General features: G+C 69.1%; 50 protein-coding genes and 2 pseudogenes (1 of these 52 running past the window's edge). 25 read left to right on the top strand and 27 right to left on the bottom strand.

Annotated features, from left to right (window positions below; all coding sequences use genetic code 11):
* From DL990_RS39880 to DL990_RS39865, 4 genes are all read left to right on the top strand, one after another.
* Window positions 1–1,033 carry the 3' portion of a PLP-dependent aminotransferase family protein gene (locus tag DL990_RS39880; protein ID WP_125801767.1) on the top strand. Its footprint begins 431 nt before the window's first position, so the window shows 1,033 of its 1,464 coding nt (coding positions 432–1,464); its start codon lies off the left edge, out of view; its stop codon occupies window positions 1,031–1,033.
* A 112-nt stretch (window positions 1,034–1,145) separates the two neighbouring features.
* Window positions 1,146–2,810: an amidohydrolase gene (locus DL990_RS39875; protein WP_125801766.1), complete on the top strand. Its 1,665-nt coding sequence runs from the start codon at window positions 1,146–1,148 to the stop codon at window positions 2,808–2,810.
* On the top strand, window positions 2,807–3,019 hold the full coding sequence (locus DL990_RS39870; protein ID WP_125801765.1) for a DUF3311 domain-containing protein: 213 nt from the start codon (window positions 2,807–2,809) through the stop codon (window positions 3,017–3,019). The genes DL990_RS39875 and DL990_RS39870 overlap by 4 nt, the downstream gene beginning before the upstream one ends.
* Window positions 3,019–4,458, top strand: coding sequence for a sodium:solute symporter (locus tag DL990_RS39865; protein ID WP_125801764.1), 1,440 nt, complete (start codon window positions 3,019–3,021; stop codon window positions 4,456–4,458). The genes DL990_RS39870 and DL990_RS39865 overlap by 1 nt, the downstream gene beginning before the upstream one ends.
* A gap of 137 nt (window positions 4,459–4,595) precedes the next feature.
* Here the strand turns inward: DL990_RS39865 and DL990_RS39860 are convergent, their stop codons facing one another.
* Both DL990_RS39860 and DL990_RS39855 read right to left on the bottom strand, forming a co-directional pair.
* Window positions 4,596–5,819, bottom strand: coding sequence for a polysaccharide pyruvyl transferase family protein (locus tag DL990_RS39860; protein ID WP_125782929.1), 1,224 nt, complete (start codon window positions 5,817–5,819; stop codon window positions 4,596–4,598).
* Window positions 5,816–6,331, bottom strand: coding sequence for an OmpA family protein (locus DL990_RS39855; RefSeq protein WP_125782931.1), 516 nt, complete (start codon window positions 6,329–6,331; stop codon window positions 5,816–5,818). The genes DL990_RS39860 and DL990_RS39855 overlap by 4 nt, the downstream gene beginning before the upstream one ends.
* A 416-nt stretch (window positions 6,332–6,747) precedes the next feature.
* Between DL990_RS39855 and DL990_RS42070 the strand changes: the two genes are divergently transcribed.
* Window positions 6,748–7,080 (top strand): antitoxin, encoded by a 333-nt coding sequence (locus DL990_RS42070; protein WP_233598742.1) that lies wholly within the window; start codon window positions 6,748–6,750, stop codon window positions 7,078–7,080.
* 13 nt (window positions 7,081–7,093) lie between these two features.
* On the opposite strand, the gene DL990_RS39845 is transcribed toward DL990_RS42070, so the two are convergent.
* The 3 genes from DL990_RS39845 to DL990_RS39835 are packed head-to-tail and all read right to left on the bottom strand — an operon-like array spanning window position 7,094 to window position 10,545.
* Window positions 7,094–8,806, bottom strand: a complete 1,713-nt coding sequence (locus tag DL990_RS39845) for a cobalt chelatase (RefSeq protein ID WP_125801763.1) — start codon at window positions 8,804–8,806, stop codon at window positions 7,094–7,096.
* On the bottom strand, window positions 8,803–9,735 hold the full coding sequence (locus DL990_RS39840; protein ID WP_125801762.1) for an AAA family ATPase: 933 nt from the start codon (window positions 9,733–9,735) through the stop codon (window positions 8,803–8,805). Before DL990_RS39840 ends, DL990_RS39845 begins: the two co-directional genes overlap by 4 nt.
* 9 nt (window positions 9,736–9,744) lie before the next feature.
* Entirely contained in the window at window positions 9,745–10,545 is an 801-nt protein-coding gene (locus DL990_RS39835) for an IclR family transcriptional regulator (protein WP_125782937.1), read from the bottom strand.
* 143 nt (window positions 10,546–10,688) lie between these two features.
* On the opposite strand from DL990_RS39835, the gene xsc reads away from it, so the two are divergent.
* The 3 genes from xsc (at window position 10,689) to DL990_RS39815 (ending at window position 15,307) form a co-directional block, all read left to right on the top strand.
* Window positions 10,689–12,497 carry a sulfoacetaldehyde acetyltransferase gene (gene xsc / locus DL990_RS39830; RefSeq protein WP_125801761.1) on the top strand — a complete coding sequence of 603 codons (1,809 nt, stop codon included), beginning with the start codon at window positions 10,689–10,691 and terminating at the stop codon, window positions 12,495–12,497.
* A gap of 385 nt (window positions 12,498–12,882) precedes the next feature.
* The gene (locus DL990_RS39820) at window positions 12,883–14,247 is read left to right on the top strand and encodes an aspartate aminotransferase family protein (RefSeq protein WP_125782943.1); all 1,365 of its coding nucleotides are present in this window, start codon (window positions 12,883–12,885) and stop codon (window positions 14,245–14,247) included.
* 70 nt (window positions 14,248–14,317) lie between these two features.
* The gene (locus DL990_RS39815) at window positions 14,318–15,307 is read left to right on the top strand and encodes a phosphotransacetylase (protein ID WP_125801759.1); all 990 of its coding nucleotides are present in this window, start codon (window positions 14,318–14,320) and stop codon (window positions 15,305–15,307) included.
* On the opposite strand, the gene DL990_RS39810 is transcribed toward DL990_RS39815, so the two are convergent.
* A complete protein-coding gene (locus DL990_RS39810; RefSeq protein ID WP_125801758.1) occupies window positions 15,304–16,299 on the bottom strand; it encodes a YeiH family protein in 996 nt (331 codons plus the stop codon). The two genes, DL990_RS39815 and DL990_RS39810, sit on opposite strands and share 4 nt — an antisense overlap.
* Window positions 16,300–16,371: 72 nt before the next feature.
* On the opposite strand from DL990_RS39810, the gene DL990_RS39805 reads away from it, so the two are divergent.
* The 4 genes from DL990_RS39805 to DL990_RS39790 all read left to right on the top strand — a co-directional run bounded on the left by DL990_RS39805 (window position 16,372) and on the right by DL990_RS39790 (window position 22,354).
* Complete coding sequence (locus DL990_RS39805; RefSeq protein WP_125801757.1) at window positions 16,372–17,259, top strand: LysR family transcriptional regulator; 888 nt, start codon at window positions 16,372–16,374, stop codon at window positions 17,257–17,259.
* Between the two features lie 194 nt (window positions 17,260–17,453).
* Window positions 17,454–18,842 (top strand): amino acid permease, encoded by a 1,389-nt coding sequence (locus tag DL990_RS39800; RefSeq protein WP_125783113.1) that lies wholly within the window; start codon window positions 17,454–17,456, stop codon window positions 18,840–18,842.
* Between the two features lie 196 nt (window positions 18,843–19,038).
* Window positions 19,039–19,779 carry an ABC transporter ATP-binding protein gene (locus tag DL990_RS39795; RefSeq protein ID WP_125782951.1) on the top strand — a complete coding sequence of 247 codons (741 nt, stop codon included), beginning with the start codon at window positions 19,039–19,041 and terminating at the stop codon, window positions 19,777–19,779.
* Window positions 19,780–19,783: 4 nt separating this feature from the next.
* On the top strand, window positions 19,784–22,354 hold the full coding sequence (locus DL990_RS39790; protein WP_125801756.1) for an FtsX-like permease family protein: 2,571 nt from the start codon (window positions 19,784–19,786) through the stop codon (window positions 22,352–22,354).
* 18 nt (window positions 22,355–22,372) lie between these two features.
* On the opposite strand, the gene DL990_RS39785 is transcribed toward DL990_RS39790, so the two are convergent.
* Together DL990_RS39785 and DL990_RS39780 are read right to left on the bottom strand one after the other, a co-directional pair.
* Complete coding sequence (locus DL990_RS39785; protein ID WP_125782955.1) at window positions 22,373–23,722, bottom strand: DUF2252 domain-containing protein; 1,350 nt, start codon at window positions 23,720–23,722, stop codon at window positions 22,373–22,375.
* Between the two features lie 51 nt (window positions 23,723–23,773).
* The gene (locus DL990_RS39780) at window positions 23,774–24,631 is read right to left on the bottom strand and encodes a DUF1206 domain-containing protein (RefSeq protein WP_125801755.1); all 858 of its coding nucleotides are present in this window, start codon (window positions 24,629–24,631) and stop codon (window positions 23,774–23,776) included.
* A 50-nt stretch (window positions 24,632–24,681) separates the two neighbouring features.
* On the opposite strand from DL990_RS39780, the gene DL990_RS39775 reads away from it, so the two are divergent.
* Window positions 24,682–25,035, top strand: a complete 354-nt coding sequence (locus DL990_RS39775; RefSeq protein WP_125782959.1) for an antibiotic biosynthesis monooxygenase — start codon at window positions 24,682–24,684, stop codon at window positions 25,033–25,035.
* On the opposite strand, the gene DL990_RS39770 is transcribed toward DL990_RS39775, so the two are convergent.
* The 5 genes from DL990_RS39770 to DL990_RS39750 form a co-directional block, all read right to left on the bottom strand.
* Window positions 24,993–26,339, bottom strand: a complete 1,347-nt coding sequence (locus DL990_RS39770) for a DJ-1/PfpI family protein (protein WP_125801754.1) — start codon at window positions 26,337–26,339, stop codon at window positions 24,993–24,995. The two genes, DL990_RS39775 and DL990_RS39770, sit on opposite strands and share 43 nt — an antisense overlap.
* A 2-nt stretch (window positions 26,340–26,341) precedes the next feature.
* Entirely contained in the window at window positions 26,342–26,740 is a 399-nt protein-coding gene (locus tag DL990_RS39765; protein WP_125801753.1) for a hypothetical protein, read from the bottom strand.
* Between the two features lie 99 nt (window positions 26,741–26,839).
* Window positions 26,840–27,487 (bottom strand): response regulator transcription factor, encoded by a 648-nt coding sequence (locus DL990_RS39760; protein ID WP_125801752.1) that lies wholly within the window; start codon window positions 27,485–27,487, stop codon window positions 26,840–26,842.
* Window positions 27,484–28,587, bottom strand: coding sequence for a sensor histidine kinase (locus DL990_RS39755; RefSeq protein WP_233598744.1), 1,104 nt, complete (start codon window positions 28,585–28,587; stop codon window positions 27,484–27,486). The genes DL990_RS39760 and DL990_RS39755 overlap by 4 nt, the downstream gene beginning before the upstream one ends.
* An 80-nt stretch (window positions 28,588–28,667) precedes the next feature.
* Entirely contained in the window at window positions 28,668–29,666 is a 999-nt protein-coding gene (locus DL990_RS39750) for a LacI family DNA-binding transcriptional regulator (protein WP_125782969.1), read from the bottom strand.
* Window positions 29,667–29,827: 161 nt separating this feature from the next.
* Between DL990_RS39750 and DL990_RS39745 the strand changes: the two genes are divergently transcribed.
* The 6 genes from DL990_RS39745 to DL990_RS39720 all read left to right on the top strand — a co-directional run bounded on the left by DL990_RS39745 (window position 29,828) and on the right by DL990_RS39720 (window position 38,134).
* Window positions 29,828–30,895, top strand: a complete 1,068-nt coding sequence (locus tag DL990_RS39745) for an ABC transporter substrate-binding protein (protein ID WP_125801751.1) — start codon at window positions 29,828–29,830, stop codon at window positions 30,893–30,895.
* Window positions 30,896–30,897: 2 nt separating this feature from the next.
* Window positions 30,898–32,373, top strand: a complete 1,476-nt coding sequence (locus DL990_RS39740) for a sugar ABC transporter ATP-binding protein (RefSeq protein ID WP_125801750.1) — start codon at window positions 30,898–30,900, stop codon at window positions 32,371–32,373.
* 38 nt (window positions 32,374–32,411) lie between these two features.
* On the top strand, window positions 32,412–33,368 hold the full coding sequence (locus DL990_RS39735; RefSeq protein WP_125783117.1) for an ABC transporter permease: 957 nt from the start codon (window positions 32,412–32,414) through the stop codon (window positions 33,366–33,368).
* Window positions 33,365–34,357 carry an ABC transporter permease gene (locus DL990_RS39730; protein ID WP_199746791.1) on the top strand — a complete coding sequence of 331 codons (993 nt, stop codon included), beginning with the start codon at window positions 33,365–33,367 and terminating at the stop codon, window positions 34,355–34,357. The genes DL990_RS39735 and DL990_RS39730 overlap by 4 nt, the downstream gene beginning before the upstream one ends.
* 9 nt (window positions 34,358–34,366) lie before the next feature.
* Complete coding sequence (locus tag DL990_RS39725; RefSeq protein WP_125801749.1) at window positions 34,367–37,090, top strand: AbfB domain-containing protein; 2,724 nt, start codon at window positions 34,367–34,369, stop codon at window positions 37,088–37,090.
* A gap of 300 nt (window positions 37,091–37,390) precedes the next feature.
* Window positions 37,391–38,134, top strand: a complete 744-nt coding sequence (locus tag DL990_RS39720) for a LysR family transcriptional regulator substrate-binding protein (RefSeq protein ID WP_125801748.1) — start codon at window positions 37,391–37,393, stop codon at window positions 38,132–38,134.
* Here the strand turns inward: DL990_RS39720 and DL990_RS39715 are convergent.
* From DL990_RS39715 to DL990_RS39705, 3 genes are read right to left on the bottom strand one after another with little or no spacing between them, the layout of a single operon-like run.
* Window positions 38,131–38,508: a DUF5997 family protein gene (locus DL990_RS39715; RefSeq protein WP_233598746.1), complete on the bottom strand. Its 378-nt coding sequence runs from the start codon at window positions 38,506–38,508 to the stop codon at window positions 38,131–38,133. The two genes, DL990_RS39720 and DL990_RS39715, sit on opposite strands and share 4 nt — an antisense overlap.
* 23 nt (window positions 38,509–38,531) lie before the next feature.
* Window positions 38,532–39,599: a DUF1648 domain-containing protein gene (locus DL990_RS39710; RefSeq protein WP_233620708.1), complete on the bottom strand. Its 1,068-nt coding sequence runs from the start codon at window positions 39,597–39,599 to the stop codon at window positions 38,532–38,534.
* Window positions 39,554–39,949: a GntR family transcriptional regulator gene (locus tag DL990_RS39705; RefSeq protein ID WP_125782981.1), complete on the bottom strand. Its 396-nt coding sequence runs from the start codon at window positions 39,947–39,949 to the stop codon at window positions 39,554–39,556. Before DL990_RS39705 ends, DL990_RS39710 begins: the two co-directional genes overlap by 46 nt.
* Before the next feature lie 79 nt (window positions 39,950–40,028).
* Between DL990_RS39705 and DL990_RS39700 the strand changes: the two genes are divergently transcribed.
* Window positions 40,029–40,382: a hypothetical protein gene (locus DL990_RS39700; RefSeq protein ID WP_233620707.1), complete on the top strand. Its 354-nt coding sequence runs from the start codon at window positions 40,029–40,031 to the stop codon at window positions 40,380–40,382.
* Here DL990_RS39700 and DL990_RS39695 read toward each other — a convergent pair.
* On the bottom strand, window positions 40,379–40,873 hold the full coding sequence (locus tag DL990_RS39695; protein ID WP_125782985.1) for a hypothetical protein: 495 nt from the start codon (window positions 40,871–40,873) through the stop codon (window positions 40,379–40,381). The two genes, DL990_RS39700 and DL990_RS39695, sit on opposite strands and share 4 nt — an antisense overlap.
* Window positions 40,874–41,094: 221 nt before the next feature.
* Between DL990_RS39695 and DL990_RS39690 the strand changes: the two genes are divergently transcribed.
* Window positions 41,095–42,231 (top strand): serine hydrolase, encoded by a 1,137-nt coding sequence (locus tag DL990_RS39690; protein ID WP_125801747.1) that lies wholly within the window; start codon window positions 41,095–41,097, stop codon window positions 42,229–42,231.
* Window positions 42,232–42,456: 225 nt separating this feature from the next.
* Here DL990_RS39690 and DL990_RS39685 read toward each other — a convergent pair whose 3' ends face one another.
* Both DL990_RS39685 and DL990_RS39680 read right to left on the bottom strand, forming a co-directional pair.
* Window positions 42,457–43,200: an isocitrate lyase/phosphoenolpyruvate mutase family protein gene (locus DL990_RS39685; RefSeq protein WP_125801746.1), complete on the bottom strand. Its 744-nt coding sequence runs from the start codon at window positions 43,198–43,200 to the stop codon at window positions 42,457–42,459.
* A gap of 43 nt (window positions 43,201–43,243) precedes the next feature.
* Window positions 43,244–44,263, bottom strand: a complete 1,020-nt coding sequence (locus tag DL990_RS39680; RefSeq protein ID WP_125801745.1) for a sigma-70 family RNA polymerase sigma factor — start codon at window positions 44,261–44,263, stop codon at window positions 43,244–43,246.
* A 384-nt stretch (window positions 44,264–44,647) separates the two neighbouring features.
* On the opposite strand from DL990_RS39680, the gene fusA reads away from it, so the two are divergent.
* A complete protein-coding gene (gene fusA, locus DL990_RS39675) occupies window positions 44,648–46,687 on the top strand; it encodes an elongation factor G (protein WP_125801744.1) in 2,040 nt (679 codons plus the stop codon).
* 96 nt (window positions 46,688–46,783) lie between these two features.
* On the opposite strand, the gene DL990_RS39670 is transcribed toward fusA, so the two are convergent.
* The 6 genes and pseudogenes from DL990_RS39670 to pdhA form a co-directional block, all read right to left on the bottom strand.
* Entirely contained in the window at window positions 46,784–47,557 is a 774-nt protein-coding gene (locus tag DL990_RS39670) for a PE-PPE domain-containing protein (protein ID WP_125782995.1), read from the bottom strand.
* A 72-nt stretch (window positions 47,558–47,629) separates the two neighbouring features.
* Window positions 47,630–47,908 (bottom strand): VOC family protein, encoded by a 279-nt coding sequence (locus DL990_RS39665; protein ID WP_370305939.1) that lies wholly within the window; start codon window positions 47,906–47,908, stop codon window positions 47,630–47,632.
* A pseudogene (locus DL990_RS39660) lies at window positions 47,817–49,202 on the bottom strand (MFS transporter); the annotation flags it as partial. The pseudogene DL990_RS39660 and the gene DL990_RS39665, both read right to left, overlap by 92 nt.
* An 80-nt stretch (window positions 49,203–49,282) precedes the next feature.
* Window positions 49,283–50,467, bottom strand: a complete 1,185-nt coding sequence (locus tag DL990_RS39655) for a dihydrolipoamide acetyltransferase family protein (RefSeq protein ID WP_125782999.1) — start codon at window positions 50,465–50,467, stop codon at window positions 49,283–49,285.
* Window positions 50,460–51,458 (bottom strand): alpha-ketoacid dehydrogenase subunit beta, encoded by a 999-nt coding sequence (locus DL990_RS39650; protein ID WP_125783001.1) that lies wholly within the window; start codon window positions 51,456–51,458, stop codon window positions 50,460–50,462. The genes DL990_RS39655 and DL990_RS39650 overlap by 8 nt, the downstream gene beginning before the upstream one ends.
* Entirely contained in the window at window positions 51,458–52,546 is a 1,089-nt protein-coding gene (gene pdhA / locus DL990_RS39645; protein WP_125801743.1) for a pyruvate dehydrogenase (acetyl-transferring) E1 component subunit alpha, read from the bottom strand. The genes DL990_RS39650 and pdhA overlap by 1 nt, the downstream gene beginning before the upstream one ends.
* Before the next feature lie 135 nt (window positions 52,547–52,681).
* Here pdhA and DL990_RS39640 point away from each other — a divergent pair, with 135 nt between their 5' ends.
* Window positions 52,682–53,164 (top strand): Lrp/AsnC family transcriptional regulator, encoded by a 483-nt coding sequence (locus DL990_RS39640; RefSeq protein ID WP_125783005.1) that lies wholly within the window; start codon window positions 52,682–52,684, stop codon window positions 53,162–53,164.
* A 769-nt stretch (window positions 53,165–53,933) separates the two neighbouring features.
* Window positions 53,934–54,395 carry a hypothetical protein gene (locus DL990_RS39635; RefSeq protein WP_125783007.1) on the top strand — a complete coding sequence of 154 codons (462 nt, stop codon included), beginning with the start codon at window positions 53,934–53,936 and terminating at the stop codon, window positions 54,393–54,395.
* Here DL990_RS39635 and DL990_RS39630 read toward each other — a convergent pair.
* Window positions 54,352–55,527 (bottom strand): ROK family transcriptional regulator, encoded by a 1,176-nt coding sequence (locus DL990_RS39630; protein ID WP_125801742.1) that lies wholly within the window; start codon window positions 55,525–55,527, stop codon window positions 54,352–54,354. The genes DL990_RS39635 and DL990_RS39630 overlap by 44 nt on opposite strands.
* Before the next feature lie 95 nt (window positions 55,528–55,622).
* Here DL990_RS39630 and xylA point away from each other — a divergent pair, with 95 nt between their 5' ends.
* On the top strand, window positions 55,623–56,792 hold the full coding sequence (gene xylA / locus DL990_RS39625; RefSeq protein ID WP_125783011.1) for a xylose isomerase: 1,170 nt from the start codon (window positions 55,623–55,625) through the stop codon (window positions 56,790–56,792).
* Window positions 56,793–56,827: 35 nt separating this feature from the next.
* On the opposite strand, the pseudogene DL990_RS39620 reads toward xylA, so the two are convergent.
* Window positions 56,828–56,939, bottom strand: a pseudogene (locus DL990_RS39620) (IS5/IS1182 family transposase); the annotation flags it as partial.

Here is a 56,939-nt window from a genome sequence, read left to right as displayed (position 1 = left end):
CCGCTGCCTGCGTGACGCGCTTTACCGGCCGCATGTGTTCCCGAGCCTGCAGGACAGCGTCGGTTCCGACGACCCGATGCTGGTCGACCTCATCTGCCGTCAGCTGCTCACCGCGCGGGGGATCGAGGCCGATCCGTCCGAGGTGCTGATCACCGTCGGTTCGCAGCAGGGCCTCGACCTGCTCGGCCGGGCGCTGCTCGGGCCGGACAGCGTCGTGGCGATGGAGAACCCGGGCTACCTCGACGCCCGGCACATCTTCCTGCGGACCGGCGCGGGGCTGCGCGGCCTCGACGTCGATCAGAGCGGCGTGCGCCCGCCGGAGACGCTCGACGGCGTCGATCTGCTCTACCTCACCCCGAGCCACCACCACCCGACGAACGCGACGTTGAGCATCGGTCGCCGCCGACGGCTGCTCGATCTCGCCGCGAATGCGGGCACGGTGCTCGTCGAAGATGACTACGACAGCGAATTCCGGTACCACGGCAGCCCCACACCCGCGCTCAAGGCGCTCGACGGCACCGGGGACGCGATCTATCTCGGCACCTTCTCCAAGTTCCTGTCACCGGGGCTGCGGCTGGGATACCTGGTCGGACCGCGCGAGCTGGTGAAGGAGCTGCGCGAGATCCGGCGATACGTGCTGCGCCATCCACCAGGACACCTTCAGCGAGCGCTCGCGTTGCTCATCGACAGCGGCGAGTACCACCGTTCCCTGCGGCGCTACCGCACGAAGCTGATGCGGAAATGGGAGGCGACCGGTGCCGCGGTCGCCGCGCATCTGCCGTGGGCGCAGACGGCGTATCCGCCGGGCGGGGTCAGCCTCTGGATGACCGGACCGTCCGAACTGGACTGCCGGGCGCTGATGGACCGTGCCGAGCGCGACGGCGTCCTGATCGAGCGCGGTGACATCTTCTTCGTCGGGGAAAGCCCGCCGCGCAACCACTTCCGGATCGGCTTCGCGGCCGTGCCATTGCGCGACATCGATCCTGGTATCCGCCTGCTCGGTGAGGCCTGCCGCGATCTTCTCGGCGGCTGAGTGTCTAACTGGTACCACCGCACCGGAGCGTTCTGGACCTGTTCAGGCGGCCAGACGTGCCGCACTGTCTGGGGATCCTTCGTGAGCCAGGACACGTCGCCAGGAGGTCCGTGTGGTGGAGTTCGTTCGAGAAGATCCCCGGGGTGCCGCCGATTTCGTCGCGCTCGGTGGCACCGTGCTCACCCTCGACCCGGCGGGGAGACGGGTCCGCGCGCTGGCCGCGAGCAGCGGGCGCGTCACCGCGCTGGGTTCCGAACGCGACGTGTCGAGGCTGATCGGGCCGGGAACCACCGTGCTCGATCTGGCCGAGCGCACGGTGATCCCCGGTTTCGTGGAGTCCCACAACCATCCGGCGTTCTTCGGGATGACGCTGGCCGCGCCGGTCGACGCCGGCAGCCCACCCAACGACACCATCGCCGACATCGTCGGCAGGGTCGCCCAGGCGGCCAAGGATCTCGGACCGGGGGAGTGGATCCGCGGTTTCCGGTATGACGACACGCTGCTCGCGGACGGCCGTCACCCGACGCGCGCGGACCTCGACCCCGTCTCCGGCCGCAATCCCGTGGTCCTGACCCACGTTTCGGGGCACTTCTGCACCGCGAACTCGCTCGCCCTGCGCGAAGTCGGGATCACCGCCGAGACACCGGATCCGCCCGGCGGGCTCATCGTGCGCGACGCCAGGGGCGAGCCGACCGGGGTGCTCGTCGAGACGGCGGCCTTCCTGGTCACGTCCCGGCTGCCCGGCCAGAGCGCCGGCGAACTCGCCGAAGCCCTGCTCCTGGCGGACGAGGAATACCTCGCCAACGGCGTGACGTCCGTGCACGACACCGGCATCGGGCTCATCGGCGGCGCCGCCGAGCTCGAGGCGTACGCGCTGCTGCGGCGGGCCGGAAAACTGCGTGTCCGGGTGCGTGGATACCTGTTCGACGGGCTGGTTCCCGGTCTGGACGAAGGCAGGCCGGACGCGCCGGACGACAGCGGCGCGGACGACAAGTTCGCGATGACGGGCGTGAAGATCGTCGCGGACGGGTCGATCCAGGGCAAGACCGGCTGTCTCGCGGAGGGCTACACCTGCGACCCGGACGAGCACGGCATGATGCTGCTCGAACCCGCCGACCTCGGCCACCGGATCGCCGCGCTCGACGCGGTGGGCTGGCAGGTCGCCGTGCACGGCAACGGAGACGCGGCGATCGACGCGATCATCGACGGCTACTCGCGGCTGGGCTCGCCACACGGAACCGGCAGGCGGCACCGGATCGAACACTGCCAGACGGTGCGCGAAGACCAGCTCGACCGGATGGCCGCCCACGACGTCCTCGCGTCGTTCTTCGTCAAACACGTCTACTACTGGGGCGACCGGCATCGTGACGTCTTCCTCGGGCCCGAACGGGCGCGCCGGATCAGCCCGCTGGTTTCGGCCCGCTCGCGGGGCATCCACTTCGGACTGCATTCGGACACGCCGGTGACCCCGGTGCCGCCGCTAGAAGGGATCTGGTGCGCCGTCCGCCGGATCACCAGGCAGGGCAAGGTGCTCGGCGCCGAGCAGGCGATCGACGTCGACGCCGCGTTGCGCGGCTACACGATCGACGCCGCGTACCTGGCGGGTGAGGAGGACATCAAGGGCAGCCTGGAGATCGGGAAGCTCGCCGATCTCGCGGTGCTGTCCGGCGACCCCACCACGATCGACCCCGACCGGATCCGCGAGCTGACCGTGGACGCCACCGTCAGCGGCGGCGAGGTCGTCTGGCGGCGCGAGACGACGGGAGCACGCCGATGATCCGGAGCTGGCCGAGTGTCCTTATAGGACTTTTCGCCCCCGCTTTCGCCCTGCTGGCCGGAATTCTCCTGCTGTCCGGATCGACGGCATCGGTGCTCGGTATCCCGGCGCTGTTCTTCTGGGTGTTCTGCTGCTGCCCGCTGACCACGCTGTGCCTGTGGATCAGCTGGCGTTTCTTCGACCGTGCCCACTACCCGGAGGACGACTGATGCTGATCGCGATCGTGGCGGTGGTGATGGCGGGTTCGATCGGGCTCGCGGTATGGGCCGGGCGGTCCAGTCGTGGCGGTGGGATCTCCGAGTTCCTCGTCGGCGGCCGGTCGTTCCCGGCGTGGCTCGTGTACTTCCTCGCGGTCGGCGAGGTGTACAGCATCGGGACGATGATCGGCTTCCCGAGCGGGATCTACGCGCACGGCGCGAGCTACGGGATCTGGTTCCTCGGCTACATCCTGCTCGCGTACTCACTGGGCTACTTCCTGGCCCCGCTGGTGTGGCGGGCGGCGAAACGGTACGACGCGATGACCGTGCCGGACGTGTTCGGACGGCATTTCGGCAGCAGGCGGCTCGAGCTGATCACCTGCGTCACGATGCTGATCGCGCTGATCCCGTGGGGGCAGTACCAGTTCATCGGTCTCCAGGTGGTGCTCAGCAATCTGGGACTGCGGCTGGATCCCCTGCAGTGCGTGGTGCTGGCGGGCATCGTGGCGTTCGTCTACATCGCCGTCTCCGGGGTGCGGTCACCCGCGTTCGTGTCGATCCTCAAGGACGTGTTCATGCTGGTCGGCGTGGTGCTCGTCGGGGTGGCGGTGGTACTCGCCGCCGGCGGCACCGCCAAGGTCAGCGGACCCGAGGTGCTCAGCGCGGCCCAGACCACCATGGGCGGTCCGGATCTGACGTTCGCGATGACGACGATCCTCTTCCAGAGCATCGTGTTCTACCTCGGATTCGGTGGCGCGTACGTGTTCCCGGCCCGTTCCGAACGCGCGGTGAAGAGCTCGACCGTATGGATGCCGATGTACATGCTGATCTACCCGTTCCTGGTGCTGGCCGCCTACTACGGCGTGCGCGCACATCCGGATCTGGACAACCCGAACACGGTGTTCATGGTGACCGCCAAGGGTTTGCTGCCCGACTGGCTGCTGGGCCTTGTCGCCGCCGGCGCCGCGCTGTCTGGCGTGCTCGTGCTCGCCGCGACCGCGCTCACCATCGGCGGGATGGTCTGCCGCAACCTCGCGCCGAACATCCCCGCCGCGGCGCAGCGCCGGTGGACCGTCGTCGCGGTGGCGAGTTTCCTGGTGCTGGCGGCGGTACTGACGCTCGTCGCCTCGACGTTGATGCTCACCATCCTGAACCTGACCTACAACCTGCTGGCGCAGGTCGTCCCCGGCTGGCTCGCGATCCTGTTCGTGCGCCGGGTGCGGACGGCCGCGGTCGCGGCGGGGATGGTCACCGGGGTGATCACCGCGATCGTCCTGTACGTCACCGGCGCGACGTTCGGTGGTGTCAACGCGGGTCTGGTTTCGCTCGGGCTGAACCTGGCAGTGGTGCTGATCTGGAGCCTGATGGCGCCGGATCAGGCGCGGACCCCGGTGGCACTTTCGGCCGAAAGCGCTCCGGCCGCCGAGACGGTGCCCTCCCTCAACCGGTGATGCGGCGTCCTGAAGGGTCCTTTTGAGACCTTCAACGTCTCAAAAGGACCCTTCAGGACATGCCACGTTCGCCTTACCCCTCAACAAAGCCACCTTTGCCACTCACGACCCCGGCGAGTGCCCGCCAAGCCCCGCGGCTAGCTCGACCGGGTCCGCCACGAGCGCAGGGTGAGGCGTCGCGGCGCGGGCTGAGCGGGCGCGGCCGCCTGGCGTCCGTACACCGCCTCCGCGACCGACAGTTTCAGGTCGCGGCACCGCCTGAGGACGTGGGGCGGGAACCCGGTCCCGGTCGGCCGGTCCGGTGTCCCGCCCGCCTCGGCGTCGAACGAGGTCCACCCGGAACCGAGGTCGATCAGGCTGCGGTGCTTGGTCGTGTAGTACCCGCGCGACACGCTGACCGCGAGACCGGTCGCTCCGGCGGCCGCGGCGGCGAGGTGCAGGTGGTAGCGGCTGGAGATCCAGGTCTGGCCGGGCGCCGACGGCAGCCCGGTGCGCCAGATGTCGCGGAACGGGTGGAACTCCGCACCGGCGATCTCGTGTTCCAGCAACGCCGGAACGGCACGGTCGATCCGGGGGATCCCTTCGACGATCGCGAGTTGTTCGGGATGGACCTCCCACGCCCGCAACAGACCCAGCACCTGGGCGGCCAGTGTGGACGGCTCGAAAGCGCCGATATCGGACTGGATGCACAGCACGAATTCGCGTGCCTGCGCGGAGGGCGTCGGCACGGGCGGATCGAGGAAGACGTCATCACACGTCCGGACGACTCCGGGGAGTAGTTCGGACGAAGGGTCGTCGCGCACGTCGACGACGTCGAAGCGGTCGGTGAGGGACCGGAGAAGGTCCACGGCACCGGGCGGGAACGGGGTCAGCCCCTGTCCGGTCATGGCCGTGCGGGCCCCCGAGCGCCGGGCGGCGGCCGCGGCGCCCGCGATCAGCCCGATATGCCGGGGCCACAGCGCGTTGAGGTAGCCGCCGCCGATCAGGTGGAGCACGTCGGTCCGGCCGAGCAGGTCGATGCCCGCGTCCCAGCGCGGCGCGAGCCCGGGGTCGTCGACCGCCGACTGCACCCAGCCCGCGACCTCCCACGGATCGTCCGACGGCGCCTCACCGCACAGCCGCCACAGGGTGTCCGTGCAACGCAGCCGCGGGTGCAGATCGTTCAGCAGCAGTTGCGCGGGGCCCGGCGAGTGGGTGTCGAGCCAGACGTCGGCCTCCGGATCCGTGCGAGCCAAGTAGCGCAGCCACGTCGCCGCGATCAGTTCGTCGCCGTAGTTGGGGAAACCGCTCGGGCCGATCAGATAGTGGCAAGCGCGGACGGGCGGATCGTTCCGCCCGTCCGCGCTTCCGTCGTGGGTCACTGTGCGACGGTGATCTGCGTGTTCAACGCCTGATCGCCCTGCGCCTTCTCGTTGCCGGTCGCTTCGGTCTTGACGCGATCCTTCGCCACGCCCGCTCCTTCGAGCGCGGCGGTGATCGCTTCCGCGCGCTTCTCGGAGAGAGCCTTGGACTTTTCCGCGTCGGGGTAACCGGCGTGGGTGGCGACGGTGATCTTGACGTCGTTGCCCTGCATGGCCTTGGCGATCTCGCCGAGTGCCGTTTTGCTCTTCTCGGACAGTTCGGCGCTTTCCGTGGTGAAGGTGATCGGTGACTGCTGCTGCGCCTGTTGGATCGCCGCTGTCACCTTCTGGGCCGCCTCCCCGCCCGCTTGCCCCGCGTCCCCGGTGCCCGCGCCCGAGGAAGCCGGGGCTCCGGCGCCGGGCGACGACGCGGCGGCCGCGCTTGAAGCGGTTCCATTCGCGCCAGATGCTCCATTCGCACCGTTCTCGCCCTCCGAGCCGCAAGCGGTCACCAGGCCGGCCACGATCGCCACACCCGTTACCGTCCGGACAATTGTCCTGCGCATGAAGTTCAAACTCCCTTGGCCGTCTCCGCTTTGGCTGACGTGACGGATACGAACACGAAAGGACTAAAAGCGCCAACCGTGATCGAGTGTGACTGACCTCTATCGTGCCGTGGTCATGATGTAGTAAATCGCGTCGACCAGGAGACCCCTTGTCCTGAGGGGCCCGGGGGCCGCATCCGCATGACCGCGATGGGACGGCAAGTCCACCCAAGTGAGCGACAACTGGTGCACGTCCGTGCCCTGGCCGGGGCTGTTTCCCTGACCGGAAAGGGGAACGCGCCGACTCACCCAACCGTCGCGTTCAAGTTGCCGCGCTGGGCGAATGGACTTTGATGGAGGTACGCGCCGGTCATCGGCGCATTCGAACCAGGTGAGGAGTTCTCGTGGGTATCGACTTCGAAGGAATGAAGGACAAGGTGAGCGGGGAGCACGTCGACAAGGCCGCCGATTTCGCGAAATCGCGATTCGGCGAACACTCCGACAAGATCGACTCGGCCGCTGACAAGGCGAAAGGCTTCCTCGGCGATTCCGGCGGCGAGCAGCAGAACGAAGAGCAGCAGCAGGGTGGCGGCTTCGGTAACGATGCCCCCGGCGGCCAGGCGGGTAATGAATACGAAGCCCCCGGCGGCCAGGCGGGCAATGAATACGGCGGCGATGAAGGACAGCGCGCCGAGTTCGGCGGGAACAGCGGTGAAGAGGGTGGCTACGGCCGCTGAACCCACCCACGGATCAGGGACGGGAACCGGCGACGTTCACCCCCGGGGAAAACAGCCCGAGAACGTCCCGGAACGGCGCGTACCCGGACGTCACCGAGGTGTCGAGAACCCGGGACCGGCGATAGAACGGGCTCAGGTCGAGCCCGACGCCGGCCCCGCGGATCTCGACGGTGTTTTCCTGTAGCAGCACCGTTTCCCGCAGATGCTCGTCCAGGTAGTGCGGATCGTTCGCCAGGCTCGTCGCGCTGTCCATGGGGCTGCCGTCGGAGAGGACGAGCAGGATCCGGCGCTCCTCCGCCCGCGCGCGCATCCGATCGCAGGCCCAGGCCACGGCCTCGCCGTCGATCCCTTCCCGGAACAGATCGGCTTTCAGCAGTGCCGCGAGATCGGGGCGCGCGCGGCGCCACGGGGTTTCGGCGTCCTTGAACACGACGTGAAGTCGTTCGTTGAGCCTGCCGGGATGCTGTGGCCGTCCCGCCCGGATCCACTCCCGCCTCGGCCTGCCGCCGTTCCAGGCGCCGGTGGTGAAGCCGAGGACTTCGCAGGCGGCACCGGCGAGTTCGAGCGAGCGCGCGAAGAGATCGACCAGTGCGGCGACGGGTTCCGCGTGCGCGGTCATCGAGCCCGAGCAGTCGATCAGGAACGTCACGAGTGTGTCCGCCACCGGTTCGACCCGCTCGGTGCGGAAGATGCGGCGCTCGGTGGGTGAGCTGATCAGCTGCGCCAGGGTGCGGCCGTCCAGGTGGCCTTCCTCCTGCCCGCCGTCCCAGCCGTCACGAGTGGGTACGGCGAGCACCGCCTTGAGGTCGCGCGCCAGCCGCCCCGGGCCGACGCCCTGCCTGCCGACGCGACGGTCGAGCCGTTCCCGGAGTTCGGTCAGCAGCGCGGGGCGCACCAGGTCCGACGCGCGCCGTTCACTGTCGTACGCGGTGGTGAAAACCCGGTACGTCGCACCGGATTCACCCAGGGTACGACTGGTTCCGGCGGTCGCGGACGGGATCTGATCGCCATGGCTCGCGTCGAAGTCGATCAAGAGGCTGAAGCGCGGGTCGGTGGGGTCGCCGTCGTCTTCGGCGCCCCGCTCGGTCGCGGTGAGCAGCCCGCCTGCCGTCCGGGCGATCGCCAGCGCGTGTTCGGCGAACGCCTTCTGATCGGTGCGGTGCCGTCGCAGCCCGGCGAGGTCGTGGCCCAGCCTCGGCGCCAGCGCGAATCGGGTCGCCTCGATCAGCTCCTCGGTCTCCTCGACCACGGGTTCTCCGGCGATCCGCGACCGGCAGATCTGCGCGACGGTGTACAGCAACAACCCGCGGGCGGTCTCGGTCAGCCCGGATCGGTGGAATTCGAGGGACCAGCGGAGGTGGCGAAGGCGGACGTTCCGCCGCATGCCCGGCAGCTCCGGGGGCGGGAGCGACTCGACGCGGAACTGTTCCAGCAGCTCGAAAATCCCGCGTTCGGCCGGACCCGGCGGACACAGGCTCCGATGCAGGGCGGCGTCCGAGGTGGTCAGGCGCAACGCCATCCCGTCCGCGATCCCGCGTGAGGACACCAGGTCGTCGTCGGCGGAGTGACGCAGATGCGGCGCGTGCAACGGCAGCGGTTCGCGTCCCCGATGCAGCCGCCGCGCCCGGAAATGCAGCGCCGGGTCGCCGGTGAGTGCCCGGACCGCGGCCGCGCACAGCTCCTCGACCTGGTGGCGGCGCCGGGTTTCCGTCTGCCCGGCCGTCATGCCGAGAGCAGCTGGAGCTCGTCGTCGAAGCAGCGCTGGAAGTACTCCGCCACGAGCGCGCGCTCGGCTTCGTCGCATTTGTTCACGAAGGACAGCCGGAACGCCGTCGCCGGATCGCCGAAGATCTCGATGTTCTCCGCCCAGGTGATCACCGTGCGCGGGGACATCAGCGTGGACAGGTCACCGGCCTGAAAACCCTTGCGGGTCAAGGCGGCCACCGCGACCAGTGACGCCGCCAGCGTTTCCGGGATGCTCGGGACCCTGGCCCGCACGATCGCGATCTCCTCGGCGGCGGGCAGGTAGTTCAGCGACGCGACGATGTTCCAGCGGTCGATCTGCGCGTGGTTCAACCGCTGCGCGCCGTGGTAGAGCCCGTTGAGGTTGCCGAGCCCGACCGTGTTGGCGGTGGCGAACAACCGGAAGGACGGATGTGGCCGCAGGACACGGTTCTGGTCGGTGAGGGTGAACTTGCCGTCGCGTTCGAGGACCCGCTGGAGCACGAACATGACGTCCGGACGACCGGCGTCGTACTCGTCGAGCACCAGCGCGACCGGCCGCTGCAGCGCCCACGGGAGGATGCCCTCCTGGAACTCGGTGACCTGCTTGCCCTCGCGCAGCACGACGGCGTCGCGGCCGACGAGGTCGAGGCGGTTGAGGTGACCGTCCAGGTTGACCCGCACACACGGCCAGTTGAGCCGGGCCGCGACCTGTTCGATGTGGGTCGACTTCCCGGTGCCGTGCAGTCCCTGCACCAGCACGCGGCGGTCGCGGGTGAACCCGGCGAGCAGGGCCAGCGTCACGTCCGGGTTGAAGCGGTACGCCTCGTCGATCTCGGGAACGTGCTCGCCGCGTTCGCGGAACGCGCCGACGACGAGATCCGAATCGATGCCGAAGAGGTTGCGCACCGGGAGCCGAAGCTCGGGGACCATGAGAACTCCTTACGACGGAACACTTTCCGGTTCGGACGCGCCCTCGGCGTCGACGCGGCTGATCGCCTCGGCCGCACGCTGCAGCGCCGGGAGCGTCTGGAGCGCCTTGTCCGGAGTCAGCCGCATGACCGGCGCCTGCACCGCGACGCAGAGGTTGGCGCGGCCCGGGACGAGCACCGCGACGCACACCAGGCCGGGCAGGAACTCCTCGTCGTCGAGCGCGAAGCCGTCGCGACGGATGCGGGCGAACTCTGCCTCGAGCGTGTCGAGGTCGGTGATGGTCTTGTTCGTGTACTGCTTGAGCGGCGCGTGCGCGAGGAGTTTGCGCCGCTGCGACGGGCTCATCTGCGCGAGGATCATCTTGCCACTGGCCGAACAGTGGATCGGCACGCGTGAGCCGGGCCGGAGGTAGAACCGCAGCGGTTCCGGCGTCTCCACCCGGTCGAGGTACACGATCTCGTTGCCCGACAACGTGGTCACGTTGCAGCTCTCGCCGAGTTCGTCGACGAGGTGGCGCAGGACGGCGTGCCGGGCGCCGTGGTGGGTCGCGTTGAGGAGCAGGTTCTCCGCGAGCCGTCGCAGCCGGTGGCCGGTGCCGTAATGGCGACCGTCGGCCTGGCGGACCAGCAGACCCGCGCCTTCGAGTTGCTGCAGCATGCGGTGCAGGGTCGGTTTCGGCAGTCCGGTCTCCTCGACGAGGCCCTGCAGGGAGACCAGCTGATCCTTGGCGGCGATCAGCTCGAGCAGGGAGAACAGCCGCATGGTCGGCGTGTCCCCGTTGATCGGATCGGGTTCGCGAAGCAGCTCCATGTTCCGAAAAGTAGCACATGGCGTCTCGGTTTTCAGAATTTGACGTTGACGCTCGTCGATACTCGACCTATCGTCGGTCGCATCCTGATTTCAGGAACGCCACGTATCGTTTTTTGTAAATCTGCCTGTCGAAGGAGCGGAACATGACGGAACGGAAGACGGGTGACGGCCGCGTGGTCGTCAGCGGCCGGAAGAAGATGACCCCGTCCGAGGCCTTCGTCGAGACGCTCGTGGCCAACGGCGTCACCGACATCTTCGGCATCATGGGTTCCGCGTTCATGGACGCGATGGACATCTTCGCGCCGGCGGGCATCCGGCTGGTACCGGTCGTGCACGAACAGGGCGCCGGGCACATGGCCGACGGCTACGCCAGGGTGAGCGGCAGGCACGGCGTCGTCATCGGGCAGAACGGCCCCGGCATCAGCAACTGCGTCACCGCGATCGCGGCCGCCTACTGGGCGCACAGCCCGGTCGTCATCGTGACGCCGGAGGCGGGCACGATGGGTACCGGTCTCGGCGGCTTCCAGGAGGCCAACCAGCTGCCGATGTTCCAGGAGTTCACCAAGTACCAGGGGCACGTCAACAACCCGAAGCGGATGGCGGAGTACACCGGCCGCTGCTTCGACCGGGCCCACTCCGAGCTCGGTCCGACACAGCTCAACATCCCTCGCGACTTCTTCTACGGCGAGATCGAGGCCGAGATCCCGGAACCCGCCAGGCTCGACCGCGGTCCCGGCGGAGAGCGAAGCCTCGACGAGGCCGCCGCGCTGCTGGCCACGGCGGAGTTCCCGGTGATCATCTCCGGCGGCGGCGTCGTGATGGCCGACGGTGTCGAGGAGTGCAAGGCCCTCGCCGAACGCCTCGGCGCTCCCGTGGTGAACAGCTACCTGCACAACGACTCGTTCCCGGCGAGCCACCCGCAATGGTGCGGGCCGCTGGGCTACCAGGGTTCCAAGGCCGCGATGAAGCTGATCTCGCAGGCGGACGTCGTGATCGCGCTCGGCTCGCGGCTCGGGCCGTTCGGCACGCTGCCGCAGCACGGTATGGACTACTGGCCCAAGGACGCGAAGATCATCCAGATCGACGCGGACCACAAGATGCTCGGCCTGGTCAAGAAGATCACCGTCGGCATCTGCGGCGACGCCAAGGACGCGGCGGTCGCGCTGACCAAGCGCCTGTCGGACCGGACGCTGGCCTGTGACTCCACAAAGGACGCCCGCGCGGCGAAGATCAAGGCGGAGAAGGACGCGTGGGAGGCCGAACTCGACGCCTGGACCCACGAGACCGACCCGTTCAGCCTTGACATGATCGCGGAGCAGGAGACCGAGGAGGGCAACTGGCTGCACCCGCGGGAAGTGTTGCGGGAACTGGAGAAGGCGATGCCGCCGCGGGTGATGGTGTCGACCGACATCGGCAACATCAACTCGGTCGCGAACAGCTATCTGCGGTTCGAGGAGCCGCGCAGCTTCTTCGCCCCGATGAGCTTCGGCAACTGCGGGTACGCGCTGCCGACCATCATCGGCGCCAAGGCCGCCGCCCCCGACCGGCCCGCGATCTCCTATGCCGGTGACGGCGCATGGGGGATGAGCATGGGCGAGATCATGACCGCGGTCCGCCACGACATCCCGGTCACCGCCGTGGTGTTCCACAACCGGCAATGGGGCGCGGAGAAGAAGAACCAGGTCGACTTCTACAACCGCCGGTTCGTCGCGGGCGAGCTGGAAAGCGAGAGCTTCGCGGGCATCGCGAAGGCGATGGGCGCGGAAGGCATCGTCGTGGAGAAGCTCGACGAGGTGGGCCCCGCCCTGCAGCGCGCCGTCGACGCGCAGATGAACGAGGGCAAGACCACCGTCATCGAGATCATGTGCACCCGCGAACTCGGCGACCCGTTCCGCCGGGACGCGCTGTCCAAGCCCGTGCGCTTCCTGGAGAAGTACAAGGACTACGTGTAGGTCTCGTTCCGCGCGTGAAGGCCCCCTTCCCTCGGCTCAGTCGAGGGAAGGGGGCCTTCACGCGCGTTGCGGGGGGAGACGCTGCCGCGGTGTGGCGCGTTGCGAAAGCCACTTTCGCAACCTTCAGCGTTGCGAAAGTGGCTTTCGCAACGCCTGGGACCCGGGGGTGGCCGACGAGGGGGAGAGTGCGGCGCCGCTGCGGCCGCGCGACATCGGTGTCGGCAGGGCGGTCGGCAAGGGGCGAGCGCGGCGCCAGTGCGACATGAGCAACCGTCCCGACAGGTGACCAACTGGACCCATCGAACGCCGCCGCTCTGGTGCTGGGCCGGTGCCAGCAGGGTTGCGAAAGTCAAAGCACAGACTCGTGTCTCGAAGGAGGTCTCCGGTGGACGTCACCCAGCTGCGAGCGCAGGCCCGCAGGCATCTCGGCCCGCACTTCACCCGCAAGGACACCTGGGCCTCGGATTTCCCGGTGTTCGTACGCGGCGAGGGAAGCTACCTGATCGACACCGAGGGACGTCGCCACCTCGACGGTCTCGCCGGGCTCTTCTGCGTCAACATGGGTCACGGGCGGGCCGACATCGCCAAGGCCGCCGCCGACCAGGTCGGCACGCTGGCCTACGCGAGCAACTGGGGTTCGGCGCACACCCCCGCGATCGAGGCGGCCACGCTGCTGGCCGAACTCGCGCCGGGCGACCTCGGGACGACGTTCTTCGTCAACTCCGGCTCGGAGGCGGTCGAAACCGCGTTGAAGTTCGCCCGGCAGTATCACCGTAGCCAGGGGCGGCCCGAGCGGACGAAGATCATCAGCCGTGACATGGCCTACCACGGCACGACCATCGGCGCCCTCTCGGTGACCGGGCTCGCGAAGATCAAAGAGCCGTTCGGCCCGCTCATGCCCGGTGTCCGGCATGTGCCGAACACGTTGGGGCTGCTGGGTGACTGCGGTCCGGCGGCCGAATTGGACTGTGTCACGGCGATCGAGCAGGTCATCCTGGAGGAAGGGCCGGAGACCATCGCGGCGCTGTTCGCCGAGCCGGTGCAGAACGGCCGTGGCGCCCTGGTCCCGCCGAAGGGGTACTGGCCCGCTTTGCGCGCGCTGTGCGACAAGTACGGCATCCTGCTCGTGTCGGACGAGGTCATCTGCTCGTTCGGCAGGCTGGGGCACTGGTTCGGGCACGGTCTCACCGGGGTCGTGCCGGACTTGATCACCTTCGCCAAGGGTTCGACGTCGGGGTACGCGCCGCTCGGCGGGGTGATCGTGCGGGAGAAGCTGGTCACCGAGCTGTACGACTCGCCGAAGGGCGGGGTCTTCACCCACGGCGCCACCTGGGGTGGGCACCCGGTCGCGACCGCCGTCGCCGTCGCGAACCTCACCGCGATGCGGGACGAGAAGGTGCTCGACAACGTGCTCGCCGAGGGCCCGGAACTGTTCGCCGCGCTGAACTCGCTGAAGTCGGCGCACCGGTGCGTCAAGGATGTCCGCGGGACCGGGTTCTTCTACGCCATCGAGCTGATGGCCGATCGCGACAGCGGTCGTGCGCTCACCGAGGCCGAATCGCTGAAGGTGCTCCGCGAGGTGCTCCCGGAGGCGTTCCGCCGCACGGGCGTCATCCTCCGCGGCGACGATCGCGGCGCGACGATGCTGATGATCTCGCCACCGCTCGTCGCCGATCGCGAGGTGTTGACCGAGCTGCTTCACGGCGTCGACGCGATGCTCAACGACGTCGAAAAGGCCATCCAGCCCTGAACCATTCCTTTCCGCCCGGTGGGGGTCGCCGTCTTCCGGCGGCCCCCGCTTCGTATGTGGAGGTACTTCGATGAGCCTGAGCACCGAGGCCACGCCGGACGCGACGCTCGGCAGATGGCGGAAGGCGTTGCGCGGCAGGAATCTCCGTGTCGCCCTGCCGGACGGCGGCGACGCTCGCGCCGTCCGTGCCGCGTTGGCCCTCCGCGCGGAGGGTGTCGTGCGGCCGCTCCTGTTCGGCGTCGGGCCGCGTCTCCGTGCCGCCGGCGTCCCGGAAGACGTGATCATGGACGTCGCGGACGCCCTTGCCGACGGCCGGACCACGGATGCGTTGACGGCGGGATTCACCAGTCGCCCGGAAAAGCTCGCCGCCGCCCGGCGTGATCCGGTGTTCGTGGCGGCCGCCGCCTTGCGGGCGGGCCGGGTGGACGCCTGTGTCGCCGGGGCGACCCGGCCGACCGCCGACGTGTTGCGCGCGGGATTGCGGGTCGTTGGCCTGGCACCGGGAGTGTCCACTTTGAGCAGTTGCTTCCTGTTGCTGCTCCCGGACGGGCGGCGGCTGACCTTTTCGGACTGCGCGGTGGTGCCAGAGCCGGGGGCCGCGCAGCTGGCGGACATCGCTCTCGCCGCCGCGGCCACCCACCGCGGTCTCACGGGCGAGGATCCCGCGGTCGCGATGTTGTCGTTCAGCACGCAGGGGAGTGCTGCCCACCAGCGTGTCGAGGTCGTTCGCGAGGCGACTTCCCTGGTGCGGCACCGGGAACCCGGCCTCCCCGTGGACGGCGAGTTGCAGTTCGACGCCGCGACCGGCGCGTCCATCGCGGCGGCGAAGGCGCCCGGATCCGCGGTCGCCGGACGCGCGAACGTTCTGGTGTTCCCGAATCTGGACGCCGGCAACATCGGCTACAAGATCGCCGAACGGCTCGGGGGCGCCGTCGCGCTCGGCCCGATCCTCCAGGGCCTCGCGGCCCCGCTCAACGATCTTTCCCGCGGCTGCTCGGCCTCCGACATCGAGACGCTCGCGCTCCTGACCGCCGCTCAGGCCCTGGACGTTCCGTGCTAACCGAGCAGCGCCAGTGCGACGTAGGCGATGGTGCCGACCAGCAGCGTGGAGAGCAGGCCGAGCAGCAGCGCCCGGCCACCGGTGCGGACCAGGGTGCCGATCCGGACCGCGCAACCGAGTCCGAAAAGCGCTCCCGCCAGCAGCAGCGTGCAGACCACCTTGGCGACGTCGAGCGCCACGCCGGGCAGGATCCCGGTGCTCCGCACCACGACCATCGCCAGGAAACCGAGGACGAACAGCGGGACCAGCGGGGTGCGCTTCCCGGCCGCGGACGGGCGGCGACGGCGTTCGTGCACGCTGACCGCGGCGACCATGGGAGCCAGCAGGACGACGCGGCTCAGCTTCACCACCACGGCGACCGCGACGGCGGCGGTCCCGGCGGGGGTGGCGGCCGCGACCACCTGGGCGACCTCGTGCACGCTCAGTCCGGCCCAGCCGCCGATGCGCAGCGCGTCCATCCCGAGCCGGCCGCCGACGAGCGGGACGGCCGCGATCGCCAGTCCGCCGTAGAAGGTGACCAGTGCGACGGCGGTCGCGACGTCGGAGTCTTCGCGTTCGACGACTCCTTCCATCGCCGCGATGGCCGACGCGCCGCAGATCGAGAACCCGGTCGCGACCAGCATCGCCAGGCCACGCGGCACACCGATCAGCCTGCCGAGGCCGATCGTGCCGAGGAACGTGAGGCCGACCGTCAGCACGACCGCGAGCAGCGTGCCGGGGCCGAGGGAGAGCACCGCCGGGAGCGCGAGTTGAAGGCCGAGCAGGACGACACCGGCGCGCAGCAGCTTCTTGGTCACCTTCGCGATCGCCTGCCGGGTGCCGTCCGAGAGCACCGGGAGCGAGCCGGCGAGCACCCCGAGTACGACCGCGAGGGTGAGCGCGCTGAGCACGGGGACGGCGGTGCTCAGCAGGTACGCGACAGCCACCCCGAGGGCGGTGACGGCCAGACCGGTCAGATGCGGCTTCGTTCGCCGCGCGGACATGGTGCTCATGGTGACGAGCGTCGTCCGGTGACGGCCGCGTCGGTAGCCGGGAGAACACCGGGTAGGTCATGCAGTTTGGCTATGACCGCACCGGAACTGGACGCCTTGCGCCTGCTCGTGCTCGTCGACGAACTGGGCAGCATCGGGCAGGCCGCGGCCACCCTCGGGATCGCGCAGCCGTCGGCGAGCAACCGACTGTCCTCAGTGGAACGACGGCTCGGGCTGGTGCTGGTCGACCGGACCCGCCGCGGTTCCGCGCTCACCCCGGACGGCCGTGTGATCGCCGGCTGGGCGTACCGCGTGCTCGCCGAACTCGGCGGATCGCTCGACGGTGCCGAGGCCCTGCGGACCCGGCACGCGGGCGCACTCCGCGTCGCGGCCAGCATGACTCTGGCCGAGCACTTGGTCCCTGGCTGGATCGGCGAGCTCAACCGCGCGAACCCTCGCCTGCACCTCGGTCTCGAGGTCACGAATTCGGACCAGGTCGCCGAACTGGCGCGTGCGGGCAAGGTCGACATCGGCTTCGTCGAGTCGCCACGGACACCGGCCGGGCTGGCGTCACGGCAGGTCGCCGTGGACCATCTCGTGGTGGTCGTCCCCGGCGCGCATCCCTGGGCACGGAAACGCCGTCCGCTGACGCCGTCGGAACTGGCGCAAACGCCGCTCGTGGTGCGGGAACACGGCTCCGGAACCAGGGAGACCGTCGACGCCGCGTTGCGCAAGGCCGGGGTGGGGCCGGTGAAACCGTTGCTGGAACTGGGTTCCGCGTCCGCCGTCCGCAACGCGGTTGTCGCGGGCGCCGGCCCCGCGGTGATCAGCGCGCTGGACGTCACGGACCGCGAACTCGTGCCCGTCGCGGTGGAGGGCGTCGACTTCTCCCGGGTGCTGCGCGCGGTGTGGCCCGAAGGACGGCGTCTCACCGGACCGGCGGCGGAACTGCTGGCCTTGGCGGTGCGCCGACCGTCCTGAGTGGTATCTGGACCCCTTTCCCACATCGTAACTGGCACTCGCAAAGGGCCGGACTTGTTCCTACGGTGACCGGAACCACAATGGAGCTCCCAGCGCGACCGCTCCGGCGGTGCGTGCGAGAAGGAGGAGACGTGACTTCAGCGTCGGACCCGGCACAGACCAGCGGCCTGAAACCAGGGCTCAAGCAGCGACATATGAACTTGATCGCCCTCGGCGGCGTCATCGGAGCGGGGCTGTTCGTCGGCAGCGGCGTGGTCATCCAGTCGGCGGGACCGGCCGCGGTGGTCTCGTTCCTCATCGCGGGCCTGATCACCGTGCTCATCATGCGCATGCTCGCGGAGATGACGATCGCCAAACCCGCGCTCGGCTCGTTCTACGTCTACGCCAGGGAAGCGCTCGGCAACCGCGCCGGTTTCGCCGTCGGCTGGATGTACTGGTACTTCTTCGTCATCGTCGTGGCGGTCGAAGCCGTCGCGGGCGGCCGGATCCTGCAGCTGTGGGTACCGGATGTGCCACTGTGGGTGCTCAGTCTCGGCCTGCTCCTGATCCTGACCGGTACCAACATGGTCTCGGCGCGGTCCTACGGCGAGTTCGAGTACTGGTTCTCCTCGATCAAGGTCGTCGCGATCGTCGTGTTCCTCGTCGTCGGCGGCCTTTACCTGTTCGGCTTCTGGCCGGGCGCCCAAGGCGGCGTGACGAACCTGGTCTCCCACGGCGGATTCGCGCCACTCGGTATCGGCGCCGTGCTCGCGGCGGTGGTCCCGTGCATCGGTTTCTACACCGGCGCGGAGATCGTCACCATCGCCGCCGCCGAATCCGCGGAGCCGAAGCGGGCGGTCGCGAAGGCCATGCGGTCGATCATCCTGCGAGTGGTGCTGTTCTACGTCGGTTCCGTGTTCATCGTCGTCGCGATCAAGTCCTGGGACGATCCGGCGACGGCGGTCAGCCCGTACGCGGCCGTGCTGGAGGTGCTCGGCATCCCGGCGGTGGCGACGATCATGAACGCGATCGTCCTGACGGCGGTGCTGTCCTGCCTGAACTCGGCCCTGTACACCTCGTCGCGGATGCTGTTCGCGCTCACCAGCAAAGGCGACGCCCCGAAGGCGTTCACGCGACTCTCCCGCAGCGGTGTGCCGAGGCGCGCGATCCTCGCCGGGACGGCCATCGGATACGTGTCCGTCATCGCCGCCTACACGTCACCGGACCTGATCTTCCAGTTCCTGGTCAACTCCTACGGCGCCGTCGCGCTGTTCGTGTACCTCTCGATCGCGCTCGCGCAGGTACGGCTCCGCCGACGCCTGGAACGCGAGGACCCGGAGAAGCTCACGCTCAAGATGTGGCTGTTCCCTTGGCTGAGCTACGCGACCATCGCGCTGATGGGCGGGGTGATCCTGGCGATGGCTCTGCTGCCGTCGACCCGCTCGCAGTTCTGGCTCAGCGCGGTGACGCTCGTGCTGATCCTCCTCGGGTTCGAGATCCGCAGGCGGCGCGGCAAACCGGTCGCCCAGGTTCCGGCTGCCCCCGTCGACCCCGTGCCCGATGAGTCCAAACGGGACGCTGCCTCGGCCGCCGTCCGGGATTGACAAGCCCCGCAACGACTGTGTCGCGAAAGCCACTTTCAGGACGTCAGACGTCCTGAAAGTGGCTTTCGCGACACAGCGTCGGTCCGCCGCATGGTGGTGCCAGCGCTACCACGAGTCTTCCCTCACGCGGGATCGTTTCCGCCCCTTGACGCCCGTAGGTTCAGACGGGAGAGATCACCACCGTTAAGGGGAAACAATGAATGCAGGGGGCGCGTGCGCCTTGAAGCTGGAATCCGTGAGCAAGGTCTACGGATCCGGTGACGGCGCGGTCACGGCGTTGAACGGGGTGACCGTCGAGGTGCGCAGAGGCACGTTCACCGCGGTGATGGGGCCGTCGGGTTCGGGCAAGAGCACCTTCCTGCACTGCGCGGCAGGGCTGGACAAGCCGAGCTCGGGCCGGGTCCTGCTGGGGGACACGGAGCTGAGCCGGATGCGTGAGAAAGCGCTCACCGAGCTGCGGAGGACCCGCGTCGGGTTCATCTTCCAGGCCTACAACCTGTTGCCGTCGCTGAACGTGCTGCAGAACATCACCCTGCCGACCAGGCTGGCCGGGCAGAAGCCCGACCCGCAGTGGCTGCGTCAGATCGTCGAGAGTGTCGGCATCGCGAAGAAGCTCGAACACCGCCCGTCGGAGCTGTCCGGCGGCCAGCAGCAGCGGGTGGCGATCGCCCGCGCGCTGATCACCCGGCCCGAGGTCGTTCTCGCCGACGAACCGACCGGGGCGCTGGACACGCGTACCGCGCGCCAGGTGCTCGACCTGCTCCGGTCCATTGTGGACGAAATGGGGCAGACCGTGCTGATGGTCACCCACGATCCGGTGGCGGCGTCGGCCGCGCACGGTGTGCTGTTCCTGGCCGACGGCAAGCTGGCGGGCCACCTCCAGGGGCCGACGCCGGAGCGGGTCGCCGAGCGCATGACCCACCTCGGGGAGTGGTGACGGCATGTGGGATTTGGCATGGCAGACGACGAAGACCCGGCTGAGCGGTTTCATCGGCGCGTTCATCGCGATCCTCTGCGGGACGGCGCTGGTCGCCGGATGCGGCATCCTGATGGAATCCGGTCTGCGGGCCGGTGTCCCGACCCAGCGGTACGCCGACGCGGCGGTCGTCGTCGGCGGTCAGCAGACGGTCGACCCGCCCGGGGCGGGCCCGCTCGAAAGGAACCAGGTCGCCGAGCAGGCTTCGGTGCCGGTGACGCTCGCTGGGGCGATCACCGCGGTGCCAGGGGTCCGCGGTGTGGTGGCGGAGCAGAGCTTCCCGGCCAACGTGGTGACGGCCGACGGCCGGGCGCTGAACGGTCCCGAAGGTGGCCAGTCCTTGGGCCACAACTGGGACGCCGCCGTGCTGGCCCCGTTCTCGCTGCGTGACGGCCACGCGCGCGCCGGCGCCGACGAAGTCGTCCTGGACGCGGAACTGGCGTCACGGAGTGGCGCGGCGGTCGGTCAGCGGGTGAAGATCGCCATCCGCTCGACCCCGGTGGAGTTCCGGGTCTCCGGTATCGCCGCCCCGAAGTCGGGTGACGGCCTCACCCGGCAGTCCGCGGTGTTCTTCTCGCAGGAGAAGGCCGCGGAACTCGCCGGGGCACCCGGTCAGGCGCACGCGATCGGCGTGCTGGCGGACCCGGGCGTCGCACCGGGCGACCTCGCCGACCGGATCCGCGACGCGGCCGGCACCGACAAGGTGACGGTGACGACCGGGGTCGAGCGCAGCACGGTCGAGTTCCTCGACGTCAGCCAGACCCGGATGCTGCTGATGGCGCTCGCGGGTTCGTTCGGCGGCTTCGCGCTCCTCATCGCGGTGTTCGTCGTGGCCAGCACCCTCGCGCTGGTCATCAACCAGCGACGCCGGGAGTTCGCGTTGCTGCGGGCGATCGCGGCGACACCGCAGCAGATCCGCAAGCTCATCGGCGCCGAGACGATGCTCGTCGCGGTGGTCGCCGGGGTGCTGGGCAGCGGCCTCGGCGTGGCGGTCGGGTTCGGGCTGAGGAACGCGTTCGGGGCCGTCGGGGTGATCCCGCCGGACTTCGAACTGGCGATCAGCCCGATCCCGCTCGTCGCCGCGCTGGCGCTCGGTCTCGGCACGGCGCGGCTGGCCGCCTGGTCGGCCTCGCGGCGTCCGTCGTCGATCCGCCCGGTGGAGGCGCTCGGCGAGGCCGCGGTGGAGCGGCGTGAACTCGGGCGCGTGCGCGTCATCATCGGCTGCGCGCTGGTGGTGGCCGGTCTCGGTGGATCGATGGTCCCGATCTTCCTCCGCGGTGACGCGGGGCTCGCGGCCTCGGGGAGTTCGTCGCTGATCATCGTGATCGGACTGGCCGTGGTCAGCCCGAAGGTGGTCGCCGTCATGACGCGGCTGATCGCCCCGGTGCTCAACCGGACGTCGCGGGTCAGCGGCTACCTGGCCGCCGCGAACAGCCAGGCCAACTCGCGCCGCCTCGCCGCCGCGGTGACGCCGGTGATGCTGGCGGTCTCGTTCGCGCTGACGATGTTCTACAGCCAGACCTCCGCGGCCGCCGCGCGGCAGGAGGAGACCGTCGAGTCGACCGCCGCGGACCACGTGCTCGCCAGTGGCACGGGCGGGCTCTCGCCGGAGGTCGACGAGGCGGCACGGCGGATCCCCGGCGTCGCCGCCGCGACCCCGGTCGTCCGCACCGAGGTGATCAACACGGTGCAGGAGCAGGACAGCGTCCGGGTCGAGCGGTACGCGGCGCAAGGACTGGACGGTGCGCAGGTCCGCGGGAACCTCGAACTGGGCGTGGTGTCGGGCAAGATCACCGATCTGACCGGGAACACCGTGGCGATGAGCGAATCGGAAGCCGACTGGTACGAGAAGAAGATCGGCGACGAGGTCGAGTTCTACTTCGGTGACGGTGCTCCGGCGAAGCTGCGGCTGGTCGCCACCTACACCCGCGACCAGGCTTTCGGCCGCTATGTGCTGCCCGCGGAGCTGGCCAGGGCGCACACCGGCGACCGGATGGACGATTCGGTGCTGGTGCGGGAGCAGCCCGACGCGGATTCCGCGACCGTGACGGCCGCCCTGAACGACCTCGCGAGCCGCTATCCGGGTCTGGTCGTGACGCCGGGATCGGCGGTGGCCGCGCCCGCCGTCGGGCAGCAGCAGGCCCAGTTCTACGTGAACCTGGTCGCGGTCGGCGTGATCCTCGGCTACGTCGTGATCTCGGTGGCCAACACGCTGGTGATGAGCACGGCGCAGCGCTCGCGGGAGTTCGCGCTCCTGCGCCTCATCGGCACCACGAAGCGACAGGTCATCCGGATGATGCGGTTCGAGGCACTGGCGACGGTGGGGGTCGCGACACTGCTGGGGACCGTGGTGGCGGGGGTTCCCTTGGTGCTGTTGAACCTCGGCCTGCGCGGGACACCGCTGCCGTCCGGGACGGCGACCGTCTTCGGCGGGGTCGTCGCCGGGGCGATCCTGCTCGGCCTGGTCTCGCTCGGCCTCGCCACCCGCGTGACGCTGCGGTCGAAGCCGATCGAGGCGATCGGCCTTCGCGAATAACGGGTCCTCGCCGTCCGGTCAGCCCTCCGCGGCGGGCCGGACGGCGGGGATCTTCCCGCCGCGGAAGGCGTTCACGAACAACCGGTGGTCCTCTCGCGACTGCTCGGCGTAGGCCATCCCGAATTCGGTCAGCGCGCGGACGAACTCGTCCTCGCGGTCGCCGATGACCCCGGCGATGGCCTCTTCGCTCTGGAAGCCGACCAGCGTCTGCTCGGAGTCCGAATCGGAGACACAGTGCATCTTCGCGGTGGCCCTGCCGAGATAGTCGAGCACCGGCCCCATCTCCGACGGTTCGGTCAGATCCGACCAGTCGAGGTCATTGACGTAGGGCGACAACTCCGAGACGACGAATCCGGTCCCGTCGATCTCCGTGTACCCGAGCCAAGGATCGGCGTGCGCCTGCAACGCGCGCTGGGACACGGCAGTGCGGTGACCCTCGTTGGTGAAGTAGTCGCGGATGCTCTCCTCGGCCACGATCCGGCTCGGCGCCGCCACGTTCCCTTGTTTCATCGACAGGACGACGTCGTTCTCGAGTGCCTGTGTCCGGCCTTCGACGAGGATGTTGTACGCGGGCAGCCCGGCCGAGCCGATGCCGAAACCGGTCCGGCCGACGATGTCCTTGACCCGGTAGGTGATGCTGCCGAACCGCTTGTTCTCCGGGATCGTGTCCAAGTAGGACTCGAAGGCCTTGGTCGCGATCTCGCGTTCGGCCTTCTCCAGCACCCGGACCCCCGGCCCGTGCCGGAACCTGCGGTCGAAGTCCTCCACCATGGTCAGCTCGTCGAGCAGGTCGATCCGCGTCTTGAGGCGCGCCCGGAGCAGGATGTCGTGAAGGACGCCTTCGGTGCTGTCCAGCTCGAGCCGGACGAGTTCGTCGCCGGGACGCTCGGCGTACTCCCGGACCTGCTTGACGTAGGCGCGCAGATAGGTGCCGATCAGCATCTCGATGTCGTCGTCGGAGATCGCCTTGCTCCACGCCAGCAGCGCGACACTGGCGGCCAGCCGTTTGAGGTCCCAGGTGAAGCATCCGAGGTACGCCTCGTCGAAATCGTTGACGTCGAACACCAGCGTCCCGGACGAATCCATGTAGCTGCCGAAGTTCTCGGCGTGCAGGTCGCCCTGGATCCACACCCGGCTGGTCTTCTCGTTCGCCCACGGATCGTTCTCGTGCGCCATGTCCGCGTAGAACAGGCACGCCGAACCCCGGTAGAAGGCGAACGGAGCGGCGGCCATCTTGCGGAACTTGCGGCGGAACGCGTCGGCGTCCGCGCGCATGAGGTCTTCGAAGGCCTCCACCAGCACTTCGACGATCCGCACCTGCCGATCGTCCTCGCCGCGCTCGCGGATCCGCTCGACCACACCTGTCATCACGACCTCCAGACGTCTGTCACGGTGCCACAGGTCGGTTCGCCGGGCAGATCAGATCTTGCGGAAACGAGCGTCCAGCAGCGCGAAGGCGCCGAACGCGGCGATCCCGGCCGCGAGCACGAGGAGCATCGGACCGCCGTACGGCTGGGCGGAGAGGGTCTTCAGCGCGGCGTCGAGGCCGCTGGCCTTGGCCGGGTCGAAGGTGACCGCGGCGACGACCGTCAGCACGCCGATCGTGCCGTACGCGGCGGAGAGCGCGATCCAGCCGATCTGCCCGAGCCGGATCGTCGTGGTCCGGGCGCGCCCGGAGGCGCCGCCGAAGTCGAGCTCCCGTACAAAGGTCTTCCGGAATCCGCGCTGGGCGAGGAAAACCGCCACCGCGACCACGGTGACCCCGGCGGCGGTGACCAGAACCTGTCCGTACGACTCCGCGAGGATCCCGGCGACGAAAGAGCCTTGCCCGTCGTCGGCGCCCGCGATGGCGATCTTCACCGCGCTGTAGGACACGAGCCCGTACAGCACGACTTCGATCCCGCTGACGATCCGGCGCACCGTCCGCCGCCGCGTCTTCACCTGCCGATGGCCCGTGATCGCCTCGCTGAGCTGCCACAACGCCAGCACGGCCAGCCCGGCCGCGATCAGCCAGAGCAGCCACGCGCCGCCCTCGGCGACCACCATCTGCAGGGCGCCCGCCTTGTCCGCCTTCGCCTTGTCGCCGAGCGCGACCTGTGCCGCGAGCCACGCGACGAGCAGGTGCACGATCGCGTAGCAGACGAGCCCGCCTCGGGCGAGCAGGCCGAACGTCTTGCTGTCGCGCATCGGGCGATCCTTGCCGAGCCGTCCGCTTTCCACCAGGTCCGGCCGGAGCAATATGTCCGTCGTGTCGGGCAGGTCACTCTTGATCTCCACCGAGGTCGAGGGTGAATCCTGGGTTTCACCGACAGTTTCGAGGAGTGAACATGAACGAGGACAAGGGTTTCTACTCGATCATCGAGTACGCCGTGGACGGACCGGAGACCCAGGCGGCGCTGGTGGAGGCCTTCGCCGGGATCCAGGACCGCTGGGTCCGGTTCTACCCGGGCTACGTCTCGGCGCGGTTCCACGCGAGCGTGGACGGGACCCGGGTCGTCAACGTCGTCAGCTGGGCGAGCGAGGCGGACTACCGGCATTTCGAGGAGACCTCGGACACCGCGGGCAGACTCGCGGCCATCCAAGCGGCACTCGACGGCCTACCCGGCGAGGTCGAGTCACTGGTGACCGCGAATCCACGCTACCGCGTCGTCCGGGAGACCGGCCCCGGTCCGCGGCGATAGAGGGCGCGGATCCCGAAGGCGGCGAGCAGCCCGAGGACGGCCAGCCCGATCGGCCGGAACGCGACCGTCCAAGGCCATGCCGGGCCACCGAGCGCGAGGTGCTCGGTCCGGTACTCCAACGTCCTGGCCGTCCACCGCGTGGTCGCGGTGTCCGTGGTGCGCGCCAGGTCTTCGAGCACGGCGTCGAACGGGAACCCGGGCCCGGCGTGCAGGTACACCGGTGAGAGCCCGGCGTACCGATCGGCCGCGTGCGTCGCCGCCGCGTCGGCGCCGGGCACGATCAGCCGGTCGAAGTCGCCCGCCATCGGCGTGCCGCGCGGGGCGAAGGTCAGTCCGTGCCGGGACCGGATCGGCGCCCCGCCGAGACCGACCGCCGTCGTCTCGACCGCCAGGGACTGGCCGTAGGTGTCGAACACGGCGGCGAGCTCCAGTTCCCGGATCCCACTGGTCAGCAGGACACCCAGCGTCGGCTTGTCCCAGCGGAAGGCGGTGTTGAACCCGACGACGGTGTCCGCCGCTTCGAAGGTGTTCTGTGCCATCGGCGGGCTGGAGCCGGGGGAGTAGTGGGGCCAGCCGACGGCTCGGGCCGTCTTCCGCGCGGTTTCGGTGCCGGCGAACCGCTCGGCGATCCGCAGCGCCCCGTCGATCCCGGAGAGGATCCCGGCCGTGGTCACGATGTTCCCGTCGTCGACGTAGCGGGTGCCGCGAATCCAGCCCACGGCGGGGAATTCGTCGTCGAAGCCGCCGATGCGGAGCCAGTGCGCGGTAGCCTTCCGCCCGTCGAGGAGCCCGGCCGAGGCGAGGACGCCCGAACCGTTGCAGACGCTCATGAGCACCGCGCCCCGCGACGACTGCCGCTTCAGCCAGTCGGTCACCGGTCGCGTGGTCGGCTCGCCGAGGTCCGGCAACGCGGGCACCACCACGACGTCCGGGGCGGCAGGGAGCAGCTTGTCGAGCTCGGCGAAACCCAGGTCGGGGATCAGGTCGAGGCCGCCGGTCAGGGTGACCGGCCTGGCCACCGGCGCGACGGTGTAGACGTTGAACGCGCCGGTCGCGGCCAAGATCTCGTACGGGACGAGCGTGTCGGAGACGACCGCGCCTTCGTTCCCGACGACGACCACCGCGGTGGGTTTGGCGGGATCGTGTGCCCGGCGTACCGGCTGCGGCGAGATCCCGTCGGTTCTCTGTGCGTAGCGGTTTTCGAAACTGGCGCCGAGTGTGACGGCGCCGAGGGTGAGCGGCAGGGCCAGCGCGGCGACGGTGAACGCCAGCACGGTCAGCGTGACACGGACGACGGTGCGCATGGTCAGGCTCCGTACTCGGCGCGACGGCGGACCATGGCGGCGAGCATCGCGGGCACCATCAGCACGTGCCCGGCCGTCATCATCGTCGACCCGGACACCAGGCCGGTCCAGTAGAACGGCATGAACAGCAGGTACGGCACGTACATCGCGGCCGACATCTCCGCGATCGAGGCCCAGCCGTGGCGCCGGATCCGCATCCAGAGCGCCATGCCGAGCGACATGTTCGTCGCCATCACCAGCGCGCTCGCGGTCACGTTCCCGGCGAGGCCGGGCCACAGGAACGACCAGACCGGTTCGAGGACGATCATCCCGGCCACCATCGCGAGAAGCATCTCCACCGCGTGGCGGGTGAAGTGCAGGATGGCCTGCTTGCGGGTCTTGGGTTCTGTCGTGTGGTTCATTTCCGGCTCCCTCGATCGGTGCGACGGGAGCAATGTTCGGCCGGGGCGGGGCACGAGGGCAGGTGCCGGAAGTCATGCGCGAGGTCATGTGACCCGCGCTCAGAACAGGCCGAGTTCCCTCGCGCGCAGGGCGGCCTGGGTCCGGTCCCGCACCTGGAGCTTGGACAGGACACTCGTCACGAGGTTCTTCACCGTTCCCTCGGCGAGGAACAGCGTCTTGGCGATCTCCCGGTTGCTGCGGCCGACGGCGAGGAGCCGGACCACCTCCAGCTCCCGTTCGGAAAGCGGGGTCGCCAACGGCTGAGCCCGCGGTGTTTCGGCGGGCAGCCGCGCGACCCTGGCGACGAGTTTCGCCGCGACCGACGGCTGCAGCACCGACTCGCCCCGTTCGGCCGCGACCAGTGCTTCGACCAGCCGCGTCGACGAGACGTCCTTGAGCAGATAGCCGACGGCGCCTGCTCGGAGCGCGGCGAACACGTCCTCGTCGTCATCGAAGGTGGTCAGCGCCAGAACACGTACGCCGGGCTGCTCGGCCCGAAGCCGGGCGGTGGCCGCGATCCCGTCCAGGACCGGCATCCGCAGATCCATCAGCGCGACGTCGGGGTGGAGTTCGGCGCACAGCCGGACAGCCTGCTCGCCGTCGGCCGCCTCGCCGACGACCTCGATTCCCGGCTGGACTTCCAGCAGGGTAGCCAACGCCTCGCGGAACAACGCCTGGTCGTCGACGATCAGTACGCGGACGCTCATCCCGGCACCTCCACGGTGAGCGTCAGGCCATGGCCTTCCGCGGAGTCGACCGAGACCCGGCCGCCGAGCCCGGCGACCCGCTCGCGGAGTCCCATGAGCCCGAAACCCTTGTCCGGCGGGGAATCCCCGGCGAATCCGAGACCGTCGTCGCGGACCTCGAGCCGGACTCGATCGGCCTCGGTGTAGTCGAGCACCACGTTCGCGGCCTTGGCACGCGCGTGCTTGTGCACGTTGGTCAATCCCTCCTGGGCCGCCCGGAACAGCGATTCCTCCACCTCGGCACGGGTTTCCCGCGCCGTGCCCTTGACCTCGAACCCGGTCGGCACGCCGGCCGCGGAAGCCTCGTCCGTCAAGGCCCGCAACACTTCCGCGAGCGGCTCGGAGCGCGGTTCCCGCAGCGCGGAGACCGACCGGCGGACCTCCGCCAACGCCTCCCGCGACTGGTCCTGTGCCTTGGCGAGCATCCCGTCGACCCGTTCGGTGTCGCCGGTGCCGATCACCGCCCGGGCGGCCTGCAGCATCATCTGCACGACCGTGAGGTGATGGCCGAGCCCGTCGTGGATGTCGCGCGCGAGCCGGTTGCGTTCCTGGATCGTGGCGAGCTGTTCGGCCTGCGCGGCGTGGTCACGAAGACGTTCGTGCGCCTCGGCCAGCTCCTCTCGCGCCCGCTTCTCCCGGACGACGAGTTCGGTGACCACGGCCGCGAAGATCATGACCGCCAGCGTCCCGAGCCCTTCACGGAGCCCGTCCATCGGCGCCATCGGGAGATGGATCAGCGGGATCAGCACCGCGACCCCGAAAGCCACGGGCAGCGGCAGCAGCAACACGGTGTGGCTGACAAGGACCACGAGAAGCAGGACGGACCCGACAGCGGCACCCGAAAGCGAGAACAGGGTGAAGCCGAGCGGTAACTGAACGCAGACATACGCGATCGCCCACGCACGTCCGTGCTTCTGGACCCAGGGAAAGCCGATGACCGCGATCGCCGTGTAGACAAGCCCGGCGACGAGCGTCGGGAGCACGAGCGTCTCGTACTTGGCCGAGCCGAGGGGCAACGTCACGTATGCGACGAGAGTCAGCACGGCCAGGGCCCGGTTCACGGACACACAATGCCACGTACGGGGGCGAGATAGGCGAACTCGCGTGCGACGCCCCCGCAATTGGTCACCTACTTGCGGGGTCAGGTGATCGTGCTGTTCCGGATCTCCAGCGAGAACGGCGTCTGGACGTCTTCCGGTTCGAGGTCGGTCCCGCCCGCGATACGCCGCCGCAGCAGATCGACCGCCGCCCGCGCGATCGCCGCTTTGTCCGGCGCGATCGTCGTGAGCGAGGGCAGGCTGTACGCGCTTTCCTCGTTGTTGTCGAAGCCGACGATCGCCATGTCCGACGGCACCTGGACGCCGCGTTCGGCCGCGGCGCGAAGGGCGCCGATGGCGAGAAGGTCGTTGAAGCAGAAGACGGCGTCGGGCGGTTCGGGCAGGGCGAGGAGATGGGCCATCGCCTCGGCGCCGTTGGCACGGTGGTAGCGCAGAGCGGGCAGGACCAGTTCCGGAATCGGCGCGAGCCCGGCTTCTTCGAGCGCGGAGTGGTAGCCCTCCAGTCGTTGCGCGGCCGTGTGACGCTGCGGATGCGCGCCGATCGCGGCGATCCGGCGGCGGCCGAGCGAGATCAGGTGCCGCACGGCGATCCGGGCGGCCTGGACGTTGTCGATGCCGACGTGGTCTATCGGGACGTCGACGACATGCTCGCCGAGCATCACCAGCGGGACGCCGGGCGCCAGGTCTTCGAAGTCGTTGGTGTGCAACGCTTCCGGGCTGATGATCGCGCCGTCGATCAGATGCGGTCCCAGCGCGGAGAGGGCGTTGCGCTCCCGGTCCCTGGTGCCGAGGGTCTGTTCGATGAGGACGTTCCACTCGTGTTCCTGCGCCGCCTGCAGCACCAGCCCCGCCAGTTCGCCGAAGTACGGGATGCTCAACTCGGGCAGCATCAGCCCGAGGAATCCGGTGCGGCCGCGACGGAGGTTGCGGGCACCGAGGTTGGGCCGGTAGCCGGTCGACGCCAGTGCCTCCTCGACCCGTTTGCGGTTCTCCGGCTTTACGAAGTCGTAGCCGTTGACCACGTTCGACACGGTCTTGACCGAGACGCCCGCCAGCTTGGCGACGTCCTTGAGCGTGGCCACTCTCGCTCCCCTCTGCAGTGCTCCGGCACAGATCCGGCACAGCCTAGCCGCGCGAACGGCGGATTTACAACGTTGTACCAACGATGTAAATCTGGCATCGTCCTAATGAGTGACATGGGTCACCGCAGACCCTTGTGCTCGACTTCCCCGAGGAGCGATCGATGTCCCTGCCCATCCGCCGCACCCTGCTCCTGGTGACCGGCCTCGCGCTCGCGCTGACGGCCTGCACCAGCCGCGAGACCCAGCAATCCGCCCCGTCGGGGGCGGGACCGGCCGCTTCGGCGGCGCCGAACCAGGCCGCGGGGCCGGGATGCGCCCGCGAGAAGATCGGCTATCCGCAGGTGGACGTGAAGAACGCGGTCATCGGCTTCTCCCAGTCGGAGAAGGAGGCGAACCCGTTCCGCATCGCCGAGACGCAGTCCATCAAGGACGAAGCGACGAAACTCGGTGTCCCGGCGGACAAACTCCTGGTCACCAACGCGCAGAGCGATCTCAACAAACAGGTCAGCGACATCAAGTCGTTGCTGGACCGGGGCGCGCAGCTGCTCATCGTCGCCCCGCTGAACTCCGACGGCCTACAGCCCGCCCTCGACGCGGCGAAGGCCAAGAAGGTCCCGGTCATCACGATCGACCGCAAGGTGACCTCGCAGCCGTGCTCCGACTACCTGACCTTCATCGGCTCCAACTTCGTCGAACAGGGCAAGCGCGCGGCGCAGGAGATGGTGAAGGCGACCGGCGGCACCGGCAAGGTCGCGATCCTGCTCGGCGCGTCCGGGAACAACGTGACCACCGACCGCACCAAGGGTTTCAAGGACGAGATCGCCTCGACCACGGGCATCCAGATCGTCGCCGAGCAGACCGGCGAGTTCGACCGGTCCAAGGGCCAGGCGGTCATGGAGCAGCTCATCCAGAGCAACCCCGAGATCACCGCCGTCTACGCCGAGAACGACGAGATGGGCATCGGCGCGGTCACCGCGCTCAAGGCCGCGGGCAAGACGCCGGGCAAGGACGTCAAGATCGTCTCGATCGACGGCACCCGCAACGCCGTCCAGCTCATCGCCGACGGCAGCTACAACGCGGTGATCGAGTCCAACCCGCGCTTCGGCCCGCTCGCTTTCTCGACGCTGCAGGACTTCGCCGCGGGCAAGGAGATCCCGCCGACCGTGGTGATCTCCGACGACCAGTACGACTCGGCGAACGCCGCGCAGAAGCTCGGGAACGCGTACTGACGATGGAACCGGTTCTCGAGGTCGAAGGCGTGACGAAGACGTTCGCCGGGGTGCGCGCGCTCGACGACGTGTCGTTCGCGCTGCGGCCGGGCGAGGTGCACGCGCTGGTGGGCGAGAACGGCGCCGGCAAATCCACGCTGATCAAGGTGCTCACCGGCGTGCACCGGCCGGACTCCGGCACGATCCACGCGCGGGGCGCGATCTCCACGATCTACCAGGAGGTCAACCTCATCCCGCTGATGAGCGTGGCGAGCAACGTGTATCTCGGCCGCGAGCCGAGGAAGCGGTTCGGGCTGGTGGACTGGGCGCGGATGAACGCGGACGCGGCGGCACTGCTGAAGGACTACGGCATCGACGCGGACGTCCGCCGTCCACTCGGGACACTCGGCGTCGGTGCCCAGCAGATGGTCGCGCTGGCCCGTGCGGTGTCGGTCGACGCCGACGTCGTGATCATGGACGAGCCGACATCTTCGCTGGAGCCGCGCGAGGTCGAGACGCTGTTCGAGGTCATCGGCAGGCTGCACGAACGCGGGATCGCGATCGTGTACGTCAGTCACCGGATGGACGAGCTCTACCGGATCTGCGACCGCGTCACGGTGCTGCGGGACGGCAAGCGGGTCCACACCGGACCGCTCGCGGAGCTGCCGCGACTGGAACTGGTGTCGATGATGCTCGGCCGCAGTGTCGGCGACATCCGCTCGCACGGTGCGACGGCCTTCGAAGGCGACCACGAGGCGGGCCGGGAACCGGTGCTGCGCGCGGAGAACCTCACCAGCGGCAACCGGCTCGGCGGGGTCTCGGTGGAGATCAAACCCGGCGAGATCGTCGGCCTCGCCGGGCTGCTCGGCTCCGGAAGGACCGAGACCGCGCGGGCGATCGTCGGTGACCTGCCGTTGTCCGGTGGCACCGTCCTCGTCGGGGGAAAGCAGGTCCAGCTGGGGAGTGTGGCCGCCGCGATGCGCGCGGGTGTCAGCATGCTCGCCGAGGACCGCAAGACCGAGGGGATCATCCCGCATCTTTCGGTGCGGGAGAACATCGTGCTCGCCGCGTTGCCGAAGCTGTCCCGTTTCGGCATGGTCAGCCGTGCCCGGCAGGACAGGATCGTCGACACGTTCGTGAAACGCCTGCGGATCAAGGTGTCCAGCCCCGAGCAGAAGGTCGCCGAACTCTCCGGCGGCAATCAGCAGAAGGTGCTGCTGGCTCGCTGGCTGTGCACCGAACCGAAAGTGCTGCTGCTCGACGAGCCGACCCGGGGCATCGACGTCGGCGCGAAGGCGGAGGTGCAGGCGCTGATCGACGAACTCGCGAAGGACGGGCTCGCCGTCTTGCTGATCTCGTCGGAGATGGAGGAGCTCCTCGACGGCGCCGACCGGCTGATCGTGCTGAAGGACGGTGCGGTGGTCGGGGAACTGGCGGGGGACCGGCTGACCCAGGACCACGTGCTCGCCGCGATCGCTTCGGGCGGGGACACGGAATGACCAGCACCCAGCAGAGAACAGAGGATCCGGGAAGCACCATGACGGATACGGCGAAAACGGTGGACCGGACCCGGGTGGCGCGGTGGTTGCAGGAGTACGGCGTGTACGTCGCCGTCGTCGCGCTGGTGTTGTTCAACATCGCGTTCACGGCGAACTTCCTGACCGTCGGCAACTTCCGCACGCAGCTCATCCAGGCCGCGCCAGTGCTGGTGGTCGCGCTCGGGATGGCGCTGGTGATCGGCACCGAGGGCGTCGACCTGTCGGTGGGCGCGGTGATGGCGCTGTCGGCCGCGCTCGTCCCGCTGTACCTCGGGTACGGGACGTTGCCCGCCGTCGCCATCGCGCTGGCGGCGGGGTTGGCGGCCGGGGCGTTCAACGGCGTTCTGGTGGCCAGAGTCGGGATCCAGCCGATCGTGGCGACGCTCGCCTTACTGGTCGGCGGGCGCGGTCTCGCGCTCGTGCTCGCCGACGGCCAGCTCATCCAGCTGCACGACGAGACGTTCCTCGCGCTCGGCAACGGCGAGGTGCTCGGGATCCCGGTGAGTGTGCTCATTGCGGCGGTCCTGGCGGTGCTGATGGCGGCGCTGGTCGGGAAAACGGCGTTCGGCAGGCGGCTGGTCGCGATCGGCGGCAACCGGCGGGCCAGCGTGCTCGCCGGGCTGCCGGTCACTCGGGTCCTCATCGGCGTCTACGCGATCTGCGGGCTGCTCGCGGCGCTGGCCGGGGTGCTCTCCACCGCCCGGCTCGGCGCGGGCGACCCCGCGGACGCCGGCCTGCTGATGGAACTGTCCGCGATCACCGCGGTCGTGGTCGGCGGTACCCCGCTGACCGGCGGCCGTGTCCGCATCCTCGGGACGGTGATGGGGGTGCTGCTCATGCAGCTCGTCCGCGCCACGCTCATCAAGCACAACCTGCCGGACTCGACCGCGCAGATGATCCAGGCCGCGATCATCGTCGGCGCGGTGTACGTCGCACGGGAACGGAGCAGCCGATGACCGCGGCGCCCACGATGGCCGCTCAGGACTCCACCCGGCGCGAGCTGATGACCGGAGTGCTGCAGAAACAAGGCGCGGCGATCGCGCTGGTGCTCATGGTCGCCGTCGCGTGGCTGCTGTTCCCGCGCTTCGGCAGCTTGGACAACCTGCGTGACATCGCGTTGCAGAGCTCGTTCCTCGCGATCATCGCGCTCGGCATGACGTTCGTGATCATCACCGGCGGGATCGACCTGTCGGTGGGCTCGGTCTACGCGCTCGGCGGGGTCCTCGCCGCCTACGGGTCGCAATGGGGTTTCCTCGTGGCGCTGCTGCTGCCGCTGGCGGTGTGCGGGCTGATCGGGTTGATCAACGGGCTGCTCGTCGCGAAGACCGGGATGGCGCCGTTCATCGTCACATTGGCGTCACTGCTGTTCGCCCGCGGGCTGCTGCTCGCGATCACCAGCGAGGGCGCGACGACGTACAAGATCCCGGAGGGCGAGGCGTTCGTCGAACTGGGCCGCGGCACGATGTTCGGCTTCGGCTACCCGGTGTTCATCGCGGCGGCGCTGTGCCTGATCGGCGGGCTCGTGCTGCGGCGGACCCGGTTCGGGCAGTCGGTGTTCGCCACCGGCGGCTCGGAGCAGTCCGCGAAGCTGATGGGACTGCCGGTGGCGCGCACCAAGGTCACCGTCTACGTGATGAGCGGCGTCCTGTCCGGGCTCGCGGGCGCGCTCACCGCGGCCTACCTGCAATCCGGTGTCACGGTGATCGGGGTCGGCCTCGAACTGGACGCCATCTCCGTCGTCGTCATCGGGGGCACCCTGCTGACCGGTGGAATGGGCACGATTCTCGGAACTGTCATCGGCGTAGGCATCCGAACGGTCATCCAGAACGTAATCAACCAGATAGGAACTCTCGACAGCAACTACCAATCGGTGGTCAGCGGCGCGTTCCTGCTGGTGGTCGTTGTTCTGCAGCGGTCGCTGGCCCGCACGACCGCCCGGAGATAGGGAGATCGCATGCACCGAAGAACCGCGCGCGTCCTGAGCGTCGTGGCCGGTCTGCTGGCCGCCGCGACGACACTCGTGCCCGTCGCCCAAGCCGCCCCCGTCCCACTTCCCACCCCGTGGACGGATCAGGTCTCGCCGTCGAACGCGCTGCCCGAGTACCCGCGTCCGCAACTGGTGCGCTCCGAATGGCTCAACCTCAACGGGACCTGGGGTTTCACCGGCGCGCCGAATCTGAACTCGCCGCCGATCGGCAGGCCGCTGAGCGAGAACGTCCTGGTGCCCTACCCGATCGAGTCGATGCTTTCGGGGATCAAACGGCATGAGGACAACATGTTCTACCGCCGGACATTCACCGTTCCGTCCACTTGGGACGGCCGACGGGTGAAGCTCAACTTCGGCGCGGTCACCTGGGAGACCAGGGTCTGGGTCAACGGGACTTCGATCGGAAGCCACACCGGCGGTTTCGACGCGTTCTCGTTCGACATCACCCCGGCGCTCAGGGCGGGGGAGAACGAGATCGTCGTCGGCGTCGCGTCCCCTGTGGACGGTAGCCGGTACCCGATCGGGAAGCAGCGCAAGACCCCCGGCGGCATCTTCTACACGGCGGCGTCCGGCATCTGGCAGACCGTCTGGCTGGAACCGGTCCGGGCCGAGCACGTCACCCGGCTCGACACCACTCCCGACGTGCCCGGTGGCGCGCTCGACCTCGTCGTCCAGGGCACTCCCGGGCAGCAGGCGACCGCCGAAGTCCTTTCGGGCGGTCAAGTGGTCGGTACCGCGAGCGGGGCGGTGGGCTCGCACATCCGGGTCCCCGTGCCGAACGCGCGGTTGTGGTCACCGGACGACCCGTTCCTCTACGACCTGCGCGTGCGGCTGCCGGGAGGCGACGCCGTCACCGGGTACTTCGGGATGCGCTCGCTGGGCAAGGCGATGGTCGGCGGCGTGATGCGGCCCCTGCTCAACGGCAAGTTCGTCTTCCAGCTCGGCACGCTGGACCAGGGATACTGGCCGGACGGCATCTACACCGCGCCGACCGACGAGGCGCTGCGGTTCGACCTCGAACGCCAGAAGGCGCTGGGCTTCAACATGGTCCGCAAGCACATCAAGGTCGAACCCGCGCGGTGGTTCTACCACGCGGACCGGCTCGGGCTGATGGTCTGGCAGGACATGCCATCGCTCGACTCGATCGACGAAGTCCCGAACGGGCACACGAACTTCGAGTCCGAACTACGGCGCATGATCGAGCAGCACAAGAGCATCACCTCGATCGTGCAGTGGGTGCCGTTCAACGAAGGCTGGGGAGAATACGACGCCGGGCGCATCGTGGACCTGGTCCGCTCGATCGACGACACCCGGCTGATCAACCACAACTCCGGCTCGAACTGCTGCGTGTCCGATCCGGATCCTGGCAACGGTGACGTGATCGACGACCACGCGTACCAGATGTCGACCGGGACGAGACAGCCGGACGCGCGGCGGATCGCGGTGCTGGGGGAGTACGGCGGCCTCGGCAGACAGGTGGCCGGCCACGAATGGGAGCCGGGCAAGGGTTTCGCGTACGGCGCGCTGTACCCGGACGAGACGTCGCTGACGAACCGGTACGTGGAGATCACCAAGCAGGTCGGGCGGTTCGTACACGGCCGCGGGCTTTCCGCGTCGGTCTACACCGAACCGTACGATGTCGAGAACGAGGTCAACGGCTTCTACACCTACGACCGCCGCGTGCTGAAGATGACCGAGGCGCGGGTGCGCGAGATCAACCAGAAGGTGCTCGCCATCGCCAAGGGTAAGGAGGTGGGCCGGGGCGAACTCGTGTCGTTGCGGGTCACCTCGGCCGGGTACACGGATCGCTATCTGCGGCACCAGGACGACTTCGTCCGGACCGATGTGCTGGGCGAGGGCAGCGCGGACCTGGCCAAGAAGGACGCGACGTTCTGGGCCCGGCCGGGGCTGGCCGACGCGTCGTGCCTGTCGTTCGAGTCGCGGAACTACCCCGGGCACTTCCTGCGGCATTCGGCTTCGCGGATCCGCAAGGACGCGAACGACGGCTCGGCCCTGTTCGCCGGGGACGCGACCTTCTGCGCGCGGGAAGGCGCAGGCGGCACGGCACTGGAGTCGTTCAATCAGCGTGGCGCGTACCTCCGGCACTACGCCGCGACCGTCTATCTCGCGCGCAGCGGCGGGGCGAACCCTTGGGACACGCCGTCGAGCTTCGCGGCGGACACGACGTGGGCGGCTTCGGTCCCGCTCTGGCGCAGCGGCGCCGATCTGCCGCTGGACCAGGCGCGATCGTTCAAGGTGACCACACCCGGCTACACCGACCGCTTCCTGCGGCACCGTGACGGTCTCGCCCGGACGGACGTGGTGAACGCGTCGAGTCCGGCACTGCTGAAGGCGGACGCGACATTCGTCGTGCGGCGCGGGCTCGCCGATCCGTCGTGCTACTCGCTGGAGGCACGCAACTATCCGGGCCAGTTCCTGCGGCACGCGGACTTCCGGGTGCGGCTGGCCGGAAACGACAACACCGACCTGTTCGGGAAGGACGCGACGTTCTGCGCCCAGCCCGGGAGCGGTGGTGTCCGGCTGGCGTCGGTCAACGAACTCGGCACGAACATGCGGCACTACGCCGAGTACGTCTACGTCGCCGCCAGCGGCGGTGGCCACCCGTTCGACAACCCGGTCTCGTACGACCAGGACGTGAGCTGGGCGATCTCCGCGCCCTGGGCTCCGTAGCAGGCCTCGTGAGTGGCAAGGACGGTTAGGGCGGACCTGTATTTGCCTACCTACGCTGGACCAGGCCGAGAGGGTTGACGATGTAGGAATTGGGACGTTGAGTGTCCCGATTCCTACATCGTCACGACGTCGTGCCGGCCCCGGATCTTGATCAACGGAGGATGGGGACACTCAACGTCCCCAATCCTCCACGCTCGGCCCCTGCCGTAACACCGGCACCAGTGGGTAGGCGAATACCGGTCCGCCAGAACCGTCCTTGCCACTCACGAGCGCGATGACCACTCCCGGTAACCTTGCCCCATGACCGGCCCGGAAACACCCGCCTCCTTCAAGCTCGCGTACGTCCCCGGCGTGACGCCCTCGAAGTGGGTCCGGATCTGGACCGAGCGGTCGCCCGGCGTGCCACTCGAACTCGTCCAGACGACCGCGGCCGAGGCCGCCGGACTGGTCCGGGAGCGCGAGGTGGACGCCGTCCTGCTGAGGCTCCCGATCGATCGCGAGGGTCTGCACGCGATCCCGCTCTACACCGAGACGACCGTCGTGATCGTCCCCAAGGACCACCTGGTCGCCGCCGCGGACGAGGTCTCCGTCGAAGACATCGCCGACGACGTCGTGCTGCACCCGCTCGACGACCCACTGGACTGGGAGCGGCCGCCGGGGAAACCCGCACTGGAACGCCCCGCCACCACGGCGGACGCCATCGAGCTGGTCGCCGCCGGTGTCGGGCTCCTGGTCGTCCCGCAGTCCGTCGCGCGGCTGCACCATCGGCGTGACCTGACCTACCGCCCGATCTCCGGCACGCCCGAATCCGGCGTCGCGTTGTCCTGGCCGGACGAAGAGACCTCCGACCTGATGGAACAGTTCATCGGGATCGTGCGCGGCCGGACCGTCAACAGCACTCGGGGGCGGCAGCAGGCCCCGGAAAAGCAGACGCCCGAGAAGAAGGCGCCGTCGAAGAGCAAGCGCCCCCAGACCGCCGGCCGGAAGCCGCAGCCTGGGCAGCGCGGGGCTCCCAAGGGCGGGAAGCGCCGCCGCCGGGGCTAGCTCTCGCTACGGGCGGCCTTGACCCGCGCCTCTTCCTTGCGGACCTCGGCGTGGGTCTCGCGTTCCCGCGTCAGCCAATCCGGGGCGGCGGTCTTGATCTCCTCGATCTGCTCGGTGGTGAGGGCCTCGGTGATCCCGCCGCGCGCCAGGCCACTGATGGAGATGCCCAGCTTCGCCGCGATGACCGGACGCGGGTGCGGCCCGTTGCGGCGAAGCTCCCGCAGCCACTCGGGCGGTTCGGCCTGCAGCGCGTTCAGCTCGTCGCGGGAGACGACACCCTCCTGGAACTCCGCCGGGGTGGCCTCCAGGTACACACCCAGCTTCTTCGCCGCTGTCGCGGGCTTCATCGTTTGAGGGGTTTTCTGCGACGTCATTGCCTCAGGGTAACGCCCTGTGATCAGGCGCCCTTCTCGGGCAGCGTGACGATGCCGAGCCCGGCGAGCACTCCGAGCACGGCGACCGCGGCGAGGACGATCCAGGCGATCGGATGCCCGAGGTTGAGCGTCCAGTAGGTCCCGACCCGCCGGTGCACCAGAAGCGCGGGGTCGTTCCGGTTCAGGTACACCATTCCGGCGGCGTGCCAGTAGCGGTCGTCGTCGCGTTGTTCGTACCGGGTCTCCGGATCGTCGCCGGTGGGTGACAACCGGTGCCCGGCGTCGCCCGCCCGGACGGAGAAGACGACCCAGGCGATGAAGGCGGCGGCGAGCGGCAGGTAGCCCACGATCGTCGTCGGCACCGTCGTCTCGACGATCTCCCAGAGTTGGAGCGAAACGACGAGCATCGTCGCATTGACGCAGCCCGCGGAGAGCAGCAGCAGGCTGAGCACCCCGTGCAGGTACTCCCGGTAGCGCGACGCCGATGCCGACGGCTGTACGGCGTCGATTTCGGGCCGGGCTCGTGAGATCGCGATGGTCAGGGGCGGGATCAGCACCACGACCAGGATCTGCGTGAGGACCGTCGAGAAGTTCGTCGCGCCCTCGAACAGGCCGATGACCGCCGTGACGACGAGCAGCAGCAGCGCCGGTGCCAGCAAAATCCACTGTGGACGGACCGGGTCCGAGCGCAGCGAGGTGTCGGCGGTGACTGCCTGCCGTGTCCCGGCGTACCAGCCCTCCTCGCGTTTCGCGGCGACGATCGAACGACTGGCCAGGCCGCCGAGCAGCGAATAGGCCACGACGAGACCGACAAGGACGACCTCGGGTGCGAGCCCGTCGATGAGGACGACGGCGCAGGCGACAACCGCACCCGCCGCGATTCCCCGGTTGTAGCGGCGCCGCGCGAGGAGGATGACGGCCTCTCCGGTGCGCCGGGTCGGGACCCGGACGCCGAAGGGGAGGGTCGGCCGCGCCAGCGCGGGTGCCGAGGCGAAGGCGGCCGCGGTGAACGCGACGAGGGCCAGGTTCAGCCAGAGCGGTCCGGTCATCGCCGGGCGCTCACGGCGAAGGAGTCCAGCACGGACCCGCACCGGCTGGTCACCTCGCGCGGGCCCAGGCCAAGAGCGACGGCTTCGGCGAGCAAGGTGCGCAGGCGTTCCTGCCATTCGTCCGCGTAGCCGTCGTCCGCCGGCCCGGAGGACGCGTCCCGCCGGACGACCGCGCCGGTCTTGCGGTTGATGCGGATGAAGCCCTGCGTCCGCAGCAGGTCATAGGCCTTATTGACGGTGTGGAAGTTGATCCCGAGATCGGCGCCGAGGTGCCGGGTGGAGGGCAGGGCGCTGCCTTCGGCCAGTACGCCGTCGGCGACGGCTTCGACGATCCGGTCGCGGATCTGCTGGTAGATCGGAACCTCGCTGTCGAGGTCGAGAGTCAGCAACACCTCGCAAGGATATCTGCTATACACTTGCTATAACAACTACATCAGATGGCTATGGAGAAAGGCGGTCACGATGGCGACGATGGACATCACCGAGGGTGGAGTACGGGTGAGGTTCTCGGGTTGGGAGCGGCTGGCCGTATGGCGCGACGAAGTGGTCGTTCCGCGGGCGGCGATCAAGGTCGTCGAGCACGTCGACGCACCCCTGCGGCGGACGCGCGGGGGACGGGTCGGGGCGCTGATCAGCGGCGTGCTGAAAGTGGGTTACTGGGGGTTGGGCACAGGGATTCGTCAGCTGGTGTCGGTCCGCAGGGGTGTGCCGGGGCTGCGGATCGAGATCGATCGCGGGGTTGCCGGCCTCTCGTTCGACGAGGTGCTCGTCAGCGTGCCGAACGCGGCGGAACTCGCCGACGCGCTCGCGCCGAGCAACGCCTAGAGGTAATCGAAGAACCGGTCCCACCACGACGGCGGCCGGTCCGGGGGATAGAGGGCGTCGAATCCGCTGATCCCGGTGTACTTGGTCCACAGCGGGTGTTCGGAGACGGGCAGGTAGCCGAGCGCTTCCAGCTCGTCTTCGACCCGTCTTCGGACCGGTGCCGGGAAGAACTCCCGTTCCTCGTCTTCGTCGTAGCTGCCCGGATTTCCCAGTGTCACCGCGACGAGGCCGCCGAAATTGCTGACCGTGACGGTCACCCGGTCCCGTGCGGAGGTCGCGCTCGCCGGGATCGCGATCCTGCCGAGGTGGCTGGCGTCCTGGACGTGGCGGTCGACTTCGCAGGCGCAGCCGAAACGGTGGCCGAGCCGTTCGGCCAGTCGCTCGAATCGAGCCCGTTCGGCCGGTCCGTCGAAGTCGTGCGGCACCTCCCAGTGGCCGGGTTCGTCCAGCTCTCGCAGCATTGCCCAGGTCTGCTGTTCGTCGAGGGGCATCGTCGCCTCCCGGCCTCGGGTGGTCTAGTCCACTTACCGAACTGACCTTAGCCAGCTACATCACGCGCCGACAATGGTGGGACGAATTCTGGTCAGAAAATATTCGCGGGAGACGATGGGTAGCGCCAGCGCTACCCGTGATTCGGCAGCCTGCACTCCTGATCTTCGCGTCCGATCGGGCCAGAGTCATAGGCATCGATCCGTTCGAGCAAGGAGTGCGAATGACAGTACGCAAGGGTGTCGTCGTCCTGACGGTGGCAGGGCTGATGGGCGCCGTGTGGACCACGGCGGCGGACGCGGCCCCGGCCAAGGGGTCTGAGCTGCAGAAGGGCCTCGACTCGTTGGTGCGCCAGGAGAAGTTCCCGGCCGCGCTCGCCTACGTGGCCGAAGGAAGGCGCACGGCGTCGCTGGTCGCGGGGTCCTCGCGGATCGATCGCCAGGTTCCGGTTCCCCGGGACGGCATGGTCCGGGCCGGCAGTAACACCAAGACGTTCACAGCGGTCGTGGTCCTGCAGCTGGTGGCCGAGGGCAAGGTGGAACTGGACGCGCCGATCGAGAAGTACCTGCCTGGGATCGTGCGCGGCGAAGGCATCGACGCCACCAAGATCACCGTCCGGCACCTGCTGCAGCACACCAGCGGGCTGCCGAACTACACCGAGTACCTCGGGCTGGAGAACTTCGAGCAGCTGCAGCACCGATACTTCCCGAGCCACGAACTGCTCGCCGCGGCCTTGAGTCACCCGGCGAAGTTCGCGCCCGGCACCAAGTGGGAGTACAGCAACACCGGCTATCTGCTGGCGGGCATGCTGATCGAGAAGGTGACCGGACGCCCGATCCAGGAGCAGATCACCGACCGCGTGATCAACAAGGCGGGCTTGAAGCACACCTACTGGCCGCAGGTCGGTGATCAGACCATCCAGGGACGGCATCCGCAGGGTTACGCCATCGGCAACGCCGCCACCGGCAAGGTGATCGACGCGACCGAGCTGGACCCGTCCTGGGGCGGCGCCGCCGGACAGCTGATCTCGACGCCTCGCGACCTCGGCGAGTTCTTCCGGGTACTGCTCGAAGGCAGGCTGCTGCCCGCCGCGCAGCTGGCCGAAATGCGGAAGACGGTCGACGCGCCCCTGTTCCCGGGAACGAAATACGGCCTCGGCCTGATGAGCAATCCGCTCAGCTGCGGTGGCGTGTACTGGGGACACGGCGGGGACATCCACGGATTCGAAACGCGTGGTGGAGCCACGGAAGACGGCCGCACCGTCGGGCTCGCGGTGACCGCGCTGCCGGGTACCTTCGGCGACGGGGCGAAGGGCAGCAAGGCGGTCATGGCCACTGTGGACACCGCGTTCTGCAAGTGACGGGTGCAGTGGGTCGTGAGTGGCGATTCGGGTTATTGAGGGGTAAGGCGAAGGTGGCAGGTTGCGAAAGCCACTTTGGCAACGTTCAACGTTGTGAAAGTGGCTTTCGCAACACCTGGGTACCCCACGACCGCGAGCGAGTCCCCGCCACCCGCGACACCTTTGCCTTACCCCTCAAGAGAATCCGAATCGCCACTCACGACCACCCCGGCCGTGCGCTCAGGGCTACAGCTTCTCGATGGCCGTCCGGAAACCCGCCAGCGCCGCGCGGTAGAAGCGCGGGCCATACGACACTCGTGCCACGCCGAGTTCCCGGAGCGCGGCCAGATCCAGTTCCTCGCCGACGTTGCCGTTCACCGGACACGCGAGTTCGGTGACCAGCGCGGCGATGTCGTCACGGCGTCGCACCCCGATCGGGTACACGCAGTCGGCGCCGGCGTCCCGGTAAAGCCTGCCCCGCCGGATGGCCTCGGCAAGCCTTTCCGGCTCCGGGATCCCTCGGTCACCGAGGAACGCGTCGACCCGGGCGTTGACGACGATCGGGACGCCCGCCTCGGTCGCGGCCGAGCGGATGTCCGCGAGCCGCTGGGCGTGCTCGGCGGCGTCGGTCAGCTTGCCGGTCCGGTGATCGGTGTCCTCCAGGTTGCAGCCGACGGCGCCGGTCTCCAGCAGCCGGTCCACGAACTCCCGCGGCGCCAGGCCGTAACCCGCTTCCGCGTCCACGGTGACCGGCAACGACACCGCGTGGGCGACCCGGCCCGCCGCCGCGAACATCTCTTGCCACGGCGCGCCTTCGCCGTCGGGGTAGCCGAGCATCGCCGAGACGGCGGCACTGGCGGTGGCGATCGCGGGGAAACCCGCTTCCGCCACGACTTCGGCGCTCGCCGCGTCCCAAACGTTCGGCAGGACGAGCATTTCCCCGCTGTGCAGGGCGCGGAGTGTTTCGGCGAGTGCGTTCAGGTCGGTCATCGGTTTCTCCTCGATCGGTACGGGGTCATGGAAGAGCGCGGGATCAGCCGCGCAGCGAGCGGGGAAGCCCGAAGGCGGCGAGCAGTGAGTTGTCGAGGAACCGGGTCACCGCGGTGATCCGGTCGCCGGCCAGTTCCAGCACGAGCACGCCGTGCGCGTGCCCGATCGGCGTCCTCGGGTCACGGAGGTAGCAGCCGAAGGCGGGTTGACCGTTCGCGCGGGTCGGGATCAGCGAGTACCGGCGGCCGTCGGAGAGGGCGACGGTCGCCAGGAAGTGCCCGACGGCGTCCGGACCCTGGTACTCCAGGGGAAGCGGGGGCATGGTCAGCCACGCGTCGTCGGTCAGCAGCGCCACGATGGCCTCGACGTCGCCGGTCTCGAAGGCGTGGGCGAACTCGTCGACGATCTGGCGTTCCCGTGGCGAATCCGGTAGGGGAGCGGTCTCGCGTCCGCCGCCTGGCATCTCCTTGGCCAGCGCCGAACGCGCCCGGTTCAACGCGCTGGTCACGGCGTTCTCCGTGGTGCCGAGGATCCCCGCCGCCTCCGCGGCGCGGAACCCGAGGACGTCCCGCAGCACCAGCACGGCCCGCTGCCTCGGCGGAAGTTGCTGGAGCGCCGCCAGGAACGCGAGCGAGATCGACTCCCTGGCTTCGTAGCGTGCCTCCGGGCCGGGCATCTGATCGGCGATCCCGTCGAGCAGGACGTCGGGGTAGGGCTCCAGCCAGCTGGGTTCCGGGCGGCGGCGCGACGGCTCGGGCAACGGGACCTCCGGTCGGTAGGCCGCGTGGTCGTGCGGGCGGCGGCCGCCCGCACGCAGCGCGTTGAGGCAGCGGTTGGTCGCGATCCGGTACAGCCAGGTCCGCACGGACGCGCGTTCCTCGTACGCGTCGATCCCGCGCCACGCGGCCAGCAACGTCTCCTGCAGCAGATCCTCGGCGTCCTGCACGGAGCCCAGGATGCGGTAGCAGTGCACCTGCAGCTCACGGCGATACGGCGCGACGAGGTCTCGGAACGCCTCACCGTCGCCGGTCTTCGCCAAGCTCAGCAGCTCGTCCGCCCCCATGCCCGGTTCCTTTCTCCTGTGGTGTCCCTCGACAAGGATGGACACCGCCGTCGCCGGAAACTGGTCGGTCTCCGCCGAATCCGCGGAAAATCGGTTTCCGGCCCGCGTCCGCGGTGGTTACACTCGCCGCGAATCATCCCGGCGAGGAAGGACAGGACCGTGCGTCATCACCACGCCGTCGTCGTCCCCTCGGCCCGCTACGAGGTGATCCTCGTGTCTCCGCGCACCCGGTGCCTGCCGCGCGGCTAGCACCGGCCCGTTGACGAACGCCTGACCTTTTCGGGCCCTCTTCCCGTCGCCCCGCGACGGCGAGGGCGCCTGCCCGCGTTCGCCCCGAATCGCGCAGTCCGAGCTCCGGAGATCACTTTTCGAAAGGCCCGCGCCATGCGCACCGTCCCCCTGTCCGCCGTCCGCAATCTGGGCATCCTCGCCCATGTCGACGCGGGCAAGACCACACTGACCGAACGGATCCTGTACGTCACCGGCACCACCTACAAACGCGGTGAGGTCCATGACGGCACGACCGTGACCGACTTCGATTCCCAGGAGCGAGACCGTGGCATCACCATTTTCGCCGCCGCCGTCAGCTGCTCGTGGGACGGCCATCTCGTCAACCTGATCGACACCCCCGGCCACGTCGACTTCTCCGACGAGGTCGAACGGTCGCTCCGGGTCCTCGACGGTGCCATCGCGGTGTTCGACGGGGTCGCCGGAGTCGAACCGCAGAGCGAATCGGTGTGGCGCCAGGCCGATCGGCACGGCGTACCGCGGATCGCGTTCGTCAACAAGCTCGACCGTGCGGGTGCCGACCTGGACGCGGCCGTGGAATCCATCCGGGAGCGGCTGCATCCGCGTCCGCTGGTGGTCCAGCTGCCGATCGGGGCGGAAGACGGTTTCGCGGGCGTCGTCGACCTGCTGCGGATGCGGTCGCTCGTCTGGGCCGACGGCGGCGAGAGGGCCGAGGAAGGTCCGGTTCCGGAGTCCCTTGTGGACGAAGCGAACCGGCGTCGCCGTCTGCTCGAAGAGACCGTGGCGGAACTCCATCCGGCCGCGCTGGACGAGTTCTGCGAGTCGTCCGCGGTTTCGACGGAGACGCTGGTCTCGGCGCTGCGCGAGCTGACCCGCACCGGGGACGGCGTCGTGGTGCTGTGCGGCTCGGCGTACCGCAACCGTGGTGTCGAGCCGCTGCTCGAAGCCGTCGTGGCGTATCTGCCCTCGCCGTCGGATGTCCCGCCGGTCCGGGGTGAGTACGAAGGGACGGCTCACGAACGGCCCGCCGATCCGTCGGCACCGTTCGCGGCGCTGGTGTTCAAGGTGACGTCGACCGCCACCGGGCGGTTGACCTACCTGCGGGTGTATTCGGGCACGATCCGGACTTCGGAGGCGGTGATGGACGTGGGCAGCGGCCGGATCGAGCGTGTCGGCCGCATCCTGCGGGTCCAGGCGGACCGGCACACCAGGGTGGACAGTGCCGTCGCGGGCGACATCGTCGCGGTGGTCGGGCTGAAGACGGCGCGTGCCGGCGCGACGCTGTGCACGCCGTCGGCGCCGCTCCTGCTCGAGCCGCCCGTCGTGGCCGATCCGGTCGTGTCGGTCGCCGTCGAGGCACGCACGGGAACGGACACGGAACGGCTGGTGTCGGCGCTGGGGCGGCTGGTCGAGGAGGACCCGTCGCTGGTCATCCGGACCGATCGCGAGACCGGTCAGACCCTGCTCTCGGGAATGGGCGAGCTGCATCTGGAGGTGGCGGTGGAGAAGATCCGGCGCGACCACGGGCTCGCCGTCGGCGTCGGGCGGCCTCGCGTCGCCTACCGCGAGACTGTGGCGCGCGGCGTGTCCGGCTTCGTCTATCGGCACGTCAAACAGGACGGTGGCGCCGGGCAGTTCGCTCACGTCATCATCGACACGGAACCGTTGGAGGAAGGGGAATTCGAGTTCGAGTCCACTGTGGTCGGTGGCCGGGTGCCGCGGGAATACGTCCGCGCCGTCGAGGCGGGTTGCCGTGACGCGCTGGCGGAAGGCCCGCTCGGCGGGCATCCGGTGACGGGTGTCCGGGTCACGCTGACCGACGGGGCCACCCACTCGAAGGACTCGTCGGAGATGGCGTTCCGGACGGCTGGGCGGTTCGCGCTCCGGGAGGCGTTGCGCGCCGGTGCGATGACGCTGCTGGAGCCGGTCGCCGAAGTGACCGTCACCGTGCCCGAAAGCGCCGTCGGCGTGGTGCTCGGCGACCTCGCCGGCGGGCGCGGCCGGGTGCTGGGGTCGGCGGTGCGCGCGGGTACGACCGTGGTCACCGCGACCGTGCCGCTTGCCGAACTGTTCGGTTACGCGACGCGGCTGCGCAGCCGGACCCAGGGCCGGGGCACCTTCACCGCCCGGCCGACCGGCCACGCCCCGGCACCGGAAGGGCAGCCGGTCCGGTAGAACGACGATGGCCCGCCCACGACACTGTGGGCGGGCCATCGCCCGAACCGCTGTCACCCGGCGATCGGGCGCCGGGCGGCAGCCGTCTTCAGCCGGTCACGCCGCCGGCCACGGCGGACGGCAGTTCTGCCGCGGCAACGCGTGCGAACCGTTGGTGTACACGCCGTCCGCGATCGTGTCCTCCATGATCGAGCGGTGATCGGCCGGCCGGGCCCACTGGTAACACAGGTGCTGGGCGAAGTACCCGCCCGGCGCTTCGATGGTGTCGAAGTGGCAGACGCCGTCGGTCTCGATGCAGTAGCGGATGAACGGGATACCGCCGAAGTCGGTGCGGCCGGGCCCGAACGACACGTAGCCGCCGAACGGCGACGGCGCCCCGGTGCCCGGCGGGAGCACCGCGCTGATCCCGCGTCCCGGCGGACCGACGGGCTGCATCGGGTCGGCGAAGATCTTCGCCCTGAACCGCGACTTGTCCACGGCCAGCTTCCCGTCGGCGATGTCGTTCAGCACCAGGTTCGCGACCAGTGCGCCCTGCGAGTAGCCGACGACGGTGAATTCCGCGCCGGGGTTCTCGTCGAAGGAGCTCTGGACGACACGGCGGGCTTCTTCGTGCCCGCGCGCGACGCTCTGGTCCATCGGCGTCTGGTCGCAGTTCGGTGCTCCGGCGGCCCCTGCCGGGTAGTGGACCACCTTCCGGATCCCGCCTCGCAACCAGGCGTCGTTGTAGACGGTCGCGGCTCCGTCGCAGGTGCCGCCGATGAGGATGTAGTACCGCGCCTGGTCGGCTTGGGCAGCCGGCGCGGTGACGCCGATCAGCCCGGCTGCCAGCGCGGCCGCCGCCAGGACCCCCCTGAGTTTCTTCACATTCATCGTCCCTTCCGTTCGATTACGGTGCGTGTTCGAACGCTAGGGATGCGTTATGAAATTCTGATGAAACAGCCTTCAGCGATGCGACAGCACGTTGACCACGTGACCGCCGGGGTCACGGACGAAGAACCGCCGGACACCCCACGGTTCGTCGGTCAGTTCGTGCACGATCTCGGCACCGGACGCCTTCGCCTCCTCGTACGCCGCGTCGACGTCGTCCACCTGGATCGAGACGGCCGGGACGACGGGCGCCGTCTCGTCGTGGGTCATGAGACTCAGCTGCACCTCCGGACGATCCGGATCGGCCAGGGTCACGATCCAGCCGTGATCCATCACCACTTCGAAGCCGAGCACCCGCTCGTAGAAGACTTTCGCCTGCTCAAGTGACTTGGTCTCGAGGTCGGCTACCACTCTCGTGATCGACATGCGCCGATACTGGCACAGCCGTCCGACGGTTTCGGGGGAGCAGGAGCGGCGTCGCGAGCATGAGCGCCCCGGCGATGCCGACCGCGGCACGCGGACCGGTGACCGCGGCGAGCAGCCCCCACAGCGCGGTCAAGGCCGCGGTGGTGAGTTTGCCGGCGATCGACCAGGCCGAAAGCGTGCGCGACGCGCGGTCGAGGGGCACCATTTCGAGCCTGCTGGTGGCGAGCACCGGGTTGAACACGCCGATGCAGGTGATCAGGCAGAGTTCGACGACGATGACCAGGATCAGCCCGGGAACACCGGGCTGGATGAAGACGAGCCCGACGGGCCAGCAGATCCGCAGCCAACCGGTGACGAAGAGAACCCTGTCCCGACCATACCTCGCGACCATGGTCCGGGAGAGTCTCGAACCGACCAGCCCGCCGAGGCAGGGCACGGCGAAGGCCACCGCGTACTCCCAAGGAGCGAAACCGAGCTGCCCGAGCATCAGGACGGCCATCAGCGGGGCGGTCGCCATGATCAAGCCGTTGACCACGATCGTGTTGACGAACAGGGGTCGCAGCAGCGGATGGGTGAGGATGAATCGCCATCCTTCCCGCAGGTCGCGGCCGGTCAGCCGCGGACCTTCCGGCCTCGCGGGTGGCGGTTCCGAACCGCCGGCCGCACGGATGCCGAGTGCCGAGAGCAGATAGCTGACCGCGTCGGCGGCAATCGTGATCACCGGTCCGAACAGGCCGACGGCGAAACCGCCGAGCGGCGGGCCGAGCACGGTCGCCGTCCAGGTCGTCGATTCGAACCGGGCGTTCGCGACCAGCAGATCTTCCGGCGGCAGCAGGGTTTTCAGGAAAGCCCCACTGGCAGCCAGGAAGGTGATGTCCGCCGCGGCGACGACGACCGACACGGCGAGAAGCTGCGCGAAGCCGAGCAGCCCGAACGCGTACGCCACCGGCACGGTCAGCAGCGCCGCGCACCGGACGAGGTCCATCGCGATCATCACCGGCCGTTTCCGGCGGAACTCCACCCAGGGGCCGAGCGGCAGCGCGACCTCGGCGTCGTCGACGAGCCCGGCCGCCGCGAGGAACGAGACCTCGGTGGTGCCCGCGCCCAGCGCCACGATGGCGATCAGGCTGAACGCGTCGAACGCGAACCTGGTGCCGAAAGCGCTCGCCGCGTACGCCGCCCAAAGCCAGCCGAACCGTCGCCCCAGCGATCTCCCACCCACCGCGAGATCAAAGCAAGCCGAGACGCGCAAGTCGAACAACGGGTCGTTGCCGGGTCACAACCGGCGGTTGTGCGACCCGCTCAGAGCTCCCCGAGCGCGGTGACCGGCGATTCGACGCAGTCGGCGACGAACCGGAGGAAGCCGCCGGCGGTCCCGCCGTCGCACACCCGGTGGTCGAACGCCAGGGTCAGTTCGCAGACCTGCCTCGCCACCAGCGCGCCGTCGACGACCCAGGCACGGTCGATGATCCGGCCGATGCCGAGGATCGCCGCCTCCGGATGGTTGATGATCGCGGCGGAGCCGTCGACGCCGAACACGCCGTAGTTGTTGACTGTGAATGTGCCGCCCGCCGGGCCGGGTTTGCCATCCCGGGCCTGTGTGGTCCGTTCACGAATCGCCGCCGAAAGTTCCCTTGTGGACAGTGAACCCGCGTCGCGGACGACCGGGACGACGAGCCCGCGGTCGGTCTGCGCGGCGAAACCGAGGTTGATGTCCCGCAACTGGACGATCTCGTCGCCTTCGACGCGCGAGTTCAGCTCGGGATACTTCCGCAGGCCCGCGACGGCGAACCGGGCGACGAGACCGAGGAGGCTCACCGGGCGGTCCGGTGCCGAAGCGTTGAGCGACTTCCGCGCGGCGACGAGTTCGGTCGCGTCGACGTCGACCCAGACCGTCGCTTCGGGGATCTGGCGTCGAGAGGTCGTCAGCTTGTCGGCGACTGCCTTGCGGACCCCGGTCAGCGGGATCCGCGTCTCGCCGTCTCTCGATTCGGGGACGGTGAGCGCCGCTTCGACGTCGGCGCGCCGGATGATGCCGCCAGGGCCGCTGCCGGTCAGTTTCGTCAGGTCGATCTTGTTGTCCGCTGCCATCTTGCGGACGAACGGCGAGATCACGCCCGGGGCTTTCGACGGCTTCTCGGGAGTCGCGACGACGGTGCGCGTCCGGCGGCGCCTCGTCGTGGTGGTCGTGCCGTAGCCGATGAGGACGTTGCCACTGCCTTCACTCGCCGTCGTCACGCCGGGTTCGGTGAAGCCGGGACCGATGGTGAGCAGGGGAGCGCCGACCGGCAGCGATTGGCCGGGTTCGCCGTGGAGGCGGGTGACGACACCGGCGAACGGCACCGGCACCTCGACCGCGGCCTTCGCGGTCTCCACTTCGACGACGGGCTGGTCGACAGCGACGGTGTCGCCTTCCGCGACGAGCCAGTTCACGATCGACGCCTCGGTCAGCCCCTCACCGAGGTCCGGGAGCAGGAAGTCAGGCACCGGCCACCACCGGTTCGTCGTGCCACTGCAACCGGGCGACGGTGTCCAGGATCCGGTCGACGTCCGGAAGCTGATGGCGCTCCAGCTTCGGTGGCGGATAAGGGATGTCGAGTCCGGTCACCCGCAGGACGGGAGCGTGCAGCTGATGGAAGCACTGTTCGGTGACCCTGGCGACCACCTCGGCGCCGTAGCCGCCGAAGCCTGCCGCCTCGTGGACGACGACCGCGCGCCCGGTGCGGCGCACCGAAGCGGTGACGGTCTCGTCGTCGAACGGGCTCAGCGACCGGAGGTCGACCACCTCGACGTCCCAGCCCTCGGCGGTGGCCGCCTCCGCCGTCTCCAGCGCGGTGGCGACCATCGGGCCGTACGCGATCAGCGTGACGTCTTTGCCCTCGCGTCGGACGACCGCGCGGTCCATCGCCGCGCCGTCGCGGGTGAAGGACACGGGCTCCTTCGACCAGTAGCGGCATTTGGGCTCGAGGAAGATCACCGGATCCGGCGAGTCGATCGAGTCGCGCAGGAGGTCGTAGGCGTCCTGCGGAGTGCCAGGCGTGACGACGCGCAGGCCCGGCGTGTGCGTGTAATAGGCCTCGCTCGAATCGCAGTGGTGCTCGACGCCGCCGATCCCGCCCGCGTAAGGGATCCGGATGACCATCGGCAGCGACAGCGCGCCGCGGGTCCGGTTCCGCAGTTTCGCGACATGCGAGGTGATCTGCTCGAACGCGGGGTACGCGAAGGCGTCGAACTGCATTTCGACCACCGGACGGAATCCGCCCATCGCCATCCCGACCGCGAAGCCGACGATGCCGGATTCGGCAAGCGGCGTGTCGAAACAGCGTTCCTCGCCGAAGTCGGCGGTGATGCCGTCGGTCACCCGGAACACCCCGCCGAGCGGGCCGACGTCCTCGCCGAAGATCAGCACGCGGTCGTCGTCCTTGATCGCGTCACGCAAGGCGGCGTTGAGGGCTTGTGCCATCGAGATCTCGGTCATCAGGCCTCCAATTCGGCCGCGACCAGCGCCCGCTGGGCTGCCAGCTGACGGGTCGGAGCGGCGTACACGTGCTCGAACAGGGACAGGGGATCCGGCTCGACGTCGGCGTTGAGGGTGTCGCGCACTCCTGCGGCGAACGTCTCCGCCTCGACCCGGAATCGCTCGATGTCGTTGGCGGACAACAGGTCCTCATTGGTCAGGTAGGTTTCAAGACGGCGGATCGGGTCGGCTTCGCGCCACTTCTCGACCTCGGCCTGGTCGCGATAGCGGGTCGCGTCGTCGGCGTTGGTATGCGCGTCGATCCGGTAGGTGTGAGCCTCGACCAGCACCGGCCCGCGACCGGACCGCGCGTGCGCGACGGCGTCGTCCAGCACCGAAAGGACCGCGACGGCGTCGTTGCCGTCGACCTGCTCGGAACGCACGCCGTAGCCGACACCCTTGTAGGCCAGCGCGGGGGCGGCGCTCTGCTTCTCGAACGGCACCGAAATCGCGAACCCGTTGTTCTGCACGAAGAACACCACGGGCGCCTTGAACACGGCCGCGAAGTTGAGCGCCTCGTGGAAGTCGCCTTCGCTGGTGGCGCCGTCCCCGATGAGCGCGAACGCGACGCTGTCCTCCCCGCGGCGCTGCATCGCGTGGGCGAGCCCGGCCGCGTGGAGGGTCTGGGTGGCCAGCGGGGTGCACTGCGGAGCGACACGGGTCTTGGCGGGGTCGTAGCCACAGTGCGCGTCGCCGCGAAGGAGCGTCAGGATCTCGCCCGGTTCGAGCCCGCGGGCGACGAGCGCGACGGAGTCGCGGTAGGTGGGAAAGAGCCAATCGGCGTCGGTGAGGGCCAGCGCACTCGCGACCTGGCAGGCCTCCTGGCCGGCACTCGACGGGTAGACCGCGAGGCGGCCCTGTTTGGTCAGCGCGGTCGCCTGCGCGTCGAACCGGCGGCCGAGCACCATCAGCCGGTAGGCCTCGACGAGCCGCTCGGACGGCGGCTCGGAGTAGTGACCGTGCTCGTCGACGCGTGTGCCGTCCTCGGCGAGGAACCGCACCGGAACCCCGGACGGCAGCAACGCGGCGGCGGGTGTCTCCCTCGACATGGCGCAGCACCACCTTTCACAGACATATGATGCTGAGATGGTGGATTCAGGAGTCCCAGTGTTCAAGGCCCAGGCGAAATGAGCGACAAAATGTCCTCAGAATCGGTTCAGCAGAGCCAACCGTCCGGTAGTGGCGTGGCTCACGGCCGGGATCCAGGACGAACGGTCCTTGCCCTCGACGACATCGACCGCGCCATCCTCGCCGAACTGTCCGCCGACGGCAGGCTCGCCGTCCGGGCACTGGCGGAACGACTGCACATCTCGCGCACCAACGCCTACGCGAGACTGGACCGCCTGATGTCCGAAGGCGTCATCACCGGCTTCGGCGCCCGGATCGACCCGCGGCGCGCCGGACTCGGAACGAGCGCGTACATCCTGATCACCGTCGAGCAGACCTCATGGCGCACGATGTCGGCCGAACTGCGGCAGATCCCGTTCGTCGAACACGTTTCGCTCGTCGGCGGCGACTTCGACATCCTGCTGCTGGTGCGGACGCCGGACAACGCTTCGCTGCGGGACGTCGTCCTGGAACGGTTGCAGGCACTGGATGGTGTGCGGTCCACGCGGACCTGGCTGATCTTCGAGGAGCAGTCGGGCGTCGCCCCACGTGAGTGGTGATCGGGTCCGAGCGCGTCACGGTCTGGATATCGCCGACTGCTCGAAGGGGTCAGAGTTCGAGTGGCGGTTCGGCTTGCTCAAGTGGTGGGCCAAGGCCTTGAATGTCCACAAAGGACGCTGTCCGACCGCCGAGTGTCCATTTGATGCTGATATGTCCGGCTTTCGACGGGGGTCGTGAGTGATTAGTAGGGTTCTAACCCTCCTAATCACTCACGACCCCTCTGTAAAACGCCCGAATCGGGCACTGCCACCTCGGTACTGTCCCCTGTGGACAGTCGAGGAGGTGTCAGGTCACTGTGACAAGCTCGCCTCCGCCCTCGCCGCCCACTTGACCAGCGGATATGTCACCTTTGTCGGGACCACTGCCCTCAGGGTGGGCAAGGAGGCCTTCATAGACCGGTGTGCGCGGCTGACCGATATGGCCTCGTCTGCCGTAGCCCTCGCTGACCGGCCGCTGTAACGCCCTCCGCTCGCCCGCCGAATACAGGCGGGTTCGATGGCGGAGGGTGGTGGGAACGTGGCGCGCGTCCTGTCGCCACGGTGACGGCGAGCGTCACTTCTCCGCCCACGACGACGGACTCGTTGAGCAGGAAAGTGACCACGAGGGTCGCCACCACCTGCCACAAGAATGGGGATCAGTGTTACGAGCCGGGGACGAACACCAGTGCCGGACAGGCCATTCGGGTGATAACGGTTCGGCATTCGATGTATCTGGCGTGCTTCCCATTGACACCTTCGTGCGATCGCGGCGACTGGGTGGAGGAATGCGGTGACGGTGGAGGACGCGGGTCAGGATTACCTGACGCGGCAGATCGGGGCTCTGCTCGAGGCGATTCGTGAGGAGGGCCCGGTCGGCGAGGGCCGGCGCAGTTTCCGGCTCGCCGGGCATCTCGCCGCGGAGGGCGGGTTCCACCTCGGTGACATCCTCGCGGCGACGGCGCACTTGCTGGCGGTCCACGCTTGGAACAACGGTTACCTCGGCGCGGCGGAACTGCTGACGCGCCGCATGCGGGACTTCGGCGCCGAGTCCGTGGAGCTGGTGCGGTACCTCGTGAGGCTGGAGACCGGGAGCGAGCAGGGCTGGCTTCCGCGAGACGACCGCGAAGCCCTCATCGACTACGCGCGGCGCGCCCAGCGGCCCGACATCGAGCGGCGGGCGCGGGCGATCGAGCCGTTGCTGCCCGGGGTCAGCGGCCCCGAGCGTCCTGATCGGATGGCCAGTGAGTCGTGAGATAGTTCTCCGGATCCGCGAGAACGCTTCGGATCACCGAGCCGGCGGCACCGCGTACGGCGGCTCCCGTGCCGAGCGACGATCGGATGACACGCACCGGCGACCAGGCCGTGCTGGGCACGCGGCGCTCCAGTTCGGCGAGGAGCGGCTCACGCAGCCATGGTTCGAGCCGCGCGTAGGTCCCGCCTAGCACCACCGCCGGGACGTCCATCAGGTTGACCACAGTGGACAGTCCGATGCCGAGATGGCCGGCGGCGGTGGTGACCGCGGAAAGGGCCGCACCGTCGCCTGCTTCCAGTGCGGAGACCAGCTCCTCGACCGTCTCCGCGCCCGCGAGCCGCAGGATCTCCTCCTGACCTGCCATCCGTTCCAGGCAGCCGTTCGCGCCGCAGGAACACGGCGGGCCGTCGGGTGCCACGGGCAGATGTCCGATCTCGCCGCCCGCGCCGCGGACGCCTTCGAACAGGGCACGGTCCAGCACGATCCCCGCACCGATCCCGATCTCGCCGGACACGTGGACGAAATCCGGCAACGCCGAGCCGTGCCAGAGTTCGGCGAGCGCCGCGAAGTTGGCTTCGTTGGCGACGGTGAACGTCTCCCCGAGCCGGTCCGCGAGGTCGACGTCGCGCCAGCCCAGGTTGGGGGCCAGCCGTATGAGACCGGATTCGACCAGGCCCGGAACGGCGATACCGACGCCGCCGACGGGCACCCCCAGCGCGTCCGCCTGCTTCCGTGCCTTGCGCAGGAACGCCGACACGCGCTGGAAAACGCGGGGGGTCCGGTTGTCCGCGTATCGGACCTCCTCCGCCCGGACGGTGCCGTTCAGATCGACGAGGCAGGACGCCAGGTAGTCGACGCCGATCTCGATGCCGAGTCCGTGCGGGCCGGTGGGGGAGAGCGACACGACGGTGCCGCGCCTGCCGGGGCCGGCCCGGCGTTCCGGCTCGCCTTCGGCCACGAGATCCGCCGCGATCAAGCGATCGACCACGATCGACACGGTGGCCTTCGTGAGCCCGGTGGCGGCGGCGAGGCCCGCCCGTGAGGTGCCGGGGCCGTCCGCGATCGCGCCGAGGACGAGGGCGGCGTTGTGCTGCCGCACGGTGTGCTGTCCCGCCGGACGCGTACCGATCATCGCGCGAGTGTATTCGTTCGATGCCTGAACGAAAGCCTTGACCCGCCGGATCGTCGTCGATAAGTTCAGGCATCAAACTAATGGGTGGAGGCGAAATGGCTCAGGCACCGACGCGTGAGGACAAGTTCAGCTTCGGGTTGTGGACCGTGGGCTGGCAGGCGAACGACATGTTCGGCCCGGCGAGCCGGGCCCCGCTCGACCCGGTGGAAGCCGTGCACCGTCTCTCGGACCTCGGCGCCTGGGGAATCACCTTCCACGATGACGACCTCATCCCGTTCGGCTCGGCCGACGCGGAGCGCGCGCGGCAGCTGAAGCGCTTCCAAGGCGCGCTCGACGAGACCGGTCTCGTCGTCCCGATGGTGACCACGAACCTGTTCAGCCATCCGGTCTTCAAGGACGGCGGCCTGACCAGCAACGATCGCGACGTCCGCCGGTACGCCCTGCGCAAGGTGCTGCGGAACCTCGACCTCGCCGCCGAATTGGGTGCGTCGACGTTCGTGCTCTGGGGTGGTCGTGAAGGCAGCGAGACCGACGCGTCGAAGGACGTCCACGCGGCGATGGACCGCTACCGCGAGGGCATCGACTTCCTCGCCCAGTACGTCATCGACCAGGGTTACGGCCTCCGGCTCGCGCTCGAACCGAAGCCGAACGAACCTCGCGGCGACATCCTGCTGCCGACCATCGGGCACGCGCTCGCGTTCATCTCCACACTCGACAACCACGAGATCGTCGGCGTGAACCCCGAGGTCGGGCACGAGCAGATGGCCGGGCTCAACATCGTCCACGGCATCGGGCAGGCCCTGTGGCAGGGCAAGCTGTTCCACATCGACCTCAACGGCCAGCGCGGCCCGCGGTTCGACCAGGACCTCGTGTTCGGCCACGGCGACGTGTTGTCGTCGTTCTTCCTGGTCGACCTGCTGGAGCACGGCGGCTACGACGGGCCGCGCCACTTCGACTACAAGCCGCTGCGCACGGAGAACATGGACGGCGTCTGGGCCAGCGCCGAGGCCAACATGGCCAGCTACCTGCTGTTCGCCGAACGTGCCCGTGCGTTCCGTGCCGATCCCGAGGTGCAGGCCGCGCTCGACGCCGCGCTCGTCCCGGAGCTGGCGACGCCGACTCTCGACGACGGCGAGACGGCGGCGGATCTGCTGGCGGACCGATCGGCGTTCGAGGACTTCGACCCGGACAAGGCGGCGGAGCGCGGTTACGGTTTCATCCGCCTGTCGCAGCTGGCCCTCGAACACCTCACCGGGGCGCGCTAGAACCGGTCGACGTCGCCTAGGGCGTGTCCTGTAAGTCATTGGAGCCAGAGCACGATCGCGGCGATGGTGAGTTCGGCTTGGTAGTAGGCGGCGCGTTTGGCGTAGCGGGTGGCCAGGTCGCGGAACTGTTTGAGCCGGTTGAAGCAC

The organism is Amycolatopsis sp. WAC 01416 (genome assembly GCF_003947485.1).
GTDB lineage: Bacteria > Actinomycetota > Actinomycetes > Mycobacteriales > Pseudonocardiaceae > Amycolatopsis.
This window is presented reverse-complemented; position numbering and strand designations above follow the sequence as displayed.

What these genes read in the sequence shown, in the direction of transcription:
- DL990_RS39870 (WP_125801765.1), top strand. Translation starts at nt 2,807, where the DNA reads ATGATCCGGAGCTGGCCGAGTGTCCTTATAGGACTTTTCGCCCCCGCT.
- DL990_RS39805 (WP_125801757.1), top strand. Translation starts at nt 16,372, where the DNA reads ATGACCGCACCGGAACTGGACGCCTTGCGCCTGCTCGTGCTCGTCGAC.
- DL990_RS39800 (WP_125783113.1), top strand. Translation starts at nt 17,454, where the DNA reads ATGAACTTGATCGCCCTCGGCGGCGTCATCGGAGCGGGGCTGTTCGTC.
- DL990_RS39840 (WP_125801762.1), bottom strand. Translation starts at nt 9,735, where the DNA reads ATGGTCCCCGAGCTTCGGCTCCCGGTGCGCAACCTCTTCGGCATCGAT.
- DL990_RS39715 (WP_233598746.1), bottom strand. Translation starts at nt 38,508, where the DNA reads ATGACGTCGCAGAAAACCCCTCAAACGATGAAGCCCGCGACAGCGGCG.
- DL990_RS39740 (WP_125801750.1), top strand. Translation starts at nt 30,898, where the DNA reads ATGGAACCGGTTCTCGAGGTCGAAGGCGTGACGAAGACGTTCGCCGGG.
- DL990_RS39690 (WP_125801747.1), top strand. Translation starts at nt 41,095, where the DNA reads ATGACAGTACGCAAGGGTGTCGTCGTCCTGACGGTGGCAGGGCTGATG.
- DL990_RS39720 (WP_125801748.1), top strand. Translation starts at nt 37,391, where the DNA reads ATGACCGGCCCGGAAACACCCGCCTCCTTCAAGCTCGCGTACGTCCCC.
- DL990_RS39770 (WP_125801754.1), bottom strand. Translation starts at nt 26,339, where the DNA reads ATGCGCACCGTCGTCCGTGTCACGCTGACCGTGCTGGCGTTCACCGTC.
- DL990_RS39785 (WP_125782955.1), bottom strand. Translation starts at nt 23,722, where the DNA reads ATGACAGGTGTGGTCGAGCGGATCCGCGAGCGCGGCGAGGACGATCGG.
- DL990_RS39630 (WP_125801742.1), bottom strand. Translation starts at nt 55,527, where the DNA reads ATGATCGGTACGCGTCCGGCGGGACAGCACACCGTGCGGCAGCACAAC.
- DL990_RS39650 (WP_125783001.1), bottom strand. Translation starts at nt 51,458, where the DNA reads ATGACCGAGATCTCGATGGCACAAGCCCTCAACGCCGCCTTGCGTGAC.
- DL990_RS39730 (WP_199746791.1), top strand. Translation starts at nt 33,365, where the DNA reads ATGACCGCGGCGCCCACGATGGCCGCTCAGGACTCCACCCGGCGCGAG.
- DL990_RS39725 (WP_125801749.1), top strand. Translation starts at nt 34,367, where the DNA reads ATGCACCGAAGAACCGCGCGCGTCCTGAGCGTCGTGGCCGGTCTGCTG.
- DL990_RS39790 (WP_125801756.1), top strand. Translation starts at nt 19,784, where the DNA reads ATGTGGGATTTGGCATGGCAGACGACGAAGACCCGGCTGAGCGGTTTC.
- DL990_RS39680 (WP_125801745.1), bottom strand. Translation starts at nt 44,263, where the DNA reads ATGGGGGCGGACGAGCTGCTGAGCTTGGCGAAGACCGGCGACGGTGAG.
- DL990_RS39700 (WP_233620707.1), top strand. Translation starts at nt 40,029, where the DNA reads ATGGACATCACCGAGGGTGGAGTACGGGTGAGGTTCTCGGGTTGGGAG.
- fusA (WP_125801744.1), top strand. Translation starts at nt 44,648, where the DNA reads ATGCGCACCGTCCCCCTGTCCGCCGTCCGCAATCTGGGCATCCTCGCC.
- DL990_RS39685 (WP_125801746.1), bottom strand. Translation starts at nt 43,200, where the DNA reads ATGACCGACCTGAACGCACTCGCCGAAACACTCCGCGCCCTGCACAGC.
- DL990_RS39845 (WP_125801763.1), bottom strand. Translation starts at nt 8,806, where the DNA reads ATGACGGCCGGGCAGACGGAAACCCGGCGCCGCCACCAGGTCGAGGAG.
- DL990_RS39835 (WP_125782937.1), bottom strand. Translation starts at nt 10,545, where the DNA reads ATGGAGCTGCTTCGCGAACCCGATCCGATCAACGGGGACACGCCGACC.
- DL990_RS39670 (WP_125782995.1), bottom strand. Translation starts at nt 47,557, where the DNA reads ATGAATGTGAAGAAACTCAGGGGGGTCCTGGCGGCGGCCGCGCTGGCA.
- DL990_RS39760 (WP_125801752.1), bottom strand. Translation starts at nt 27,487, where the DNA reads ATGAGCGTCCGCGTACTGATCGTCGACGACCAGGCGTTGTTCCGCGAG.
- DL990_RS39745 (WP_125801751.1), top strand. Translation starts at nt 29,828, where the DNA reads ATGTCCCTGCCCATCCGCCGCACCCTGCTCCTGGTGACCGGCCTCGCG.
- xylA (WP_125783011.1), top strand. Translation starts at nt 55,623, where the DNA reads ATGGCTCAGGCACCGACGCGTGAGGACAAGTTCAGCTTCGGGTTGTGG.
- DL990_RS39765 (WP_125801753.1), bottom strand. Translation starts at nt 26,740, where the DNA reads ATGAACCACACGACAGAACCCAAGACCCGCAAGCAGGCCATCCTGCAC.
- pdhA (WP_125801743.1), bottom strand. Translation starts at nt 52,546, where the DNA reads ATGTCGAGGGAGACACCCGCCGCCGCGTTGCTGCCGTCCGGGGTTCCG.
- DL990_RS39775 (WP_125782959.1), top strand. Translation starts at nt 24,682, where the DNA reads ATGAACGAGGACAAGGGTTTCTACTCGATCATCGAGTACGCCGTGGAC.
- DL990_RS39865 (WP_125801764.1), top strand. Translation starts at nt 3,019, where the DNA reads ATGCTGATCGCGATCGTGGCGGTGGTGATGGCGGGTTCGATCGGGCTC.
- DL990_RS39815 (WP_125801759.1), top strand. Translation starts at nt 14,318, where the DNA reads ATGAGCCTGAGCACCGAGGCCACGCCGGACGCGACGCTCGGCAGATGG.
- DL990_RS39695 (WP_125782985.1), bottom strand. Translation starts at nt 40,873, where the DNA reads ATGCCCCTCGACGAACAGCAGACCTGGGCAATGCTGCGAGAGCTGGAC.
- xsc (WP_125801761.1), top strand. Translation starts at nt 10,689, where the DNA reads ATGACGGAACGGAAGACGGGTGACGGCCGCGTGGTCGTCAGCGGCCGG.
- DL990_RS39735 (WP_125783117.1), top strand. Translation starts at nt 32,412, where the DNA reads ATGACGGATACGGCGAAAACGGTGGACCGGACCCGGGTGGCGCGGTGG.
- DL990_RS39795 (WP_125782951.1), top strand. Translation starts at nt 19,039, where the DNA reads ATGAATGCAGGGGGCGCGTGCGCCTTGAAGCTGGAATCCGTGAGCAAG.
- DL990_RS39810 (WP_125801758.1), bottom strand. Translation starts at nt 16,299, where the DNA reads ATGAGCACCATGTCCGCGCGGCGAACGAAGCCGCATCTGACCGGTCTG.